Raw genomic sequence first — 57671 nt, forward strand, 5'->3', positions numbered from 1 at the left:
CGGCCTTGGCCTTCAGATCCCACAGCGCCACATCGACAGCGGCGATCGCGGCCATCGTGACGGGGCCCCGGCGCCAGTAGGCCGAGCGGTAGAGGAACTGCCAGGTGTCCTCGATGCGGTGCGCGTCCCGCCCGAGGAGCAGCGGGACGACGTGCTCCTGGAGGTAGGCGACCACGGCGAGTTCACGGCCGTTCAGCGTCGCGTCGCCGAGCCCGACGAGCCCGTCGTCGGTCGTCAGCCTCAGCGTGACGAAGTTGCGGTCGGGGCTGGTGACGATGACCTCGGCCCGGTCGATGATCATGAGCGCTCCTCGGCGAGTGCGGTGGGGTGGAAGGTGGGATCGACGGCGGCGACGATGGTCGCGGCGACGCCCGCGTCGAGCCCCGTGATGAGGTCGGCGCGCAGCTCGTCGGGTCCGCGCCCGGGCTCGATCAGGCCGGCGTCGAGGCACGCCGCCCAGTCGCGGAGCACGTCGAGCGCTGCGGTCGGGTCGCGGTCGTCGGCGAGGGCGGCGCTGAGCACCGGCACGATGCGCAGCCGCAGCTTGGTGGCGGTGTCGACCGCGATCTGCGACAGGTGGTGCGCGATCCGCGCATTCCCGAACCGCTCCGTCAGCGCGCGGCGGTAGTCGGCGGTGTCGATGTCGGCCCCGACCGCCGCCGCGGCATCTGCCCAGAACCGCTCCAGCGCCCCTCGGCAGACCGAATCGCCCATCGCGTCCGAGACCGTCGCATGCCCGCGCAGCAGGCCGCCGAACGCGAGTACCAGGTGGCCGCCGTTGAGCACCAGCAGCTTGCGGCGCTCGTACGGCTCGATGTCGTCGACGAACCGGGCGCCGGCGGACTCCCATCGCGGTCGCCCGGCGGGGAAGTCGCCGCTCAGCGTCCAGTCGGCGAACGGCTCGGTGACGACGACGCCCTCGTCGTGCCAGCCCGTCTCGCGCGCGACCTCGCGGGTGTCGGCCGGTGTCGTGCGGGGCGTGATGCGGTCGACGCTCGTCGCGACGAACGACACCTCCCACGCGGCGGCGTCCCACCCGCAGGCCGCCGCGAAGCGATCCACGGCGTCCTCGACGAGCCGGTCGTTGCGGGGGAGGTTGTCGCACGAGACGACGGCGACGGGCCCCGCGCCCTGGTCGTGACGCAGGCGCAGTCCGTGCGTCAGCCGCGCGATCGGGGTGCGCACCGTCGTGCCGCCGCTGCGGAGGGCGTCGACATCGTGCGCGACGTCGGGGTCGCCCAGATCGAGCGCGCCGGCGGCGTCGAGGTGGTAGCCGGCCTCGGTGATCGTGAGCGTGATGACGGCGGTCTGCGATGCGGCGACGAGTTCGGCGAATCGCGGCGAGGAGGCCTCGTGCACCTCGGCGATGCTGCCGGTCACCTCGAACCGGTCCGCCTCGGCGCCGCGCACCACCACCGTGTACAGGCCGTCCTGCGGAGCGAGCCGTGTCGCGACGTCGGCGCTGCGGCCGGTGAAGGCGGCGATGCCCCACTGCGCGCCGTCGACGGCACGGGCGGTGAACCACGCCTGGTGGGCACGATGGAACCCGCCGAGACCCATGTGGACGATGCGCACGGGAGGGGCCGGCAGGTCCGTGCCCGCTCGTCGCAGGGCGGCCCGGGTGAGGCGTGGCGCGGCATCCGTCATGACGTCACCGCGCTCTCCCGCGGTGCGCCGCTGCGGGTGGGCACCCGCGCGCGCAGCCACTCCAGCTGGCGCATCTGATGGATCCCCTCGCCGCCCTCGTGGCCGTTCCAGGGATAGGCGGCGACCTCGGCGCCGCCGCGCCAGTGATTGGCTGCGGCATACACGCCCGACGGGGGAGCGATCATGTCCATGAGACCTGCTCCGATCAGCGCCGGCGCCTCGGCCCGTTCGGCGAAGCTCACACCGTCGAAGTACGACAGCGTGCGGAACACGCGCTCCTCCGCGTCGCGGTGGACCGCCAGGTAGCGCGTGATCTCGGCGTGCGGCTCGGCGTCGGTGAAGCCGACGACGCGCCGCAGGTGCGACAGGATCGGCGCGGTCGGCAGTGCCCCGACGAGGCCCGACGACAGCCCGGCCGCGGCGATCGCGATCGCGCCGCCCTGGCTGTTGCCCGTCACCGCGACGCGTTCGGGGTCGACCTCGTCGAAGCCGCGGATCGCATCGACGGCTCGCACGGCGTCGGTGAAGACGCGGCGGTAGTAGTACGTCGCAGGATCCTCGATCCCGCGGGTGAGGAACCCGTTCGTCGCGGGGCCCGCCCCGTGCGGGTCGGGGGTGCTGCCCCCCGTGCCCCACGTCGAAGCCTGGCCGCGCGTGTCCACGATCAGCTGGGCGAATCCGGCCGTCGGCCAGTGCAGCCGCTCGAGGGCGAGACCGCGGCCGCGGCCGTAGCCGACGAACTCCACCACCGCGGGCAGGTTCTCCGCACCGCGCGGACGCACGAACCAGGCTCGGACCGGGTCGCCCGCGAAGCCCGGGAACACCACGTCGTCGACGTCGACCAGCTCGAGGGGACCGTCATGCCGTGTGCGGATGACGCGGTCTCCCGCGCCGCGCGCCTCGCTCAGCGTCCCCCGCCAGAACGCGTCGAAGTCGTCCGGCGCGTCCACCCGCGGACGGTAGTCCGCCAGCTCGGGCTCTGCCATGTCGAAGCGCGCCATCGTGCTCCAGCTCTCTCTCGGCCGGCCGCAACGGCCGTTCGTCTCAGGTTGTCGTCGATCCAATGAAAACGTTGACATCGGCTCACGTCAAGGCTAGCGTCACATGTATCGAAGCGGAAGACGAAACTTTCGCACCAGCATCAACACTCGGTGACACCGTCTCCGGACAGCCGCAAGGGAGCGTATGTCGGTCAACAGCAACCTCGTGATCGCGGATGCGATCGAGCTGCGCGCGGAGGAAGAGGAAGCGCGGGAGTCGGGCAGGTCGCCTGCCGGCGGACGGCGCGACCGCAAGCCACGGCGCGCACCCCGCCGCACCTGGCGCAAGGCGCTCAAGAAGGACTGGCGGCTCTACACGCTGCTCATCCTCCCCGTGGTCTTCCTGCTGATCTTCCGGTACATCCCGATGGCGGGGAACGTCATCGCGTTCCGCCGGTTCCGCCCGGGCGGCAGCATGTTCGGCGATGAGTGGGTGGGCCTGCGCTACGTCGAGCTCTTCATCAACGACCCGACGTTCTGGCGTGCGTTCGGGAACACCCTGCTGCTCGGCGGGCTCACACTCCTCATCGTCTTCCCGCTGCCGATCATCCTGGCGCTGATGTTCAACGAGTTGCGCTCGGGCGCGTTCAAGCGCATCGCCCAGTCGATCTCGTACCTGCCGCACTTCATGTCTGTCGTCATCGTGGCCGGCATGGTGCTCCAGCTGACGGCGCTGCGCGGCTCGATCAACCAGGGCATCGAGTTCCTCGGCGGCGAGCCCATACCCTTCATGCAGCTGCCGCAGTGGTTCCCGACGATCTACGTCGGGTCCGAGATCTGGCAGACCGTCGGGTGGGGCACGATCCTCTACCTCGCGGCGCTGACCACGATCGATCCGCAGCTCTACGAGGCCGCGCGCATCGACGGCGCGAATCGGTGGCGGCAGATCTGGCACGTGACGCTGCCGGGCATCCGTCCGACGATGATCGTGCTGCTCATCCTCAACATCGGGACGTTCATGGCGGTGGGCTTCGAGAAGATCCTGCTGCTCTACAACCCGCTGCTGTATCCGACGGCCGATGTCATCTCGACCTACCTGTACCGGGTCGGCATCATCTCGAGCAACTTCTCGTACGCGACCGCGATCGGTCTGTTCGAGGCGCTCATCGGCCTGACCCTGATCCTGACCGCCAACGCGATCTCGCGCCGAGCCGTGGGGACGAGCCTGTGGTGACCGAAAGCCTCCGGACCATGCCGCGCCGCATGTCCAACCGCATCTTCCGCCCGTCCAAGCAGGCCGGCATCAAGGACTCGCGCAGCTACACGGTGTTCCGCGTCGTCAATGCGACGCTGATCCTCGTCATCTGCTTCGTCACGCTCTACCCCTTCCTGAATGTGGTCGCGCAGGCGTTCAGCTCCGAGGCCTACATCAACTCGGGACAGGTGAACCTGATCCCGAAGGGCTTCAACGTGACGACGTTCGGGTACGTCATGGGCGACCCGCTCTTCTGGCGCAACTACGGGAACACGGTGCTGTACACCGTCGTGGCGACCGTGATCGCGATGGCGCTCACGACGACGTTCGCGTACGCCCTCTCCAAGAAGGACCTCAAGGGTCGCGCATTCTTCATCGGGCTCGCGGTGTTCACGATGTTCTTCAACGGCGGCCTGATCCCCAACTACATCCTGATCAACACGCTCGGTTTCAAGAACACCATCTGGGCGATCGTGATCCCCAACGCGATCAGCGTGTTCAACCTGCTCGTGATGAAGTCCTTCTTCGAGAGCTTCCCCGAAGACCTCGAAGAGGCGGCGGCCATCGACGGGCTGACGACCTACGGCATCCTCTGGAAGATCGTGCTGCCGCTGAGCAAGGCCGTCATCGCGACGATGGTGCTCTTCTACGCGGTCTCGTTCTGGAACTCGTGGTTCGCCGCGTTCCTCTATATGGACAAAGCCGAGCTGTATCCGGTCACCGTCTACCTGAGGAATCTCCTCGCGGCGGCGACGGGCACCGAGAGTCTCGGCGCGGGCAGCAGCGGGGGCGAGGCGACCCAGGTCGCCTCGAACGTCAAGGCCGTCACGATGCTCCTCACCGTGCTGCCCATCGTCTGCCTCTACCCCTTCATCCAGAAGTACTTCGTGTCCGGCGTCATGCTCGGCTCCGTCAAGCAGTGACGTCGTCCCCACCCCCAGAAAGGAAAACCCCCATGACACAGCAAGTGACGCGGAGGGCGCGCCGAAGCGCCCTCATGGCGGTCGCCGTGCTCGCGGCCGGCGGCCTCGTGCTCAGCGGCTGCGGCTCCTCCGGCGACGACGGCGGCGGCGAGACCGAGGCCGGCGAGTTCGACTTCACCGGCAAGGACGTCGGCGCGATGGAGGACTACGGCGTCGGCGACACGTTCTCGGCCACCGAGGCGGTCGAGTTCGGACTGTTCTATCGCGACCACCCGAACTACCCGCTCGACGAGAACTGGCTGATCCTCAGCGAGCTGGAGAAGAACCAGAACGTCACCTTCGACATCGTCAGCGCGCCGCTCAGCGAGTGGGATCAGCGCAAGTCGCTCGTCATCGGCGCGGGCGATGCGCCCGACATCGTGTCGGTCACGTACCCCGGTCAGGAAGTGGCGTTCGTCGCGGGCGGCGCGATCCTGCCCGCCAGCGACTTCGTGCAGTACATGCCGAACTACATGGACAAGGTCGAGAAGTGGGGCCTCGAGGCCGACCTCGACCAGCTGCGCCAGGAGGACGGCAAGTATTACCTGTTCCCCGGCTTCCGCGAGGAGCCCCGCCCGGAGTACACCTTCGCGGTGCGCTCCGACATCTGGGAGGAGCTCGGCCTCAGCCTCGAGCCCGAGACCTTCGACGACTTCCGCGACCAGCTCGAGACCGTCAAGGAGGCGTACCCCGACCTCTACCCGATGACCGACCGCTGGTCGGCGAACGGGCCGATCGAGGGCACGCTCGCCTTCGTCGCGCCGAACTTCGGCACGAGCGCCGGCTGGAACTTCAGCCAGGGCCTCACGTGGGACGGCGAGGAGTTCGTGTACACCGGCGCGACCGACGAGTACAAGGAGCTCGTGGAGTTCTACGCGTCGCTCGTCGAGGACGGGCTGCTCGACCCCGAGGCGCTCACGCAGGACGACGACCAGGCCAAGCAGAAGGTCGCCTCGGGACAGGCGCTGTCGGTCGGCACCAACAACCAGGAGATCATCGGCTACCGCCAGACGCTCGAGGAGCTCGGCACCGACGGCGAGCTCTCGCTCATCCGCGTGCCGGCCGGTCCCGCCGGTGACAACTTCCAGGCGGGCCAGCGGCTCGTGAGCGGCTTCATGCTGTCGTCCGAGGTGCAGGAGTCCGAGAACTTCCTCGCGCTGCTGCAGTTCCTCGACTGGCTGTACTACTCCGACGAGGGCCTCGAGTTCGCCAAGTGGGGCGTCGAGGGCGAGACCTACGCGAAGGAGAGCGACGGCAAGCGGGTGCTCGATGCGGACATCACCGCGATGGGCATCAACCCCGGGGCGCCTGAGAACCTCCAGGCCGACTACGGCTTCTCCAACGGCGTCTGGATGCTCGTCCACGGCTCGTCGGTCGACCTCGACCGCTCGATGCTCCCGGAGGAGGCGCTCACCTTCGTCGAGGACATGTCGACGAAGAAGATCCTCGAGCTTCCGCCGCCCGCGCCGCTGAGCGAGGTGGAGCGCGAGCAGGTCTCGCTCTACCAGTCGGCGCTCAAGGACCACGTGTACCAGAACACCGCGGCCTTCATCCTCGGTCAGCGCTCGCTCGACGAGTGGGACGCGTACGTGACCGAGCTCGACGGCATGAACATGACGCAGTATCTCGACATCGTCAACAGCGCCCAGGAGCGCTACGCCGAGAACAACGGCTGACGACGACGGATGCCGCGGCCCCGCCCCCTCGACGGCGCGGGGCCGCGGCATCCCCATTCCGGACATCCCACCCCGACCCCTTTGGAGACGTGACGTGACCCTCCCGGCCCTCGACAAGATCCCGTACGGCGGCGACTACAACCCCGAGCAGTGGGGGGACGCCGTGTGGGACGAGGACTACCGCGCGTTCGATCTCGCGCGCATCGACCTGCTGACCGTCGGGGTGTTCACGTGGTCGCTGACCCAGCCCGACGAGGACACCTATGACCTGTCGACGCTGGAGCGCATCCTCGACCGCGCGCACGCCGAAGGCAGGAAGGTCTGCCTGGCGACCGGCACCGCGGCCGTTCCGCCCTGGCTCGCCCACCGCTACCCCGAGGTCTGCCGCACCGACTTCGAGGGCCGCCGCCACCTCTACGGCGTCCGCCACAACGCGTGCGCCTCGTCGCCCGCCTACCGTCGGCTCTCCGTCGCGGTGGCCTCCCGCATCGCGGAGCGCTTCGCGGGACATCCGGCGGTGGTGGCCTGGCATGTCAACAACGAGTACGGCGGCCAGTGCTACTGCGACCTGTGCGCGGCGGAGTTCCGTCTCTGGCTGCGTGAGCGACACGGGTCGCTCGACCGGCTCAACGAGGCGTGGAACACCGACTTCTGGTCGCACCGGTTCACGGACTGGGAGCAGATCGTGCCGCCGAACATGCTCTCGGAGCACTGGCGCGGTCCGAACCACACGGCTTTCCAGGGGATCACCCTGGACTACCTGCGGTTCAACACCGACAACATCCTGCGGTCGTTCCGCGAGGAGAAGGAGGCGATCCGGGCCCACTCCGACCTGCCGGTGACCACCAACATGATGGCGATCTACCGCCACCTCGACTACCACCGGTGGGCGCCGCACCTGGACTTCGCCTCGTGGGACAACTACCCGACCGACGGCTCGCCGGTCTCGCGCATGGCGCTGTCGCACTCGCTGATGCGCGGCCTGAAGGACGGCCAGCCGTTCTGGCTCATGGAGCAGACGCCGACCATGACCGCGACGCGCAACTACAACCCGGTGAAGCGCCCGGGGCAGATGCGGCTCTGGTCGTGGCAGGCCGTCGCCCACGGCTCGGACTCGGTGCTCTTCTTCCAGATGCGCCACAGCAGAGGTGCCTCGGAGAAGTACCACGGCGCAGTGCTCAATCACGCCGGTCGCACCGACACGCGCGCGTTCGCCGAGGTGGCCACGCTGGGTGCCGAGCTCGAGAAAGTCGGCGATCGGCTGCTCGGGGGCCGCACACCGGCGCGCGTGGCGCTGCTGTTCGACTGGGACTCGTGGTGGGCGCTGGAGATGTCGGACGGCTACAGCCGCGCGGTCGGGTACGAGGCGCAGCTGGTGTCGTACTACGAGGCGCTGTGGCAGGCCGGGGCCGTCGTGGACGTCGTGGCGGCCACCGCCGACCTGTCGGGCTACGACGTGGTGTTCGCGCCGTTCCTCCACATGCTGAAGGGGGATGTCGCCGCCCGGCTGGACGGCGTCGCCCGCCGCGGCGGCACCGTCGTGACGACCGTGATGTCGGGCCGCGTCGACGAGGACGACAACGCCTTCCTGATGGACGTGCCCGGCCCGCTGGGGGAGCTCTGCGGTGTGCGCGTCGACGAGACCGACTCGCTGCCGCCGGAGCAGGTCAACGAGGTGGCGCTGCTGCTGCCGGGCGAACCCGAGCTGCGCGTCCCCGCGCACCACGTCTTCGACCTCGTGATCCCGCAGGGCGCGCAGCCCGTCGGCTTCTACACCACGGACTTCTACGACGGCACGCCCGCGGTGACGCGCAACGACGTCGGCGAGGGGAGCGCCTGGTACGTCGGCAGCGTCCTCGCGCAGGAGGGCGTCGACTGGGTCGTGCGCCACGCGCTCGCCGAGCGCGGCTGCCTGGGCGCGTTCGCGGACGTGCGCGACCTCGAGCACACGAGCCGCGTGGTGGACGGCCGGCGCTACGAGTTCCTGCTGAACCACGGCGCCGAGGCGGTGCGGGTGACCTCGCCGTGGGACGGCGTCGATCTGCTCACGGGGCGCGCGGTCGCCGCGGGAGGTCCGCTCGCGGTGCCGGCGACCGGGGTCGTCGTCGTCGAGACGGCGGATGGTGCGGTCTCGTGAGCGACTCCCGTCCGGGCAGGATGGATCACATGACACGAGAGGCGGGGGCCCCCGATCCGCGGCGCGGAATCCTCGGCCGGGCCACCGGGGTCGTGTACTGGTTCCTGCTCGTGGAGGCGTGCTTCCTGCTCGCTGCGGCGCCGGCCTTCCTCGGCCTGCTGCTGCTCGAGCGCGATGCCAGCAACCTGCCGCTCTACGCCCTGTGCCTCGTCCCCGTCGGCCCCGCCTTCTCGGCGGCGATGTCGACGATCGCGGCGCGCTCGGACGAGCTCACCGTGTGGCCGCACTTCTGGAAGGCGTACGTACGCAACGTCGTGGACGTGCTGTGGGTGTGGGTGCCGGCGCTCGCCCTCGCGACGGTGCTGGGCATCACGATCGCCTACGGCGCGGCCGTCGGCGTCGACGGGTTCTTCGTCGTGGCCGCGATCGTCTTCGTGGTGATCCTCGCGCTCTGGACCGCGAACGCGCTCGTCATCGCATCGTTCTTCTCGTTCCGTGCGCGCGACATCGCGCGCCTCGCGCTCTACTACCTGGCGGCGCGCCCGCTGGTCACCCTGGGCGCCTTCTCTTACCTGCTCATCGCCGCCGCGATCGTCACGTTCACGTCGGACTGGGTGCTCGCGCTCCTCGGGGTGTTCTTCGCGGCGTTCGCGGTGATCAACGCGAAAGCCATGACCGCCGACATCCGCGCACGCTTCGTCACTCCCGAGGGCTGACACCGCGGCCCGGCCGCCGAGCGTGGGCGGCGCCACGACATCCGCCCGCCCCGCCCCGCGCCGTCCGCCGCCCCGGCTCAGTAGATCGTGCGGCCGTGCGCGTCGGGCACGCCCGACTTGCGCCAGAAGTACGTGTTGATCTGGTCGCGCCACTCGGTCGCCGACCGCAGCTGCTCGGCGAACCGCTCGCGGCCGCGGTACCACACGTCCGCGGGCACCAGCCCGTTCAGCGCGTCCCACGCCTCCGCCATCTCGGCCGCGCGCTCGACGCCGGCGAAATGGGTGTCGTAGATGTGCTGGATCACCGTCGTGCCGCTGTGCAGCCGGTGCGTGTACGGCACGTGATGGAAGAAGAGGATGAGCTCGTCCGGCACCGTGTCGAGCGACTCGTAGGTCGACCGCCACGGCTCGGGGTACTGCCCCGCGTAGCCCGTGCCCGTCGCGACGGTGCGGTCGACGCCGATGCCGTCCCGGTCGGCGAAGTGATACGTGCCCCACTGCGAGTACTCGTACCCGTCGACGTCGGGCCCGTAGTGCCGGTTGAGGGGGCTGACCATGAAGCAGACCCCGAGCGGGGCGGTGTACGACTCGTACGTTCGCCACGAATCGTCGAGGAGCGAGCGGATGCCGCGGCCCAGCGCCTGGTCGGATCCGAAGGTTAGCGCGATCCACTCGTCGAGGATCTCCCCGGCGTCCCGCGTCGAGTCCCACGCCAGGCGTCCGTAGGCGTAGAGGTTCGCCTGGGCGAGCGGGTGCCCCGTCCAGAAGCGGTCGTCGCCGATGTTCGCGACCGCCGCCACGCCGCCCCGGACGACGTCCGAGAGCGCCGGACCGTCGTCGCCGCGCGGCCGCCACGAGAGGATCTCGCTCCACTGCGTGCCCAGGTAGACCGCGTGCTGCTGCTGACCGGTGTATTCCTGCGTGACCTGCAGCTCGAGCGCGACGCGCGTGCGGGTCATCGCGGGAATCGTGGGCGACACGGGTTCGCGGGTCTGGAAGTCCAGGGGCCCGTACTTGACCTGCAGGATCACGTTGTCGTCGAAGCGCCCGTCCAGCGGCGCGAACGTGTCGTGCGCCGCGCGCGCCCGGTCGGTCTTGCGGTCGCGCCAATCCTGCCGGTGGTTGTAGACGAAGGCGCGCCAGTGCACGAGGCCGCCGAAGGGTGCCAGTGCACGCGCGAGCATGTTGGCACCGTCGGCGTGGTCGCGGCCGTACGCGTACGGCCCGGGCTGCCCCTCCGAGTCGGCCTTCACGAGGAAGCCGCCGAAGTCGGGGATCCGGTCGTACACGCGTGCAGTCGCCCGGCGCCACCACTCCTGCACCCCGGGGTCGAGGGGATCGGAGGTCTCGAGGTCGCCGAGCGTCAGCGGCGACGCGAAGTTCACCGAGAGGTGCGCGCGGATGCCCCATGGGCGGAAGATCGCGGCGAGCTTCTCGACCGACCCGAGGTCGTCGGTGAGCAGCCGCGCCTCTCGGCGCCCGACGTTGACGTTGTTGATCGTCACGCGGTTGATGCCGATCGACGCCAGCAGTCGCGCGTAGCGCTCCACGCGCGCCAGGTCCTCGCGCAGCTCGCCGTCGTCGTAGAAGATCGATCCGCCGGCGTAGCCGCGCTCGACCTGGCCCATGTGCGGATGCACGGCGACGTTGTCCCAGTGGTCGAGCATGCGCAGGCGGTGCTGCGGCACCTGCCGCTCCGTCGTGTCGGCGAGGGGGCCGCGCGCGAGCGCGCGCACGAGGGCGAACCAGCCGTACAGTGCGCCGTGCGGTCCGCCGTACGCCACGATCGCGCGTCCGTCGCGGGCGGCCAGGACGAATCCCTCGTCACCGAGGTCGTCCAGCGGAAGGGATCCGCTCCAGAGAACGGATGCCGCGTCCGCCGGCATGACGAGCACGTCGGCGTCTGCGGCGTCATCGGCGGGCAGGGCGCCGGCCGCCTCGGCTTCTCGCCGAACCGTGTCGAGCAGCACGCCCTCGCCCGTGATCAGGGCGGCGAGTCCCTGCAGCGCGGCGGTGGCGGCGAGCGGCAGCCACATCGGGTGCTCTTCGGTCATGGTTCGTGTCTCCTCACCAGTCATGGACGGTCCCGTCGACGAGGCGCGCCATGGGCAGGTAGGCGGGCTCGTAGGGGAAGCGCGCGGCTGCGTCGTCGTCATACTCGACGCCCAGCCCAGGGGCGTCGCCCGGGTGCATCGCGCCGTCGTCCCACGTGTAGCTGGTTCGGAACACCTCGTGGGCGAGCCCGTCGTGCGCCATGTGCTCCTGGATGCCGAAATTGTGGATCGCGAGGTCGAGGTGCAGCGCCGCCGCCATGCCGACGGGAGAGATGTCGGTGGGCCCGTGGCTGCCGGAGCGGATCTGGTACTGCCCGGCGAACTCGAAGATCCGCTTGAGGTGGGTGATGCCGCCTGAGTGCGTCACCGACGCGCGGACGTAGTCGATCAGCTGCTCCTGCACGAGCGTGCGGAAGTCCCACACCGAGTTCAGCACCTCGCCGATCGCGAGGGGAGTCGTGCTGTGCTGTCGCACCATCCGCAGCGACTCCTGGTTCTCCACCGGGGTCACGTCTTCGAGCCAGAACAGGTCGTACGGCTCGAGGTCCTTCGCGAGCCGCGCCGCCTGGACGGGAGTGAGCCGGTGATGGGCGTCGTGCAGCAGCATGACCTCGGGGCCGAACTCGGCCCGTGCCCACTCGAACATCGTGGGCAGGTAGCGCAGATACCGGCTCGAATCCCAGCCCTCCTCCACGTGCAGGCCGGCCCGCTTGGCGGGCTCGTACGTGTAGCGACCGCCGCTGGCGCGCGCCGACGAGATCCCGTAGCCGCCGCCCATGCCGGGGATCGCGACCTGCAGGCGGATCGCCTTGTACCCCTCTTCGATGCGCGCGTGCACGGAGTCGGCGAGGTCGTCGAGGTCCGCGCCCGAGGCGTGTGCGTACACGAGCGCGCCCGTGCGCGAGGCGCCGCCGAGCAGCTGGTACACCGGGAGGCCGGTGAGCTTGCCCTTGATGTCCCACAGCGCCATGTCGACCGCGGCGATCGCGCTCATGGTGACCGGACCGCGGCGCCAGTACGCGGAGCGATAGAGGAGCTGCCAGGTGTCCTCGATGCGGTGGGCGTCGCGACCGATGAGGAGCGGCGCCACGTGGTCCCGGAGGTAGGACGCGACGGCGAGCTCGCGCCCGTTGAGGGTGGCGTCGCCCAGCCCGACGATGCCGTCCTCCGTCGTGAGCCGGAGCGTCACGAAGTTGCGCGACGGGCTCGCGACCAGAACCTCGGCGGAGCGGATCCGCACGCCGGTCATGCGTCGCCCCGCGGCGACGGATAGCTCTCGCGGGGAAGCCGGTACGCGAGGTCGATCGCCGATTCCACGGCCTCGTCGAGATCCAGCCGGTGCTCGGCGACCAGGCGTGCGAGGTAGCCGGCGTCGATGCGCCGTGCGAGGTCGTGCCGCGCCGGGATCGAGCAGAACGCGCGCGTGTCGTCGACGAACCCGCTCGTGTTCCGCAGTCCGGCGGTGTCGACGACGGCCTCGCGGAAGCGGCGCATGGCGTCCGGCGAGTCGAGGAACCACCACGGCGCGCCCAGGCGCAGCGCGGGGTAGACGCCCGCGAGCGGTGCCAGCTCGCGGGAGTACGTGGTCTCGTCGACGGTGAAGGCGATCAGATGGAAGCGGGGATGGTGGCCGAACGCCTCCAGCAGGGGACGCAACGCGCGGGTGAACTCGGCGCCGACGGGGATGTCGTAGCCGAGATCGTGGCCGTGGCGGACCGCCACCCCGCGGTCGTGGTCGCGGAGGACGCCCGGGTGCAGCTGCATCACGAGGCCGTCGTCAGCCGACATCTCGCCCATCCGGAAGAGCATGTCGGCCGTGAAGGAGGCCGCTTCGGCGGCGCCGAGCTCGCTGCGGCGCGCCCGGTCGAACAGCCGCCGCGCGTCGGCGCGGTCGAGCGGGGTGGTGTCGGCGCTGAGGTGGCCGTGGTCGGTGGCGCGCGCGCCCGCGGCGATGAAGACGCGGCGCCGCTCGCGCAGCGCGGCGAGGAACCCGTCGTAGTCGTGGGCGTCGATGCCCGCCCGTTCGCTCAACTCGGCGAGCTGCCGGCTCCAGTCCGGTCGTGCCGGCTCGAGCAGCGGATCGGGGCGGAAGGTGGGGACGACGCGCTCACCCCAGCCGTCGGCGGCGAGACGTGCGTGCGACGAGAGCGGGGAGGTCGCGGCATCCGTCGTCGCCATCACCTCGAGGCCGAACCGCTCGAACAGCGCCCGCGGACGGTACTCCGGGCGTGCGAGCCGCTCCGCCACGTGGTCGTAGAGGGCGTCGGCCGTCTCGGGCGAGGGCGGCGCGGGCGCCTCGAACACCTCGACCAGGACGTGCTCGAGCCAGTACCTCGTCGGCGTACCGCGGAACGCCGGCCAGCCCGCGCAGAAGCGGTGCCAGATGACGCGGGGGTCGCGCTCGACGTCCCCGATGCCGGCGCCGAGGTCCGCGGCCGACCGCACGCCCGAGTCGCGCACGGGTCCGGGGGAGGTCGCCTGCGACACCAGCATGCGCACCAGGTAGTGGTCGGGCGTGATCAGCAGCGCGGACGGATCGGTGAACGGCGTGTCGTCGGCGAGCATGTCGACGTCGACGTGCCCGTGCATCGAGACGATGGGGAGCCGCTCCGTCGCATCGAGGATCCGGCGGGCGAGCGGGCGTGCGACGGGATCGGCGGGGAGCGCACGATCCGGATGCAGCGACCAGCCGTCGGGGGTCCCGGAAACGGCAGGTGTCATCGATGCACTCCTTTGTGTGTAAACGTTATTACTCTAGTGTTCATCACGATTTCCCGGCGCCGCTCGGCGAGAATGGGTCCGGTTCCGACATGGGGGGACGCGCTATGGTGACCGTCCACGACGTCGCGGCGCGCTCCGGCGTCTCGATCGCGACCGTCTCGCGCACGCTGCGCGAACCGCACCGCGTGTCGGACGACACGCGGGACCGCGTGCTCGCCGCGGTCGACGAGCTGGGCTACCGGCCCAATCGCGCCGCCAGCAGCCTCCGGCGCGGCCGCACTGGGGTGGTCGCGCTCGTCGTGCCCGACATCGAGAACCCCTACTTCGCGTCGATGACCAAGGGTGCTCAGGTGGTGTGCCGCGAGCGGGGCTACGGGCTCGTCGTCGTCGACACGACCGAGCGCGCCGACGTCGAGGACGAGGAGGTCCGCGCCCTGCGGTCGCAGATCGACGGTCTGATCCTCGCCTCTTCGCGCCTGACGGACGACCGGCTGGCCGAGATCGCGCAGGCGACGACGTGCGTCCTCATCAACCGCGACCTCGGTGATCGAGCGCCGACCACGCCCACCGTCACGATCGACGAGGACGCCGCGGCGCGCCAAGCCGTGGAGCATCTCTACGGGCTGGGGCACCGGCGGCTGACGTACGTCGGTGGCCCGGTGCGCTCGTGGTCGCAGGCGCGGCGTGCGCTCGGCATCACGACGGCCGCTGCCCGGCTCGAGGGTCTGGAGCTCGTCGAAATCGCCGACTGCGTTCCCACGTCCGACGGCGGCCGAGCCGTCGCCGCCGACGTGCTCGCCACGGGCGCGACCGGCGTCATCGCCTACAACGACTTCGTGGCGCTCGGCCTGCTCGCGCAGTGGACCGAGGCCGGCGTCCGCGTCCCCGACGAGGTGAGCCTCGTCGGCTTCGACGACACCTACGTCACGGGCCTGGTGACCCCGCCGCTCACCAGCGTCGGCGCCGATCTGCGCGAGCTCGGCGACGCGGCCATCGGGCTGCTCATCGACCGCATCGACGGGGCGGAGTCGTCGCCCGAGTCGCTCCATCGATCGGTTCATCCGACGCTCGCGGTGCGTTCGTCGACCGCGGCGCCCCGCTCGGGCGACTGAGGCGCGCGCACCCCGGCGTCCGCGCCCGCGGTCCCTGTCGACGTCCCGGCGTCGGCGCCTGCACTCGTTGTCGACGCCCCGGCGTCCGCGCCGGCGGCGGTCTCTTCACGCGCGCGCGCGACGGCTTCGTCGATGCGGCGCTGCACGTCGGCGCGCGAGCGGCGACGCAGCCGGATCGCCAGCGCGACGGCCGCCGCCAGGAGCAGCAGCAGCGCGAGCTGCGCCCACGGCACCGTCACCACGGTGAAGGACGAGGTCGAGGACTCGGGGGCGACGACGTCGTCTTCGCCCACGACGAGGGGATCGACGGTGATCCCGCCGAGGGCGACGAAGAGCGGCCAGACCTCGAGGCGCTCGGCGGACGGCGTCGTCTGGCCCGGCAGCACCTCGCGGATCTGGGCGGTTGCGTCCGCCGGGGCGAGCCCGAACGGACCCGTCACCGTGGTGCGGGTGTCGGCGCCGAGGCGCACATTGCCCGAGTTCTCGAGCCGATGCTCGATGCGCAGGATCCCCGGTGCGAACGGGTTCCACGAAGGCTCGTACGTCGCCGACACGAGCGTCGGCGCGATCGCGGCGACGACGTCGCCGCCGACGCGCAGGTGTGCGCGGACGCCGACGCGGTTGGCCATCTGGACGGGCCCGTCTCCCTCCGGCACGAACTGCGCCACGACGCCGGCCGGGTGGTCGCCGGGGGTGGCGTCGGCCGGCACCGCGATGGTCAGCGGGATGGTGAGGGACGACTCGGGCTGCACCTCGACGGTGAGGACTCCGCCGTCGGCCGAGCCGCTCTCCACGGCGCCGACGGTGATCCAGGCGCCGCCGTCGACCGGCGTCTCGCCGGGCGGCAGCAGGTCGAAGTCGCCGCTCGCGCCGACGATGCCGTCGCTCGCGTAGACGTCGAACGTCGCCGGGTGCGCGCTGAAGTTCGTGAGGGTGACGAAGTCGTCGACGCTCTGGCCGGCGTCGATCACGTGCCGCAGCGAGACGCGGGAGTCCGGGCCCTCGGCGGTGGCAGGCGTGAGAGACCACGTGGTCTCGGGTGCGGCGTCGTCCGCGTGCGCGGGCGCGGCCGAAGCGACGAGCAGGGCCGCCGCCACGGTGACGACGACGGTGCGGGAAAGCGGATGGGGGACATTCATCGCGTGTTCCTCTGTGGATGGGGTGCGGCCGGCCGGGTGCCCCCGGCCGGCCGCGGGTGTCGGGCGCCCGATCAGTCCTCGGGGAAGAGGGTGATCGCGAGGGTGCCCTTGTAGGTGCCGGGTGCGGTGTCCACCGGCACCTCGAGCGAGAGGTCGGCGCCCAGTTCCGTGGAACCGAAGCGTCCCTCCCCGGTCGCCTCGCCGAGCAGGTGCGGGTCGGCCAGACCCTCACCGCCCGCGAGGAGAGTGGCGACCGCGGCCCCCGCCGTGACGCCGCTGCGCGGTGTCGCGAGCCTGGGGTTCCAGCCGAGGTGCCCCGCATCCAGCACAGTCGTGCCCGCCGTGAAGTCGGACGACTGGCCCGAGACCGACCAGCCGCCGCTGCCAGCCTGATCGGCGTTGCGCGAGTCGGTGACCGTCACGGCCGGGAGCGCACCCGTGAACCGCAGGCGGTCCCCGGCGTTGCCGGCCTCGGACAGCACGACGCCGTCGCCGTAGTCCGCCACTGTCAGCGACAGCGAACCGGGCTCGGTGGGCTCGGGCACGGTGGCCTCGATCGGGATGCCGGTCCCTTCGCCGCCCGGCTCGACCACCAGGGTCACGAGCGAGCGGGCGGGGAGGACCAGGTCGGTCTTCCCGTCCACGGTGGTGGCGATCCCGTCGACCGCGGCCAGCTGGTGGGTCTGGTCGTTCAGGTAGGCGGTCGGCTGCGCGTCCAGGTCGATGTCGGTGGTGACGGGTGCGGTGCCGCTGTTGAGGAGCTGCACCACTCGCGAGCCGTCGGCGTTGTCGAACGCCGCCACCTTGAGTCCGGGGATGGCGTGCACGGCGTCGAACCGCACCGCGTCCGGCCGCACGAAGCGGCTGAAGGCGGCCATGCCGTACAGGCGCGACGAGACCTGGTAGGTGTCGTTGTCGACGTCGACCACCATGAGCGAGACGGATCCGCCCTGGCTGACGCCCAGCCACCACAGATAGCCGGTGACGTTGGCCTTCGTGAGTGCGTCCATCATGTGGTCGGCCATCTGGAGGCCGTCCGTCTGGAGCGGGCTCGCACTGTCCCAGTTCGCGTTGAACGTCCCGCTGGACGACGAGGCCCATTCCGACATCCAGAGCGACCCGTCCGTCTCGTACGGCGAGTCCGAGCGGCTGGCGTACGAGTGCGCGGTGAGTGTGTCGACCCACTGGCTGGCCTCCGAGTCGCCCCGGATCGCCGCGTGGTAGTTCTTGCCCTGGTTCCAGCCGAACGACTCGCAGCAGAGCACGTCGTAGCCTGCGGCATCCGCGATGGGTCCGAACTTCTTGGTGAACTCGACCGCCTGCGTCGGAGTGAACCGCATCGACTCGTAGCTCGAGGTGTAGTCCGGCTCGTTCGTGAAGGCCAGGCCGTCGATCTCGACGCCTTCCTGCTTGTAGAAGTCCGCCCACGCCACGAGGTAGTCGGCGTAGGCCTTCGTCCAGTCGCCGCTGGCGCAGTTCGTACCCGACAGGCCGCACAGCACGCCGCCGGAAGCGGCGTTGCCGTTGGTCTTCATGTACCCCGGCGCCGTCCACGCGTTGCCGTAGATGTACTCGACGCCGGCCGCTTCGGCGGCCTGCGCGAACCACACCTGCCCGTTGTCGTAGCCGTCCCACTGGTAGTTCGGCTCCGCGGCCGGGCCGCCCGGGTCGGTCGGCTGAATTGAGAGCATCCAGTCGTACGGCGGCGTCGACTGCCCGCCGATGCCGAGGCGGAGGATGGACGGGTCGACTCCCGAGTCGCCGAGCAGCAGCTCGACGGCCTCGGCCTTCTTCTCGTCCGAGAGCAGGTTGAGCCGGTGCGTCCGCTGGAAGGCGGCCGAGTAGCCGAAGCCGTCGATCGTCTGCTGGGCGCTCTCGGGCTGCAGGTCGATCCCGGTGATGACGTCGGCCGAGGCAGCGGGGGCAGCGGCCAAGCCGGCGCCCACCAGGCCTGCGGCCGCGAGTAACGACAGTGTCTTTCTCACAGTTCTCCCTTGAATCTGCTCGGCCGATGTAAACGTTATCGCACCGATGTAAACGTTAACGTAGGGTGCCCGAGGCCGTCGGTCAAGGGATGGTTCGCGGTGGGGAACGGATGCCGGAGCCCGTCGTCGTGCGCTGGACGAGGCATCCGTTCTGGTATAGGTTGTCTTCAGCAACATTTCTCGCAAAGGAGCGTCATGCCCACGCAGCACTCGGGACCGACCCCGACCCCCGCCGACAAGTTCTCGTTCGGTCTCTGGACCATCGGCTACAACGGCACCGACCCCTTCGGCGGACCGACCCGCAACCACCTCGACGTCGTGCACGCGGTCGAGAAGCTCGCCGAGCTCGGCGCCTACGGCCTCACGTTCCACGACGACGACCTGTTCGCGTTCGGATCGAGCGACGCCGAGCGTCAGACGCAGATCGACCGCCTGAAGGGCGCGCTGGCCGACACCGGCCTCATCGTGCCGATGGTCACCACCAACCTCTTCTCCGCCCCGGTCTTCAAGGACGGCGGGTTCACGTCCAACGACCGCGACGTGCGTCGCTACGCGCTGCGCAAGGTGTTCCGCCAGCTCGACCTCGGCGCCGAGCTCGGCGCGAAGACGTTCGTCATGTGGGGCGGCCGCGAGGGTGCCGAGTACGACTCGGCCAAGGACATCCGCGCCGCCCTCGAGCGCTACCGCGAGGCCGTCAACCTGCTCGGCGACTACGTGACCGACAAGGGCTACGACATCCGCTTCGCCATCGAGCCGAAGCCCAACGAGCCCCGCGGCGACATCCTCCTCCCGACGCTCGGCCACGCGATCGCGTTCATCGACTCGCTCGAGCGCCCCGAGCTCGTGGGCCTCAACCCCGAGGTCGGCCACGAGCAGATGGCGGGCCTCAACTTCGCCGCCGGCATCGCGCAGGCGCTGTACCACGGCAAGCTCTTCCACATCGACCTCAACGGCCAGCGCGGCATCAAGTACGACCAGGACCTCGTCTTCGGTCACGGCGACCTGCACAACGCGTTCGCCCTCGTCGACCTGCTCGAGAACGGCGGCCCCGGTGGGGTGCCGGCGTACGACGGCCCGCGTCACTTCGACTACAAGCCCTCGCGCACCGAGGACGAGACCGGCGTGTGGGACTCGGCCGCCGCGAACATGCGCACGTACCTGCTGCTCAAGGAGCGCGCCGCGGCCTTCCGCGCCGACCCCGAGGTGCAGGAGGCGCTCGCGGCCGCCAAAGTCGACGAGCTGTCGGTCCCCACCCTGAACGAGGGCGAGTCGTACGACGACTTCCTCGCCGACCGCTCCGCGTACGAGGACTTCGACGCCGACGCGTACCTCGGCGGCAAGGGCTTCGGCTTCGTCCGCCTGCAGCAGCTGGCCACCGAGCACCTGCTCGGCGCCCGCGGCTGAGACATCCGTTCTGAACCGCGAGAGTACAGCTGACGGACGAGAGGTAGGGAAGCTCCCTACCTCTCGGCGACCAGCTGTACTCTCGCGGTCATCTTCGAGGAGGAGAAGCGATGGCGCTGGTGATGGGGGTCGACTCGTCGACGCAGTCGTGCAAGGTCGTGATCACGGATGCCGCCACCGGCGCGGTCGTGCGGCAGGGGCGTGCGTCGCACCCCGACGGCACCTCCGTCGATCCCGAGGCGTGGTGGACCGCGCTGCAGGCGGCGATCGCCGACGCCGGCGGGCTCGAGCCCGGCGACGAGGGCGAGGCGGCGGTGGAGGCGTGGGCGATCGGCGGGCAGCAGCACGGCATGGTCGCGCTCGACGCCGACGGCCGCGTGATCCGCGATGCGCTGCTGTGGAACGACACTCGTTCGGCGCAGGCCGCCGCCGACCTCACGGCCGACTTCGGAGCCGACGAGCTCGCGCGGCGGACGGGCCTCGTGCCCGTGGCATCCTTCACCATCACCAAGCTGCGCTGGCTGCGCGATGCCGAACCCGGCAACGCCGCGCGCGTCGCCGCCGTCGCGCTGCCGCACGACTGGCTGACGTGGCGCCTGCGCGGCTTCGGCCCGGAGGGGGAGTCGCCACGCGGACCGGTGCTCGACGAGCTGGTCACCGACCGGTCCGACGCGTCGGGCACCGGCTACTGGAACCCCGCCACCGACGGCTACGACCGCGACCTGCTCGTCGCCGCGCTCGGCCATGACGCCGTGCTGCCGCGCGTGCTGGGGCCGGAGGAGTGGGTGACGGATGCCGCGGGCCGCCGCGTCGGCGGAGGCGCCGGCGACAACGCGGGCGCCGCTCTCGGGCTCGGCGCGGGCCCGGGCGACGTCGTGGTGTCGATCGGCACGAGCGGCACGGTCTTCGCGGTGAGCGAGGACCGGACCATCGACCCCACCGGCACGGTCGCCGGGTTCGCCGACTGCACAGGGCGGTTCCTCCCGCTGGTGGCGACCCTCAACGCCGCGCGCGTGCTCGACGCGATCGCCCGCGTGCTCGGCGTCGACCACGCCGAGCTGTCGCGCCTCGCTCTCTCCGCCGATCCCGGCGCCGCCGGTCTCACGCTGGTGCCGTACTTCGAAGGCGAGCGCACCCCCAACCTGCCGGACGCGACAGCCTCCCTCACCGGCATGACGCTCGCGTCGACCACCCGCGAGAACCTCGCGCGCGCGGCCGTCGAAGGCATGCTCTCGGGTCTCACCGCGGGGCTCGAAGCCCTGCGCGGCCTCGGCGTGCCGCTCGAGCGGGCGCTCCTCGTCGGCGGCGGCGCGCAGTCGCAGGCCGTGCGCGAGATCGCCCCGCTCGTGCTGGGCCTCCCCGTCGAGGTGCCCGAGCCGGGCGAGTACGTCGCGCTCGGCGCCGCACGGCAGGCGGCATCCGTCCTCGCCGGCTGACCCGCTTCTGGCCGCCGGCGGGTGGAGACGGCAGGAACCTGCCGGCCACGCGATCCGTTGCGACCCACCAGGTGCCGCGCGCGCGGCGGTACCATTCCCGCATGGCGGACACCACCGCCGCCCTCGAGCGAGCGCGGACGGCATATCGGTCGGGTGACTGGGAGACCGCCCGGGAGGCCTTCGCGGGAGCCCGGAGCGGCGGGCCTGCCACCGGTGAGGATCTTCGCGCCCTTGCGTCGTGCGAGTGGTGGCTGGGCCGCCAGGAGGCCTGCCTCGCCTACCTCGAGGCGGCCTTCCGAGTGCTGACCGACGAGGGCGCCGACATGGGCGCCGCGGAGGCGGCCCTCGTCATCGCGCAGGTGCGCCTGACCCGCGGCGACCTCACGCTGGGGACGGCGTGGGTTCGCCGAGCACGTCGGATCCTCGCGAACCTGCCGGACGGCCTCGGCCACGCGTACGAGGTGTACCTGACGACCGGCATGGACCTCGACGACACCGGCGAGATGTGGCGGGCCGACAGCGTCGCGCGCATGCGGCAGCTCGCCGACACGCTCGGCGCGCCGGCCGTGTCGGCGCTCAGCGCCGTGGTGGCCGGCATGAACGCGATCCGCAGCGGTCGCACCGCCGAGGGATTCGCGCAGCTCGATGAGGCCATGCTGTGCGTGGTGTCCGACGAACTCGACGCCGAATGGGCCGGCGACGTGCTGTGCACCACGATCCACGTGTGCCATGAGCTCGCCGACTTCCGGCGCATGGCCGACTGGACGCGCGCGGCAGAGGCGTGGTGCGCAGCGCGCGGGGACGACGTCGTATACGCCGGTGTCTGCCGCGTGCATCGGCTCGAGCTGCAGTCGGCGGGCGGGGAGTGGGATGCCGCGGAGACGGCGCTGCAGCGCGTGTGCGACGACCTCGCATCCGACCACCCGTGGGTCGCCGGGGAGGGCTGGCATCAGTTGGGTGAGATCCGCCGACTGCGCGGCGACAGCACCGGGGCGAGGGACGCCTATGCCCGGGCACGCGCGCTCGGCGTCGACCCGGTTCCCGGCGAGGCGCTGCTCGTGCTCGCCGAGGGCGACGCCGAACGCGCCGCCGCGATGATCACGGCGTCGCTGTCGCAGCGCGACCGGATGGCTCGGGTGCGGCTGCTGCGGCCCGCCATCGAGATCGCGGTCGCGAACGGGCGGCGCGAGGACGCCGAGCGGCTGCTCGACGAGCTCCGAACGGATGCCGAAGCCTTCGGCAGCGACGGATTCCAGGCGTGGGCGGCCCACGCGCAGGGCATGATGCTTCTCCATTCCGGCGACACCGATGCCGCAATCGCTCGGCTGCAGGTCGCGCTCGAGCTCTTCCGGGCAGTGCGCCAGCCGTGGGAGCAGGCGAACGTGCTGTGCTGGCTCGCGTCCGCCCGTGAGGGACGGGGCGAGGTCGTCCTCGCCGCGTCGCTGCGGGATCAGGCTTCAGCCATCTTCGAGCGCCTCGGCGCGCCCCCTGTCATCGTGACCGCAGGGTCGGCCGCGGTGGCGGGCGGCGGTCCGCTGACCGCGCGCGAGCGCGAGATCGTCGCGCTGGTGGCGCGCGGCAGGTCGAACCGCCAGATCGCCACTGAGCTGTACATCAGCGAGAAGACGGTGAGCCGGCACCTCGCCAACGTCTACCTGAAGCTCGACGTCGGTTCGCGCACGGCGGCGGCCGCCTGGTGGCATGAGCACGGCGGGCGGCGCGGGCGCTGACGCCGGACGCGCTGCCGGCCCCGGCGCGGACTCTGCATCGAATGATGCAGAGCCGCGGCCGCAATTGCGCGGTTCTCCCGACGCGAGGGGACCTGCCCGCTCCGTAGCTTCGTGGTCATCACTCCGACACGCCCGCACGAAGGAGACCACGATGTCCACCACATTGCTCACCGACACCCACACCGAGACCGACACCGACACCGCCACCGAGGCGGAGGCGACCGCCGCGTTCGCCGACAGGCTCACGCACGCCACGCTCGGCTGGTTCGACCTGATGGCCGTCCACCTCGGCTCGCAGCTCGGGTGGTACGCCGAATTGGCGAAGGCCGAAGGCCTTACCGCCGACCAGCTCGCCCACCGCACCGACTCGGATGCGCGCTACGCCCGGGAATGGCTCGAGCAGCAGGCTGCGAGCGGCATCCTCGATGTAGACGACGCGGAAGCCGCCGCGGCAGAGCGGCGCTTCCGCCTCGCCCCGGGAGTCGCCGAGGTGCTGCTCGACCGCGGCAGCCTCTCCTACCTCGAGCCGCTCGCCCGCATGGCGGCGGCCGCCTCCGGCCAGCTCGACGCCCTGCTCGATGCCTACCGCTCCGGTGGCGGCGTGAGCTGGGAGCAGCTCGGCGTACACGCCCGCGAAGCCCAGGCGGACATGAACCGACCCTGGTTAGAGCAGCTGCCGGCGGTCTTCGCCGGCATCGATCGCCTCGACGGCATCCTGTGCCGGCCCGGTGCCCGCATCGCAGACCTCGGTGCCGGAGGCGGATGGTCGTCGATCGCGCTCGCTCGGGCGCACCCGCAGCTCACGGTGGTCGGCTTCGACGTCGACGAGGCGTCGGTCGAGATGGCGCGCCGCAACGCCCTCGAGGCGGGCGTGGCCGATCGCGTCGAATTCCTGCTGTGCGACGCCGCCCTCGTCGCGGAGCACGGTCGGTTCGACGCCGTCTTCGCGTTCGAGTGCCTCCACGACATGCCGCATCCCGTCGACGTGCTGTCGGCTGCGCGTGCGGCGGTGGCCGAAGACGGGATGGTCGTGATCATGGACGAGGCGACCGAGGAGCGCTTCGCGGCGAACGCCTCCGAGCTCGAGCGTCTGCTCTACGGGTTCAGCCTGTTCGTGTGCCTGCCCGACGGACGGTCGCACCGACCGAGCGCCGGCACCGGCACGGTGATGCGTCCTTCGACCCTTCGCGGCTACGCACGCGAAGCCGGCTGGAGCGACATCCGCGTGCTCGTCCCCGAGTTCGGCCTCTGGCGCTTCTACGAGATCCTCTGAGCGGCGGCCCCGCATCTCTTCCCCTGCCTCCGCCCACGCCCAACCCACACCACCTCGGCGAGCCCACATCTTGCCGCATCCGCGGAGATGCGGGTTCGCGGCGGGGGTGTGGGTTCGGCGGGGTGTGCGGGGAGCTATGCCTCCGCGCCTCCCGGCGGCAAGAATGGACGGATGCCGCAGGCCGACGCAGACGAGGACCTCGACGCGATCGCGTCCGAGCTGTATGCCCTGCCTCCGGCGGAGTTCACGGCGGCGCGCAACGCACGGGCGGGACTGGCCGCACCCGCGGTGGGCAAGCGGGTCAAGGCCCTGCGCAAGCCCACCGTGTCGGCCTGGGCGGTCAACCTGCTCGCGCGGGACGGCCAGCTCGCTGACGCCGTCGAGCTGTCGGCGGCCCTGCGCGAGGCGCAGGACGACCTCGACGCGGCCGAGCTGTCGCGCTTGAGCCGCCAGCGCCGCCAGCTCGTGGCGGCTCTCGCCAAGCAGGCGGTCGGCCTCGCGGAGGAGGCGGGCGGCAGCCTCAGCGCCGCCGCGCGCGACGACGTCGAGAAGACGATCAATGCCGCGGTGATGGATGCCGCAGCAGCCGCGGCCGTCCTCACCGGCCGCCTTGTCACGTCGCTGGAAGCAGGCGACATCGATCCGGCCGCGCTGGCCGATGCGGTGGGCGGATCGCTGCCGGGCGTCGTCGCGCCGCCGCCGCGGGACGACCTCGCCGACCGTCGCGCGCGCAGGGCCGCAGAGAAGGCCGCGCGCGAGGCGGAGCGCCTCGCCAACGAGGCCGAGCGCGAGCTCGCCCGCGTGGATGCGCGCCGGGCGAAGGCCCAGGAGCGTGTGGACCACGTGCGCGAGCGGATCGACGACCTCCGCCGCGACCTCGCGGCCCTCGAGGCCGACGAGCAGGCGGCCGCCGGCAAGCTCGACGACGTCGAGCGCGAGCGCGCCGATGCGGCGGCGAAGGCGAAGGACGCCGCGAAGGAGTCCGAGCGCGCGCAGCGCGCGCTCGACGACCTCTGACCGCCCACGGCTGCGTCCAGAGGCCGCGGTCTCGTCGAGCGACCTCGTCGCCGGCGCCGACAGCGTGGTCGCTCGACGAGCAACCGCGTTGTCGACGGGGCGGGCAACCGCGTTGTCGACGGGGCGGGTACGCGGCGCCGCGTGCGGCATCCGCTTCTCTCAGGACTCTCGTAGGCCGGGACCATAGCGTGAATCGCATGGCGACTCCTGCACCGCTGGTGCCATCGACGGCGACAGATGAAGGGGAGATCACCGTCTCGCCGACCGAGCTCCGCGAGCTTCGCGACGAACTGCAGCGGTTCATGATGGAGTACCGCTTCGGCCTGCAGGAGGTCGAGACGAAGATCGGCATCCTGCGCGACGAGTTCCTGCTGACGCACGACTACAACCCCATCGAGCACGTCTCCAGCCGCGTGAAGTCGCCCGACAGCCTGGTAGAGAAGGTGCAGCGCAAGGGCATCGAGGGGGACTTCGCCTCGATCCGGCAGAGCATCACCGACATTGCCGGCATCCGCATCACGTGCAGCTTCACCGCCGACGTCTACCGCCTGTTCGACCTGCTGACCGCGCAGGACGACGTGCGCCTGCTCCAGGTCAAGGACTACATCGCGGCGCCGAAGGCGAACGGCTACAAGAGCCTGCACGCGATCCTCGAGGTGCCGGTGTTCCTGTCGACCGGCCGCATCGAGGTGCCCGTCGAGGTGCAGTTCCGCACGATCGCGATGGACTTCTGGGCCAGCCTCGAGCACAAGATCTACTACAAGTACGCCACCCAGGTGCCCGACGAGCTGCTCGAGAGCCTCAAGGACGCCGCCGACACCGCCGCCGAGCTCGACGCCCGCATGGAGCGCCTGCACAGTGAGATCCGCTCGCACGGAGCGGGGCGCATCGTCCGCGGCGCCGAGCGTCCGCCGGCGCCGATCCGCGAGATCACGGCGGCGACGGGGACGGATGCCGCGACCGCCCGCCGCGACAACCCCGAGGCGCGGCCGGTCTAGCGTCGGCGACCGACCCTTCCGCGCCGCGTGCGGGGCGTTTCGTCTCGCTCGTTCCTCGCTCGCTCAACGGCCGGGGGCTCGCGGGGCGTTTCGTCTCGCTCGTTCCTCGCTCGCTCAACGGCCGGGGGCTCGCGGGGCGTTTCGTCTCGCTCGTTCCTCGCTCGCTCAACGGCCGGGGGCTCGCGGGGCATCGGCTCTGCCCCGGTCGTTGAGCGGAGCGCGCTCTGGCGCGCGCAGACGAAACGCGTTGCGGATCTCCGACGATCAGCTGGACAGCACGGCGCTCGCGCCCGCGACGTAATCATCCACCGAGCGGGGGCCGAACACCGCGGTGTTCGCGACGTACCCCTGGGCGAGTGCCGCGATCGACCGCGCGGTGTCGGCCGCGAGGGTCGCGGCATCCGTCCCGTCCTCCGCTCGCCCGCGCGCCCAGGGCTCGATCGCGCGCGCGAGGGCCTCGCGGAGCCGCCCGGCGGTGCGGAGCATCTCTTCGTGGAGGCCGGGCTCGACCATCGCCTCGCCCCAGAACTGGAGGACGAGTGACGGCGACAGCCCGACCTCGCCGAAGACCGACAGCATGCCGTGCAGCGCCTGGCGGGGCGTCAGGATCCCGCCGCGCCGGCCGACGGCCTCGAGGGCGTCGATCCTCGGGAACAGGAACCGCCCGACGATGTAGCGCGCGAGCTCGGCCTTGTTGGAGAAGTGCGAGTAGATCGCCCCCGTCGACAGGCCCGACTCCACCACGATGTCGGCGATCGAGGTGTCGCGGACGCCGTTGCGCTGGAGGCAGCGCAGTGCTGCGCGGGCGATCTCGTCGCGGCGGGCCTCGCGATACTCCTCCGACACCTTGGGCATGGAAACAGAATACCTATTCTGTTATTGTCGCAAACAGAATCACCATTCTCTTTAAGGAGGCTGCGATGTCCGTTCATCGCGCTGCGCCGGACATCCCGGTGCGTCCCACCCGCTGGACCGTCGCCGCGGGTCTCGGCCTCATCGGCTCGCTGCTGGTCGCGGTCGTCGTGATGGCCTTCGTGTGGCCCGCCGCCACCTCTCAGCCCCAGAACCTGCCCGTCGGCATCTCGGGGCCCGAAGACGCGGTGACCCTGGTCGAAGACAAGCTCGCCGAACAGGATCCCGCACCGTTCGACCTGAGCGAGGTCGGCTCCCGCGACGACGCCGTGGCGCAGATCGAGTCGCGTGAGCTGTACGGCGCGATCCTCCTCGGCGATGAGCCGGAGGTGCTCATCGCATCGGCCGCGAGCCCCGCCGCCGCCCAGGCGCTGCGCGGCGTCGCGACCCAGCTCCAGACGCAGATCGACACCGCCGCCAAGAAGGCGCTCACCGAGCAGCTGACGGCCATCGTCGGCGCGCTGCAGGCCGGCCAGCGCCCGCAGCTCCCGGAAGGAGCGGCCGGCGCGCCTGGCGAGATCCCGACCGTGACCGTCACCGACGTCGTGCCGCTGGCCGACGGCGACAGCACGGGCGCGGGGCTCGCGGCATCCGTCTTCCCGATGGTTCTCGGCGGAATGCTCGGGGGCATCCTGCTGACCCTGCTCGTGCAGGGCGTCGTGCGTCGCCTCGTCGGCCTGCTCGCGTTCGGCGTCGCGGCGGGCGCGCTCATCGCGCTGGTGATGCAGACCTGGTTCGGAATCCTCTCGGGCGACTGGCTGCTCAATGCGGCGGTGCTGGGCCTCGGCGTCATGGCGACGTCCGGACTCATCATCGGACTCGCGGCGCTGATGGGCCCTCCCGGCATCGCCCTCGGCGCCGTCATCACCATGTTCATCGCCAACCCGATCGCCGGCGCGGCCCTGCCGCCGCAGTTCCTCCCCGAGCCGTGGGGCGCGATCGGCCAGTTCTTCGTGCCGGGTGCGTCGGCGAATCTGCTGCGGTCGGTGATGTACTTCCCGGATGCCTCGACCTGGCTGCAGTGGACCATCCTCGGAGCGTGGCTCGTCGGCGGCGTGATCCTGGCGCTGATCGGCCACCACCGCACGCGCGCGGAGCTCACGCCTCCGGGCCGTCAGCTGGAACCCGACCCGGAGGGCGCGTCCGAGCGCGAGCCCGCACTGGCCTGACCAGGCCTCTGGACCCGCGAGAGGGCGGGCCTCCGCATGCGTGCCGGCGGAGACCCGCCCTCTCGCGCTTCCGAGTGCCGCGCGCCGCGCGCGGGGGCTGCCCGACGCGGTACGGTCCACCGATGGGGTCTTCGACGCGCCGCGCGCGCCGCCACCGCTTCGTCATCGCCTTCGTGGCGGCGACGCTCGCCGTCGCGGGCGGCGTGGTCGCCGCCGAGGAGGTGAGGTTCGTCGGCGACGCGCTCGAGCGCCCGGGCATCGACGCGTTCTACGCGCAGCCGGAGGATGCGACCGAGGGGGAGCCCGGCTCGATCGTGAAGACCGACGCGCTTATCGGCGCACCGTTCGCGGCGCGGGCGTGGCGGATCATGTACCGGACCACCGACGTGCACGGCGACCCCGCCGTGGCGACCGGCGGGCTGGTCGTGCCGCTGACGCCGGCGCCGTCGCGCGGCCGAACCGTCGTGTCGTGGGGGCATCCGACGACGGGCGCCGCGCGGGACTGCGCCCCCTCGTACGGGTTCGACCCGTTCCTCGGCATCGAGGGCCTGCGGTTCCTGCTCGACCGCGGCTACGCCGTCGTGGCGACCGACTACGTCGGGATGGGCACAGGCGGCGCCGACTCGTACCTCGTGGGCGTCACCGGAGGCAACGCCGTGCTCGACGCCGTGCGCGCCGCCCGCGCGGTAGACGAGGCCCGGGCGAGCGAGCGAGTCGTGCTCTGGGGGCACTCCCAGGGCGGGCAGGCCGTGCTCTTCGCCGCGCAGCAGGCGGCCGACTACGCTCCCGAGCTGTCGGTACAGGCGGTGGCCGCCGCGGCGCCCGCGGCCGACCTGCCGGGTCTCATGAGCGCGCATCTCGACGACATCTCAGGGGTGACGATCGGCTCGTACGCCTTCACCTCGTACGCGGAGGTCTACCCCCAGGCAACCCTCGACGGCATCCTCACGCCGGCAGCGCTCGAGATCGTCCCGCGCATGAACGAGCTGTGCCTGCTCTCGCACATCTCCGAGCTGCACGAGATCGGACGGCCGCTGGTCGGCGACTTCACCACGAGCGACCCGACCACGACCGAACCGTGGGCGACGCTGTTCGCCGAGAACTCCGCGGGGGCCACCGCGTTCGACGCGCCGCTGTTCCTGGCCCAGGGTCTCGACGACGAGCTCGTGGTGCCGCACGACACCGCCGAGTTCGCGCAGCACGAGGCCGAGCTCGGCATCGACGTCACGTATCACGAGATCCCGTTCGCCGACCACGGCACCGTGGCCTACCTGGCCCTGCCGGCGATGCTGCGCTGGCTCGACGGAGTCTCGGCGGGCTGACGTCGCCTGGCTAGTCTGTTCGCGTGGAAGGTCTCACGCCGGCGACGCTCGTCCTGATCCCGCTGATGGCGGTGCTCGCGCCGCTGCTGGCGCGGGGCCTCGGGCACTGGGTGCGCGTGCCGGTGGTCGTGTTCGAGCTCGTGCTCGGCATTCTGATCGGCCCGGCGGTCCTCGGCTGGGTGGCGCCGGACGCGTTCCTCGACACGTTGTCGAACTTCGGCCTCGCGATGCTGTTCTTCGTCGCGGGCACCGAGATCGAGTTCGGGTCGTTCCGCGGTCGGCTCGGGCGCCGGGCCTCCTTAGGCTGGCTCATCAGTCTCGCCGCCGGCATCCTGGCGGGCTGGCTGCTCGCACCGGGCGAGGCCGCGATCGTCATCGGGGTCGCGCTGTGCTCCACGGCGCTCGGCACGCTCCTGCCGATCCTGCGGGACGCGGGCGAACTGCCCACGCCGTTCGGCAAGGCGGTCGCGGCGATCGGCGCCATCGGGGAGTTCGGCCCGCTCATCGCGATCTCGATCTTCCTCGGCGGCCGCGAGCCGGGCCTGTCCACCATCGTGCTCGGGCTCTTCGCCGCCTTCGCGGGGGTCGCGCTCTGGCTCGCCTTCCGCATGCCTCGCGGCGCCATGCACTCCTTCGTCAACTCGACGCTGCACACGTCGGGGCAGTTCGCGATCCGCGTCGTGTTCGTCATCCTCGCCGCCCTCGTCGCGCTGAGCGTCCTGCTCGACCTCGACATGCTTCTCGGCGCCTTCACCGCCGGCATCATCTGGCGCCTGCTCATGCGCGACGCGACCGAGCACGACCGGCACGCCGTCGAGAGCAAGATCGAGGGCGTCGCCTTCGGGTTCCTCGTGCCGATCTTCTTCATCTACACCGGCATCACCTTCGACCTGCAGGCGCTGCTGGACGATCCGGTCCTCTTCTGGCTCGTGCCCATCGTCCTCGTCGCGCTGTTCGTCGTGCGCGGGCTCCCGTCGACGCTCGCAGCGCCCGAGGGGTCCTCGCGCCGCGAGCGCCTGTCGATCGCCCTCCTCGGCGCGACCGGGTTGCCGATCATCGTGGCCGTGACGCAGATCGGCGTGGACGAGAAGATCCTCGACACGACCCAGCAGAGCGTGCTCGTCGCGGGCGGCATGCTGTCGGTGCTGGTCTTCCCGCTCGTGGGCATGGCGCTGCGCGGCGAGCGGCTGCGCGCCAACCCCTCCCTGCAGGACGACATGGCGTGAGCGCCTTCGAGCTTCTCGACGCCGCGCGTTCGCGGCTCGCCGGTACGCCCCGCGAGGCGCTCGGCGAACTCGTCGTCCCCAAACGCTTCCTGGGTCTGGCGCGGGCTCCTCGGGTCGAGCGCCGCGGCACGGCCTGGCACCTCGGAGTGCTGCTGCTCACCGAGGACGAAGTCCTCGCCACCGGCGACATCCTGCGCGCCCGTCAGGAGGCCCGCCGCGGCTACACGGCCGAGTCGCAGCGCCAGCGTGCCGAGCTGGCTGCGGCCGCGCGCCGCGGCGGGTTCGGCGAGGGGGAGGTGGTCCACCTCGGATGGCGGATGCTGGATCCCGCGGCGATCGACCGGGGTGAGGCATCCGCTCCCCTCGCACTTCTCGGCGGCGTTCCTGCCGTGCGCTGGAGCGCCGCCGGAGGCCTCATGCCTCTCGAGACCTACCTGGCCGAGCGGGTCGAGCTGCTGCGGCATCCGCCGGCGGGGGCGTGAGGGCGGCGCCACCCCGATATCCGGCCGCGACCAGCGTGTCAATGACATCCCGCACCGGGGGGTGCACCTCTAGCGTGTGAGCATGGCCGCCAGAGACCTCGCCCGGCAGATCGTCGTCATCAGCGCGTTCTGCTTCATGATCATCGCCGCCATGGTCGGCACCGGTCTGCTCGGGGGCACCCCCGTGCAGGATCTGCAGGACGGCGCGCTGGACGAGGACGGCTCGTACCTCGCCCCCGCGAGCCCGGCGTTCTCGATCTGGACGGCGATCTACGTCGGCCTGTTCGCCTACACGGTCTGGCAGGCGCTGCCCCGGCAGCGCGCGAGTGAGCGTCAGCGGGCCCTGGGCTGGCTGATCGCGGGAACGATGGCATTCAACGGGCTCTGGCTCGTGACGGCTCAATTCGGATCGCTGGCGCTCACGGTGCTCGCGATCATCGTTCTGCTCGCGCTCCTCGGCGTGACGTTCCACCGCACCGTGATCGAACCCGCCGACGGCTGGGTCGACCGGCTGCTCGTCGACGGGGTGACCGGGCTGCACCTGGGCTGGGTGACGCTGGCTACGGTCGCCAACATCACGGCGTGGCTGACCGCGATCGGCCCGCACGAGTGGGCGGACGCCGCCGATCTCTGGGGCGTGATCGTGCTGATCCTCGTCGCGATCATCGGTCTGGGGATCGAGGCCGCGAGCCGCTGGCGGCTCGCGCCCGGCCTCGCGCTCGCCTGGGGTCTCTCGTGGCTCGCGGTCGCGCGCCTCACCGGCGAGCCGCCCAGCGCGGCGATCGGCATCACCGCCCTCGTGGTCGCGGCCCTGCTTCTCGGGGTGGCCGTGATCGGCACGATCTTCCGCGAGCTCTCGGCGATGCGCAACGCCGAGGCCTGAGCTCCGGCCGCGCCCGGCGTTCTCAGGCCGCGAAGCGGGCTGGCTCCGGCGGCGCCCGGCGGTCTCAGATCGCGAAGCGGGAGGCGAAGGCTCTCAGCAGACGCGCCGGTTCGGTGACGGATGCCGCGAGCACGCGTCCGGCGATGGCGTCGTAGTCCGCCGAGTCGAAGTAGCCGTCGTCGCGGTACACGGCCATGCGCTCGGTGAACGCGGTGGTGGTCGGCTCGGGGTGGAACTGGGTCGCGTACAGCCGGTCGCCCACGCGGTAGGCCTGGACAGGGCATCCGTCGTTCCGAGCCAGCAGGACCGCACCGGACGGCAGTTCGCCGGTGCCCTCCTTGTGCGCGGTGAGCGCGGTGAACCGGTCGGCGAGTCCGCCGAACAGCGGGTCGGCAGCGGCCTGGGGGGTCAGCTCGACGGCGACCGGACCGGTGTCCTCCGGAAAGGCGCGGCTGACCGTGCCTCCGAGCGTGCGCGTGGCGATGCCGATGCCGTAGCAGGTGAAGAGCGCCGCCGGTCCGTCGCCCGTCGCCGTGCGCTCCGCGATGCGGGCCAGGTCGCCTTCGAGGCGCCGCTGGGCGTCGGTCTTCGTCGACTCGGGATCGGTGACGTTGAAGGGGCTGCCGCCCACCAGAAAACCCGCGTACCGCTCGAACGCGTCGGGCGGGAGCGGCTCGCGCACCAGGTCGTGGCGAGCGAGGTCGCGCTCATCGAGCCGCATGGCCGTGCGGAACGACTCGTACTCCGCGGCGGCGGCGCCCTGCTGCGGGCGCACGCAGACATAGAGCAGCGGCGCGGTCGTCATGGAGGCAGTCTAGGTGTCGGCTCGGGCACCCGCGAGGCGGCCGAAACCGGGCGGAATTCTCCAGCGTTCCGATGTATCAGACATGGCACTACCGCGCTCGGGCATGGTGTGGACAGAATGGGCGCTATGACGCATGCGGGCGCCGAGGCCTCCGTCGACTCCGTTGAGCCGGCGCGATGGGAGCGTGCCGCCGCACTGTTCGTGCGGTGGCGCGAAGGCGACAGCCGTGCGATGGATGAACTCGTCCGTCTGATGACGCCGCCGCTGTGGCACGTCGTCCGGGCATACGGGCTCGATCCTGCGCTCGCACAGGACGTCGTGCAGACGACGTGGCTGACGCTCGTACGCCGTCATGAGAGCATCAACGACCCGCTCGCGGTGTCGGGATGGCTCACGATGTGCGCACGCCGTGAGGCGTGGCGGGTCGGCAAGCAGCATCGGCGCGCCGATGCGACCGAGGCCGAGTCGCTCGAACCGCACCTTCCGGTCCACGAATCCGCCGAGCAGACCGCCGCGCACGACGACGAGAACCGTCGCCTGTGGACCGCGGTGGCCACGCTCAACGACCGATGCCAGCGCCTGCTGCGGATCGTCGCGTTCGAGGACCGCCCCGATTATGCCCGCATCGCCGAAGACCTGGCGATGCCCATCGGATCGATCGGACCGACCCGCCAGCGCTGTCTCGCCAAGCTGCGCGCCGTTCTCGAGGGAGACGGGTGGAGAGGTGACGACGATGGGAACTGAGGACTTCGCGGCCGATGCCGCACTTTTCGCTCGCATGCGCCGCATGTGGGAGGACGTGGATCCCGTGCCGGCCGAACTGGTCGACCGCATGGTCGCCGCGGTCGCCGTCGAGGATCTGTCGCGCGAATACGCGTTGCTGACACTCGTCGAGGGAACGCTCGCCGCGGTTCGCGGCGAAGCCGACACGGCGACCCTGCAGTTCAGCGACGGCACGACCACGGTGCTGCTCCACGTGACGGCCACCGAGGACGGCGGCCGGCGTGTGGACGGGTGGATGGATGCCGAGGCCCTGGCCATCCGGCTCATCCAGGGCGACCGTGAATGGTCGGCCGAGCCGGGCGAGCACGGACGCTTCGCTTTCGAGGAGGTCACGCCAGGGGTGGCGCGGCTTCGTCTGGTCGTGCGCGACGCCGACGGCGCGATGCGCGACTTCCAGACCCCGCAGTTCGAAGTCTGACAAGCAGTTCGAGTAGTACCGATCGGGATGCCGCGGCCTGGGGGCCGCGGATTCCGCATGTGTGAGGAGAAGACATGACGAATGTGCCGCCCGCCGGTGGTGCCCCCCGGCGATCGACGACCTGGCGCGATCGATACGAAGCGGCGCGCGCTCGGGGCGTGCCGCTGGATCCGACGAGTGAGCCTGTCGACGGGATCACGGCGTACCCGACCGCCTACGCCGCCGACCACCTGCTCATCACCCGGCTGGGTTCGATCGACGACGCCCTGGCGGCACTGGTCGCCGCCGCCCGCGACTTCGGGTGGACCGTGCGGCTCGAGACGATCGACGGTCAGCCGACCGACGTGGCTCCTGCGCTGGAGCGCGCGGAACGCGCCCTGGCCGAGTACGAACTGCCCACGATCTACCGCGTCGGCATCCTCCCCGATCCTGACCCGGCGCGCGCACAGCCGGTGCCCCCGATCGATGCCTGGCGACTGCTGCAGCGAGCCCGCGCCCGCGCTCGGTCCGACAGCGACAGCGCGGCGTTGGAGGGCATCTCGCTCGATCACGTGCTGTCGATCGATCCGGTCGGCGGGAAGACGAATCCCGTGGGCGGGAAGACGAATCCGGTCGGGGGAAAGACGAATCCGGTTGGGGGCAAGACGAACCCCTTCGGCGTGATCAACGCACCCGGCTCGGAGAGCTACCTGGTGCCGGGCAGCGGCGGGCGGCAGGTGGTGAATTACATCGGCTCTGATCCGCTGCGGAGCCTGCCTCTGACGGCCGGGGGCCGCCGACCGGTCGTGGCCATCGTCGACACCGGCTGTGGTGTGCACCCCTGGCTGCCGGACGAGATCGTGACCCGTTACCCCCAAGTGGAGGGGACCACCACCATCGGCATCGACGCATCGGTCGCCGACCCGGAGGTGCTCGGCGACATCGCCGGGGCGTATGACGGGGTGCTCGACGACTCGGCCGGTCACGGCACGTTCATCGCCGGCGTCGTACGGCAGGTCTGTCCCGAGGCCGACATTCTGTCGGTGCGCGTCGCGGACAGCCAGGGAACCGTGCTCGAAGGCGAGTTCATGGTCGCGGTGCGCTCCCTTGTGAAGTGGGTCGTGCTGGGGCCCGACAACGGCGGGGGGACGGTCGATGTGATCAACATCTCGCTCGGCTACTACCACGAGACTCCGGAAGACGGCCTCTTCGACCGCACGCTGAACGACTTCCTCGTCGTCGCCCGCCGTCGGGGATGCGCGATCGTCTGTTCCGCCGGGAACGATGCCACCGACCGTCCGGCGTTCCCCGCCGCGCTGTGGGGCTGGCCTGACGCGGAGTTCGTGGTCGACGATCCAGATGACGCAGCGCCGCACATCGCGGTCGGCGCTCTGAACCCCAACGGCACGATGGCACTCTTCAGCAACATGGGTCCCTGGGTCAGCACCTTCGCGCCCGGGGCGGCCATCGTGAGCGCTCATCCGCCGTTCGACGGTGGGACCCAGGCCGGATCGCGGGACGATCGCTACGGGAAGCGTCGGGAGACGATCGATCCCGATGACTTCACCGGCGGGTTCGCCATCTGGAGCGGCACCTCGTTCGCGGCGCCGTACGTGGCCGGCATGTTGGCACGACGGCTTGCCGAGCCTCTTATGAACGGCTCCCTCACGAGCACCGACGACCGGGTGGCGCTGCTCCAGGACGCCGAGAGCGGCGTGATCGCCGACCTGGCCCTGAGAGGCCCGACCGACGCCGGCTGACGCAGTCGTGGCCGTGTCGCGGTCGCACGCGCCATGATGGACGGGTGGTGCGCTCGGCCCGGTCTTTGCACGCCGCAGCGGTTCAGCTCGCGAACAGGGGGAGATTCGGCTCTGCCCGCCACTTGCTCGAGACCGCTGCGGCGATGGACGTCGACCCTGACCTTCGTGCCAGGATCAGCGGGACGCTGGCGTTCGTGCTCGCCCGGACAGGGGCGCTCGCCGAAGCCGAGCGGATGTGCGAATCGGCTCTGTCGACGCCGGGCCTTTCGCCGTCCACGGTGGCCCTCCTGGCCGGCCAGATGGGGTCGATCATGGAGCAGGCCGGCCGCCTGGCTGACGCCGACCGGATGCTCGGCCGCGCCATCGCGACGGTCTCGGATCCGGTGCAGCAGGCGAATCTGCTGGTGAACCGCAGTCTCGTCGCGATCCAGCTGCGGCGACTCGACGCGGCCGCGAGCGATGCCGAGGCCGCGGCGCGCGCCTACACCGCGCAGGGAATGGCCGTGGATGCCGCGGAGGCGCGCCACAACCTCGGCTATATCGATCTGCTCCGTGGCGACATCGTCGGAGCCCTCCAGAGCATGCAGTCCGCTCGACCGATCCTCGCGGGTGTCCCCTTCGCCGCCATGATCGACGTCGATCGCGCGGAGGTCTACCGGGATGCGGGTCTGACGAGACGCGCAGAGGCCATCCTCTCCGAGGTTGCGGCGGCGCTCGGCCGGCGCCGGATGACCCGCGCACAGGGGGAGGCCGAGTACAGCCTGGCGCGATCGCTCCTCCCGCACGACCCGGGAAGAGCGGCGCTGGTCGCGGCCCGGGCGGCCCGGCGCTTCCGCCGCCTCGGCAACGACACGTGGGCGCTGCGCGCGGACGCGCTGCGCCTGCGTGCGCAGCTGTCGGACCACACCGCCGGCCGCATCCGGGCCACCGCTCGATCCCGTCGCATTCCCTCGACCGACGACATCGCAGCCGCTTCCGTCGCACTCGAGCGCGGCGGGTTCCGCAATGAGGCGATCGCGCTCCGCATGTCTCAGGAATTGTGGCGTGCGAAGCAGAAGCGGGCCGAAGCTTCTTCGCCGATCCGCATTCCTCGCGCGGCATCCATGGAAGTCCGGCTGTTGGCGCACGAGGTGCGCGCCGAGCGCGCCGCGGCGGCCGGCCGCAACGCGGAAGCCAGGAAGCATGCGGCAGCCGGCCTGGACGAACTTGCGCGCTGGCAGCGGACGTTCGGAAGCCTCGACCTCCAGACGTCCGTGGTCATGCATGGTCGGGGCCTGGCGCTGGCCGGTCTGCGAGCCGCGGTGCGTTCGGGGCGCCCGCACATCGTCTTCGATTGGTCTGAGCGCACCCGCCACCTCAGTCAGCAAGTCGTTCCTCTGCGTCCGCCCCGGGACGCCGCCGCGGCAGCGGAGCTGGCGCAACTGCGTCAACTGCGATCCGAGGACTCGTCGGGCGATTGGCTGCGCAATCCCCAGGCCGCGGAATTGGAGCACCGCGCGCTCGAGCGGCACTGGGCGGGAACAGGCAGCGGGGCGTTCCATCGTCCCGCCAGCCTCCGCGAAGTCCTGGACGTGCTCGACGCCGACACAGCAGTCCTCGCGTACGTGTACACAGCCGACTCCATGCGCGCGCTCATCACGACCCGCGAGGGCGCTCGGATCGTCGACATCCCCGCGTGGGAGTCTGCCACGGCTGCCATGCGTGGACTTCGCGCCGACCTCGACATGGCCTCGTCTGTTCGGAGCGGTCCGATGTCAGAGGTCGTCCGGCGCTCGTTGGAACGGCGGCTCGCCGCGCTCTCGGCCGCGTTGCTGGAGCAGCCGTTGGCAGCGGTCGGGGATCGTCGCATCGTGATCACGACCCCGGGCGTTCTCGCGGGGATTCCGTGGGCGATGCTCCCTGCCATGCGCGGCCGGGTGTTCACCCTCGCCACTTCGGTCACCCGCTGGCTCCGCTCGCACGATGACCCCCAGTCCGCGCACACGGCAGGGTTCGTGGTCGGCCCAGGGGTGGCGCGAGGCCCCGAGGAGGTCCAGCGGGCGATGGCGGCGTGGGGACGCGCCCCCGTCATCGCCGGTGCCACTGCGACCGTCGACGCCGTCGAACAGCTGGCTGCGCGCGTGGATGTGCTGCATGTCGCCGCGCACGGCCGGCATGCCGGCGAGAATCCGATGTTCTCCGGCCTCGAGCTCGCCGACGGAACGCTCTTCGGCTACGACATCGACCTCATCGAGAAGGTCCCCGAAACCGTGGTGCTGTCCGCCTGTGAGGTCGGCCGGTCGTCGGTCCGCTGGGGGGAGGAGGCGGTGGGCATGACGCGGGTGTGGCTGCACGCGGGGGCGCGGTCCGTCGTTGCCGCACCCGTGGTGGTCGCGGACGACGACGCGTGCGAGCTGCTCGGCGCCCTGCACGACGGCCTCGCCGCGGGAATCCCTCCGTCCGTCGCCCTGGTTCAGGCGTCCGAGCGCACGGGCATCGTCGCCCCGTTCCAGGTGCACGGCGCCGGATTCTGAACTTTCTTCGGCCGGCCTGTATCAGGGCGGATGCCGCGGTCTCCTGGTCATCGGAACGGCTTGCGCCGCCCGACGGGGGGTCGGGGGCGCAAGAGACCGAATTGGGGACGCACATCGGGCTGCGGGTCTCGCCGGTCCTCGAGGGGTGCCGCATGGGAACTGGGGCGGCACCCCTCATCCCACGCCGGGCTCAGGCGCGCGACGAGTTGGCGGTGCGGCCCCTGACGATGCCGACGAACGCGTCGACGGCAGGCGTCGTCCGCTCCGCGGCCCACGCGAGAGCCACGGTCGACGTCGGTCCGCCCCGGAGTGGGCGGTACTCCGTGTCCTTACGGTGGTGGAGGCGTGCCAGCGACATCGGCACGACCACGATCCCGACGCCCGCGGCGACGGTCGCGATCGCGTCGGCGCTGTCGGCCGGCGGAGCGAAGCGAGGCGCCTCGGTACCGGGAACACGGATGCCGAGCACGTCGTCCTCGGGAACGATGAGCACTTCGCCCGCGAGGTCGGCGAGGTCGAGCTCATCGGCCGCGGTCAGATGCGAGTCACGGGCGCAGACGACGACCGGAACCTCGTCGTACAGCGGGATGACATGGAGACCGTCCTTGTCGATCGGCAGTCGCACGAGCGCCGCGTCGACCTCGGCCTCGACGAGGGCCCGACGCTGATCGGCGACCGCGAGGGGTACGAGTTCGAGCGCCGTGCGCGGCATCCGCTCGTTCCATGTGTCGATCCACTTGCCGGGCGTCGCGCCGGGAATCGCGCCGAGTGTGAAGGTCTCCGGCATCTCCGGCGCCGGGGGAACGGGCGACGGGCCGGGTGACGGCTGCGGTCGCCGCGGCTTCGGGGAATTGCCCTTGCCCTTGGGTGCCGAACCGCCGGGTGCGCCCGATCGCCGGGTCGCGGCATCCCGCCCCCGTCCGCTCGCGCGCGACCCGCCTTTCGCCATACCGATCAGCGTATCCGGGGGCGCTATCGTTCGCTCATGGTGACGATCCTGGCGACGGTCTTCGCGGCGCTGGCGGCGCTGCTGCACGTGTACATCTTCGTGATGGAGAGCGTGCAGTGGACGCAGCCGAAGATCTGGAAGCGGTTCGGCGTGGCAGACCAGGCCGCCGCCGACACGACGAAGCCGATGGCGTACAACCAGGGCTTCTACAACCTGTTCCTCGCGATCGGCGTGGTGATCGGTCTCGTGCTGATCTATGCCGGAACGGATGCCGCGCCCGTGCGCGCAGCCGGGCTCGCGCTCGTGCTGTTCAGCCTGGGCTCGATGGTGGCGGCGGCGCTCGTGCTGCTCACGACCGGCGCGCGCTACCTGCGCGCGGCGCTCATCCAGGGCACGCTGCCGCTCATCGGGTTCGTGCTGTTCCTCTTCGCCTGACGGATCAGCCGCACGCGCCCCACCGGCCGGCGCCGGCCGCCTGGGCGTCGGCCTGCGTGGCCGCCAGCAGCTCGAAGTGAGCGACGTTGGGCGAGATGCGGATCGCCTCGGCGTCGCCCGCGGCGACGAGCTCGTGGTTGACGAAACGGCCGTCGTCCGTCCAGACGTTGAAGAGGCGGCGATCGTAGTCGTCCCATGAGTCGACGTCGGGCGCGGCCCAGAACGTCGATCCCTCGGGCAGCAGCTTCGTCAGGTGGGTGCGCGCCTCGTAGGCCCAGCACTCCGGGGTCGGCGTGCCCTCTGGGGTGTCGACGCCGATGAGCCGGATGCGGATCGGCGCGGTCGTCGTCACGATGTCGTTCGGCTGGACGACCTGCGCCTCGATCGTGTCGCCGTCGAACACATAGCGGACGGTCAGCGCGAACGCTCCCGCGGGGCGTGCCGGAACGCCGGCGGAACCGCCCTCCGCGAGAGGCTCCGCCGCCGGTGAGGCAGATACAGGCGGAGGCGGCATCCGTCGTTGATGCAGGTCCCAGTCCTCGAGTGACCACGGGCCGTCGTCGGCGTCGCGCGAGCCGCCCGGCCATGCGATCGCGAGGACGAACAGGGCGACCCCGATCACCACGGCTGCCCACGTGATGAAGCCCCGGCGCCGCCGGCGGCCGGGGCTCGTCTCGAAGTCGTCTCTCACGGGCGCCAGGGTAGCCAGCGCGGGCGCCGTGCCGCTCGCTCTCTCCACAGGGGGAGGAGGCGGTGGCTCCAGCCCCGCGCGAGAAGATCAGGCAGCCAGGCGAAGCCCCCGCTTGTCGGTGGCGACGCGCTCGCCGTCGGCGATCGTCTCGTCGTCGCCGATGAGCGAGCCGCCGGCGACCCGGGCATCGTGCCCGACCTGGGTCCGTACGCCGATCTTCGCGCGCGGCCCGATCGCCGCGCGCGGCCCGATGTGGGCGTGCGGCGCGATCTCGACGTCGGGGCCGATCACGGCATCCGACTCCACCCATACGCCGCGGCCGACATGCGCGCCTGCGGCGATCTGCACACCCGGTTCGACATAGGCCCCCGCCTCGACGATGGCGCTCGGGTGCACCTTCGCTCCATGCGCGATGAGGCCTCGACCATTGACGTGCTTGCGGTAGCGCAGCGTCTCGCCCTGGTCGTTCTCGATGTCGATGTAGTTCTTGCCCACGGTCCCCTCCTGCAGCACCGGGAGGTGCTGAGTACAGGAATAACCTCTACTCCTGCATATTCATTCCCTCGCATCGGATGCCATGGATGCAGGGGCTTGCCAAAGATTCGGAACCGGGATACGGGGCGGATTGCAGGGGAGAGCGGGGTCAGCGCGACACGTGCTCGTCGGCCGCCGACAGGGCGCGGTCGATGACGTCGAGGCCGCGCAGCAGCTCGTCCTCGGCGATGACGAGCGGGGGCGCGACGTGCACGCGGTTGAAGTGGGTGAAGGGCCACACGCCTTCGCGCCTGCACGCCGCGGCGACGGCCGCCATGGGTGCGGCATCCGTCCCGCTCGCGTTGAAGGGCACGAGCTGCTCGCGGGTCTCGCGATCCTTGACGAGCTCGATGGCCCAGAACAGGCCCATCCCGCGGACGTCGCCGACGGACGGATGCCGCGACGCGAGGTCGCGCAGGCGCGGCTCGACCACGCGCGAGCCGAGGTCGCGCACGCGCTCGAGGATGCCGTCGCGTGCGAACACCTCGAACGTGGCGACCCCCGCGGCGCAGGCCAGCGGATGGCCGGAGTACGTGAGCCCGCCCGGGAATGACACCGTGTCGAAGTGCGAGGCGATCCGGTCGGAGATGACGACACCGCCGAGCGGCACGTAGCCCGAGTTCACGCCCTTGGCGAAGGTGATGAGGTCGGGCCGCACGTCGAATGCCTGGAAGGCGAACCACTCGCCCACGCGGCCGAAGCCGACCATCACCTCGTCGGCGATGTAGACGATGCCGTACCGGTCGCACAGCGCGCGCACGCCGGCGAGATACCCGGGCGGCGGGACGAGCACGCCGTTCGTGCCGACGATCGTCTCGATGACGATCGCGGCGATCGTCGACGCCCCCTCGAGCACGATCGTCTGCTCGAGATGCTCGAGCGCGCGCTGCGTCTCCTCCTCGGCGCTCGACGAGTGGAAAGCCGAGCGGTAGGGGTACGGACCGAAGAACTTCGCCGTCGAGCCGTCGCCGGGCTCATTGGGCCAGCGTCGCGGGTCACCGGTCAGCGAGATCGCCGTCGTGGTGTTGCCGTGGTAGCTGCGGTACATCGACAGCACCTTGCGGCGGCCCGTCACCAGGCGCGCCATGCGCACGGCGTTCTCATTGGCGTCGGCACCGCCGTTGGTGAAGAACACCTTCTCGAACCCGTCGCCCGCGACCTCGGCGATGCGGCGGGCGAGCTCGCCGCGCGCGTCGTTCGCCATCGCCGGCTGGATGGTTGCGAGGCGTCCGGCCTGACGCTGGATCGCCGCGACGAGATCCGGATGCTGGTGGCCCAGGTTGAGGTTGACCAGCTGCGAGCTGAAGTCGAGGTACGCGTTGCCGTCGTAGTCCCAGAACGTCGACCCCTCGCCGGTCGCGACGGGCAGCGGGTCGATGAGCGCCTGCGCGCTCCACGAGTGGAACACGTGGCCGCGGTCGTCCGCGCGAACGCGTGCGCCGGCCTCGGGATCGGGCAGCGGCCGGGTCGCGCCGGTCGGATCGGTGAAGACAGCAGTGCGTGCGAGCGTGTCGGTCATGGGAGCTCCGGTCGTTGAGCGAGCGACGCGAGACGAAACGGGCTCGGCGTCACTCGCGGGTGAGAGGCGCTTCGTCTCGATCGTTCCTCGCTCGCTCAACGACCGGGATCTCGGCCGTTGCGCGAGCGAAGCGAGACGTAACGCGGGTGCGGGTCAGCTGTTCTGGGGGAAGCCGAGGTTGATGCCGCCGTGACTGGCGGGGTCGAGCCAGCGGCTGGTGATGGCTTTCTCGCGGGTGTAGAAGTCGAACCCGTGGAGGCCGTATGCCTTGGCGTCGCCGAACAGGGACTGCTTCCAGCCGCCGAAGGAGTGGTAGGCGACGGGGACGGGGATGGGCACGTTGATGCCGATCATGCCGACTTCGACCTCGTTCTGGAACCGGCGGGCCGCGCCCCCGTCGTTGGTGAAGATCGCGGTGCCGTTGCCGAACTGGCCGGAGTTGATCAGCTCCAGCCCCTCGTCGTAGCTGGCGACGCGGACGACCGAGAGCACGGGCCCGAAGATCTCCTCCTGGTACGCCCGGGAGGTGGTGGGGATGTCGTCGATGAGGGTGGGGCCGAAGAAGAACCCGTCCTCGTGCCCCGCGACCGTGTAGTTCCGGCCGTCGACGACGATCTTCGCACCGTCCTGCTCGGCGATGTCGACGTAGGAGGAGACCTTGTCGCGGTGGACGTCGGTGATCAGCGGCCCCATGTCGGGCTCGACGCCGTCGGTGCCTGCCCCGTTCCCGATCCGGAGTTTTCCGATGCGGTCTTGGATCTTGCCGATCAGCTCGTCCGCGACCGGCTCCACGGCGAGCACCACGGAGATCGCCATGCAGCGTTCCCCGGCGGCGCCGTAACCGGCGTTCACGGCCTGGTCGGCGACCAGGTCGAGGTCGGCGTCGGGGAGCACCAGCATGTGGTTCTTCGCACCGCCGAGCGCCTGCACCCGCTTGCCGTGGGCGGACGCGGTCTCGTAGATGTACTGCGCGATCGGGGTGGACCCGACGAAGCTGATCGACTGCACCACCGGGGAGGTCAGCAGCCCGTCCACGGCGGCCTTGTCGCCCTGCAGCACCGTGAACACCCCGGCCGGGAGCCCGGCTTCCTGCCACAGCGCGGCCAGCCACAGCGCGGCGGACGGGTCCTTCTCGGACGGCTTCAGGATCACGGCGTTGCCGGCGGCGATCGCGATCGGGAAGAACCACATCGGCACCATCGCGGGGAAGTTGAACGGGCTGATGATCCCTACCACCCCGAGCGGCTGCTTCAGCGAGTACACGTCCACACCCGTCGAGGCGTTCTCACTGAACGCGCCCTTGATCAGGTGCGGGAACCCGGTCGCCAGCTCCACGACCTCCTGGCCGCGGAGGATCTCACCCATCGCGTCCGAGAGCACCTTGCCGTGCTCGGCGGTGATGATCTCCGCCAGCTCGCGCTGGCGGGCGTTCAGCAGCTCCCGGAACGCGAACAGCACCGTCTGCCGCTTCGCGATCGAGTACGTCTTCCACACCCGGTACCCGGCCTCCGCCGACGCGATCGCCGCGTCGATCTCGGCCCGGTCAGCCAGCGCGACCTGCGCCGCGACGGCACCGGTCGCCGGGTTGTAGACCGGCGCCGTCCGCCCCGACGTCGACGCACGCTCGCCGCCATCGATCCAATGCGAGATGACGCGCACATCGGCGTCCGTGCTCTCGGTCATGACGGTGCTCTCGGCGATGCTCATGCGGTTCCTCTCGGTGTCGGACAGATCGTTCGGCGATCCCTTAGGCTGGACGGGTCCCAGCCTGTCAGAGAAGAAGAGGCGGCCACGGTGCCCGACCGTCGCGAAGATCGGACGATCCAAACGGATCGTCCGGCCGAGAGATCAGCTGACGAGACCCTCCCCACGGTGCGGGACGTGCTCGCCCTCGACGCGGTCGCGCACGGCGTGCCCGAGGTGCTCGTCGGAGACGAGGCGCTCGACGCACGCGTGCGGTGGCTGCACGTGTCCGACAGCGCCGGAGTCGCCCGCCTGCTCGACGGCGGCGAGCTGCTGCTCTCGACCGGGTCGTCCTGGCCGGTCGAGCCGGTCGACCTGCGCCGGTTCGTCGATGAGCTCGCCGACGCCGGCCTTTCGGGACTGGTGCTCGAGCTCGGCACCCACTACCGCTATGTTCCCGCGGTGGTCGTCGAGGCCGCCCGAGCCCGCGGCCTCGCGCTGATCGTGCTCCACCGCGAGGTCAAGTTCGTGACGCTCACCGAGGCCGTGCACAGCCGGATCATCACGGGCCAGACCGACGCCCTGCGGGCCCGCGACGAAGTGCGCGAGCGGTTCACCGCCCTCGTGCTGCGGGGCTCGCCGGCCGACTTCATCGTCCATCAGCTGGCGCAGACCCTGGGTGCGCCGATCGTGCTCGAGAACCTCGGCTACGAAGTGGTGGCCGCCGAAGTGCCGCTCGCCATGGAGGAGGAGCTCTTCACGGAGTGGGAGCTCCGGTCCAGATCGGCCCACCGGCGCTCCGAGCAGCGACGCGAACGCGGCACGCCGGCCGGCGCCGACGACTGGCTCATCGTGCCGGTCGAGGCGCGCGGCATCCGCTGGGGCAACCTCATCGCGCTTCCCGGACCGGAGCATCCGGCAGGGCGCACCGCGGTGCTCGAGCAGGGTGCGATCGCCCTCGCCGTCGGGCGCTTGGCCGACGGCGACGCGGACGAGTGGGCCCGCATCGGGCGGCGACGCCTCGTGGACGGCCTGCTCGCCGGTCGCTTCGCCGGGGTCGGCGGTGCCGCCGCGCGACTCGAGGCGTCGGGACTCCCGCTGCGCGGGGCGAAGGTCCACGGCCTGGTGGTGTCGGGCGCTCCGGTGTCGGTGGACCGGGCGGATGCCGCGGCCCGGGCGCTGCGCGGCCGCGCGTTGGCGGGATCAGCGCCGGCGGGCGCCACGGCACCCGCCGCGACGATGCTCGTCTCGCTGCCGCCGGACGCCGTGTTCGACGACGCCGCGGTGCTGGCCTTCGTGCGATCGCTCGTGGAGCCCGCCGACGTCGACCGGCTCACCGTGTCGGTCGGACGGGCTGCCGAGGGGATTGAGGAGGCCCTCGCGTCGGTGCACGAGGCCGTCGACCTCGCGGGCGGCCGTCGTCGCCGCGCCGGCCGCGGGCCCCACCTGCGCCGTGGAGAGAACCGTCCGCTCGTGCAGCTCGTCACGGCGCTGCGCGACGACCACCGCGTGCTCGAGCACGGCGAGCGCATGCTCGCACCCCTCATCTCGCACGACCTCCAGCGCTCGGGCGACCTGCTCGACGTGCTGGAGGCGATGCTCGAGCATCCGGGCAATCGCACGGCCGCGGCATCCGCTTCTCATCTGTCGCGTTCGGTGTTCTACCAGCGCATCGCCCTCATCGAAGAGCTGCTCGGCGCCGACCTCGACGACGGCGAGACGCAGACCGCTCTGCACCTCGCGCTGCTGGTGCGACGGTCCGCCGGCCGCTGAGACGAGCGGCAGGCTCCGCCGCCGACCGTGGCGATCAGCCCACCAGGTAGACCTTGCGGAGCGTCTCGCGGACCGTCCAGACGGTGCGCATGCCCGCGGTCAGGCGCACCACCGATCCGGGGCGCAGCTCGATGTCGGCCAGCGCGGGGTCGTCGAACGACACGGTGGCAGACCCCGACAGCACGACGAACACCTCGTCGGCCTCGACGTCGGTCGAGGTGCCGGGCGTGTGCTCCCACACGCCGACGGTGTCCGTCAGCTCGGCGTACCCGGCGCGGGGCGACCCCTCGACGACCTGATCGGCGGGCACCGGCTGCAGGTCGAGCGCGAGGGAGGCGGCATCCGTCACGATTCCAGGGTTCACGAGTCGAAGCCCAGGCCGAGCGCGTCGAGCGTCTTCAGCAGCAGGTTCCGCCTGCCCCGGTTGTGGTCGGCGCGGTCGAGCGACCAGCGTGTGGCGTTGATGCCGAGGGATGCCGCGGGCTCGGGCGGGAAGGGGAGCGGCCGCTTGCGCACCATCTCGAGCTCGGTGCGCTCGTTCCGGACGCCGTCGAGCAGGTCGAGCATCACCTCGCCGGCGAAGCGCGTGGAGCCGACGCCGAGGCCGGTGAAGCCGGCGGCGTAGGCGACGCGGCGCTCGCGCGCGGTGCCGAAGAAGGCGGTGAACTGTGTCGACGTGTCGATCGCCCCGGCCCACTGGTGCGTGAAGCGGAGCCCCTCCAGCTGCGGGAACGTCGTGAAGAAGTGGCTCGCGAGCGTGCGCCACGTCTCGGGACGGTGCTCGTACGCGGGATCCACGCGGCGCCCGTAACGGTAGATGGCGTCGTAGCCGCCGAAGAGGATCCGGTTGTCCTTGCTGATCCGGTAGTAGTGGAACTGGTTCGCCAGATCGCCGATGCCCTGCCGGTCCTGCCAGCCGACCGACGCGAGCTGCGCGTCGGTGAGCGGCTCCGTCATGAGCACGTAGTCGTAGACGGGTACGGTCATGAGCCGGTTGCGCTTGATCAGCGACGGGAAGACATTGGTGCCCAGTGCGGCGCGGGATGCCGCCACCCGCCCCTCGTCGGTGATCACGACCACTCCGGGGCCCGAGGTGTCGAGGCCGGTGACGTGCGAGCGCTCGAAGATCTCGACCCCGCGCTCCTCGCATACGCGGGCGAGTTCGGCGGCCATGCGGGCCGGGTGCACCATGCCGCAGGCGTTCTTCTCCCACACCGCGGCCAGGTAGGTGGGCGAGGCGACGGATGCCTGTGCCTCGGCCTGGTCGAGATAGACCACGCCCTCCTCGCCTTCGTCGGCCCACTCCTTCAGCCAGTCGACCTGATGAGGCTCGACCGCGGGAGCGAGCTGCCCCGTCCGCTCGAACTGGAAGTCCATGCCGTAGCGGGCCTCTGAGGCCTCGATCGCGTCGAGGTTCGCCGCGCCCAGCCGGTCGAGTGTCGGCATCTCGTCGGGCCAGCGGGCCATGCCGTTCTCGTGCCCGTGCGTGAGACTCGCCTCGCAGAAGCCGCCGTTGCGGCCCGAGGCCGCCCACCCGACGCGCTGCGCCTCGACGATGACGACCTTCGCGCCCGGATCGCGCTCGGTGGCGAGGAGCGCCGTCCACAGTCCGGTGTAGCCGCCGCCCACCACGACCAGGTCGGCGCGGTGCGAGCCCACGAGCGACCGCCGATCGGGCGTGAGGCTCTGAGGAAGGTCGTCGCGCCAGAACACCGAGTGCCGCGTGTCGGCGAGGGAATGCTGGACGACGGATGCTGCCGGCCGCTGTCGTTCGAAGACGGTCGTGCCCACGGTTTATCAACTCCGATGCGAGTGTCTGGTGCTCCCATCCTCACCCGTCGGCGACAGCGTGGCGGGGCTCCGCTGTCGGGACTTCCGCGCGCCGTCGGACAGGTTGTCGCGTCAGGCCGGGGCGAGCTCCCCCACGAGCGCGTCGACGTCGGCCACCCGTGCGTACGTGCCGTCGAGCGCCGCCATGAAGGCGAGGTGCACCTGGGCGCCGGGCACGGTGCGGGCGTCGTAGGCCAGGTCGGGAGCGGCGCAGGCGTCCTGCGCGACCGTGAAGCGGAAGCCCAGATCGGAGCCCGCGCGGACGGTGGCGTCGACGCACATGCTCGACATCATCCCGGCGACCACGATCTCGTCGGCGTCGGCGGCACGCAGCAGCGACTCGAGGCCCGTCCCGAGGAACGCGTTGGGCTCGTGCTTGACGATGACGTGCTCCTCGCCGTCGGGCGCGACGCGGGAGTCGAACTCGACCCCGCGCGTGCCGGGCTCGAAGAACGCGGCATCGGGCCCGTCCCACACGTGCTGGACGTGGACGACGCGTTCCCCGCTCGAGCGGAACGCGGTCAGCAGGCGCGCGGCGGCATCGGCGGCGGCATCCGGATCGACGAGCGGATGCCGGCCCCCGGGGAAGTAGTCGCGCTGGATGTCGATGAGCAGCAGGAGTCGGGTCACCGCAACAGCATAGGAGTCCGCGGCGGGCACGCCGCTCACGCGTCGGCGGCGGCGTAGACGCGTTCGCCCTCGACGAAGGTCTGCAGCGCCCGGGCGGCTCCGATCTCGTCGGCCGGTCCCGCGAACGGGTCGCGGTCGAGCACGACCAGGTCGGCGAGCTTGCCGACCTCGATGGTTCCGGTGACGTCGTCGAGGTGGTTCACCCAGGCCGATCCGGCGGTGTACGCGGTGAGAGAGGTCGCCAGGTCGATCGCCTGCTCGGGGAGGAACGCGTCGTACTCGCCCTCCTCGTGTCCGGGCGCGGCCGTGCGGTTGACCGCGGTGTGGATCGCCGCCATCGGATCGGGCGTCGACACCGACCAGTCGCTGCCGGCAGCGAGGACGGCGCCGGCGCGGAGGAGGTCGCCGAACGGGTACTGCCAGGCACTGCGCGGGTCGCCGAGGAAGGGGAGCGTGAGGTCGACCATCTGGGGCTCGTAGGTCGCCCACAGCGACTGCATGTTCGCGGCCACACCGAGCTCGCGGAAGCGGGGCACGTCCTCGGGGTGCACCACCTGGATATGGGCGATGTGGTGGCGGTTGTCGCTGCGGCCGTTGCGTGCGGTCGCGTGCTCGACGGCGTCGAGGCACTCGCGCACCGCGCGGTCGCCGATCGCGTGGAAGTGCAGCTGGAATCCCTCGGCGTCGAGGAGCGGCACGGCCTCGTTCAGCACCTCCGGCGGCACGAACGAGATCCCGGAGTTGTCGGTGAAGTGGCCGTGGCCGTCGCAGTACGGTTCGAGCATCGAGGCGGTGAAGTTCTCGGCGACACCGTCCTGCATCACCTTGACCGAGGTCGCGGTGAACCGTCCTCCGCGGTACCGCTCGCGTCGCTCGAGGATCGAGGGGATCTGCTCGAGGCCCCGCGTGCGGTCCCACCAGATGGCGCCGACCACGCGGGCCGTCAGCGTGCCGTCGGCGGCCGCCTGCAGGTACGCGGGAGCCGGGTCGCCGGCATCCCCATACGATCCGACGATCGCGTCCTGCCATGCCGTGATGCCGAACGAGTGCAGGTGGCTCTGGCCGAGGAGAAGAGCCTCGGTGAGTCGCCCGAGCGTCTCCTCGGGGAGCAGGTGGTTGACGAGCGCCATGGCACCCTCGTGCAGTGTGCCCGACGGGCTGCCGTCGGCGTCGCGCTCGATGCGTCCGTCGGCGGGGTCGGGGGTGTCGCGGCCGATGCCGGCGCGCCGCAGCGCCGCGGTGTTCACCCAGGCCCCGTGGCCGTCGCGGTTCGGGAAGAACGCCGGGCGGTCGCCCGTCGCCGTGTCGAGGGCCGTGGCCGTCGGTGTGCCCCCGGGGAAGGCCGACATCTGCCAGCCGCCGCCGAGGATCCACTCCTCGTCGGGGTGCGCCGTCGCGTAGCGGCCGATGGCGTCGAGGTAGTCCGCCGAGGTCGTCAGCGCGGCGAGGTCGCAGCGCAGCATGTCGAGGCCGCCCCACACCGGGTGCACGTGCGCGTCCTGGAAGCCGGGCAGCAGCATCCGGCCACGCAGGTCCACGACCTCGGTCGACGGCCCGACGAGGTCGCGCACATCGTCACCACCCACGGCGACGATGCGACCGGCGCGGACGGCGACGGCGGTCGCCCGCGACCGCACCGTGTTCGCGGTGAAGACGGGACCGCCGGTGAAGACGAGATCGGCGTGCGACATGGGCTGGTTCTCCTTTCGCCGAGAATCCATCCGGAGGACGAGACGATGGGGGTCACCCGCGGTCTCGTCCGCCAGATGGATTCTCACGGTGCGGGCTTGGGGGCAAGGAAGGCGCGGGACGGATGCCGGGGGTCAGCCGCCGGTCATGGTGCGGGCGATCTGCGTGGCCGAGTCGCCCGCCCGCTTGAGCACGAGGGCGACGAGCGCGAGCGCGACGAGCGTCAGCAGCAGCATGATCGTCGACACCGCGGCGATCTCGGGCCGCAGCCCGGTGCGCAGCGCGCTGAGCACGTACACCGGCCACGGGGTCGTTCCCGACACCTGCACGAACGCGGCGACGATGGTGTTGTCGAGGCTCAGCGTGAACGCCAGCAGGAACCCGGCGAGCACCGCGGGCATGGCGAGCGCCAGGGTCACCCGGCGGAACGTCGTGAACGGCGTGGCGTACAGGTCGGCGGAGGCCTCTTCGAGCTTGGCGTCCTGGCCGACGAGCCGCGCGCGCACGATGTACGACACCACCGCGGTCGCGAACAGCGACGACCCCACCGACAGGCGCACGATGCCGTCGTTGAACATCGAGATGCCGAGGTCTTGACCGAGGAAGACCATGAAGGGCAGCAGCGCCACGGCGTCCACGATCTCAGGCGTGACCGACACCAGGAGGAGCAGGCCCAGGAACCACCACACCCACTTGCCGGGATGCCGGGCCATCGCGATGCCGGCGAGCGTGCCGAGCACCGTCGCGATGATGGCCGCGATCAGCGCGGTGATGAGCGACACCCGCACGGCGTTCTGGACCGCGGGCTTGACGAGGATCGAGGTGAACGCGTCGAAGCCGAAGCCGTCCCAGACCGCGAGCAGCCGGCCCGTGTTGAACGAGTGGATGACGATGACGATGATCGGCAGGAACAGGAAGAGCATGACGATCACGCCCCACACGCCGAACGCGATGTCCGTGCCCGACCTCCTCGCGCGCCGGCGCGGCGCAGCCGCGGTGGTCCGGGCCTCGCGCTGTGCCTGCAGGATCGTCTCGGTCGCCGTCACGGTCTCGGGGGGAGTCACGTCGTCACCTCCAGGGAGGCCGCGGGTGCGGCATCCGTCTTCGCCGTCTCGGGGCCGGACCTGATCACCAGCCGGTTGCGGGAGCGGAACGGCAGCGCGACCAGCCAGATGACCGCCGCGAACACGCCGATGCTGAGGGCGATGACGAGCATCAGCAGCACCGCCATCGCCGAGCCGAGCGCCCAGTTCTGCGCGGTCTGGAACTGACCGGCGACGAGCTGGCCGATCATGTTGCCCTTCGCACCGCCCAGCACTGTCGCGGTGATGTAGTCGCCCATGAGCGGGATGTACACCAGCAGGACCCCGGCGACGATTCCCGGCAGCGACAGCGGCAGGGTCACGCGGACGAAGGTCATGAGCTTGCCCGCACCGAGGTCCTTCGACGCCTCGCGCAGCGCGGGGCCGACGCGGTCGAAGGCGACGAACAGCGGCAGGATCATGAGCGGCAGGTAGTTGTAGACCACGCCGACGATCACCGCGGCGCGGGTGTACAGCAGCTCCAGCGGGCCGTCGAGCACGCCGATGCCCTGCAGCACCGTCGACAGCCAGCCCTCCGGCGCCAGGATCACCTGCCAGCCGATCGTGCGCACGAGGAAGTTGGTCCAGAACGGCACCAGCACGAGCGCGATCAGGATGCCGCGGCGCTGAGGTCTGACTTTGAATGCCATCCAGTACGCCACCGGCGCGCCGATGCCGAAGCACAGCACGGTGCCGATGACGCCCACCCAGAGCGTGTTGGCGAACGTGGCGAAGAACGTCGGCGACAACGCCTCGAGGTAGCGGTCGAACGAGAGGATGTCGTTCGCGTGCGTGCCGAAGACGCCCGGCTTGTAGCCGAAGCTGAACCACACCACCATCGCGACCGGCGCGACGAAGAACACCAGCAGCCACGCCCACGCAGGGACCGCGAGCGCGGGCCCTACCGCACCGGTGGCACCGGTGGCGCGGGTGGCGCGATCACGCACCGGCGGCAGCCTTCACCTCGTTGTAGATCTCCACCCGGGTGCTCAGCGAGTCGTTGATCACCTGCTCGTGCATCGTCTCGAGCTGCTCGGGCGTGAAGAAGATCATGTCGAGACGCTCGACCTCGGCTTCCTCGGCCGCCGCCTCCATGTCCTTGCCGCCGACGTTGTAGCCGACCCACTCGAGGTTCAGCAGCTGGTTCTCGGGGACCATGGCGAAGTCGATGAAGGCGTGCGCCGCTTCGGGGTGGGCGGCCCCGGTCGCGATCGCCCAGTTGTCCATCCAGAGCTCGGTCTGCGGGCCGGGCAGCACCCACTGCCAGCGGTCGGGGTCCGACGACTCCTGGATGCCGAGCCGGGCGTCGCCGTTCCAGGCCATCAGGAGGGCGTGGGTGCCCTGCGGGATCGTGTTGGCGCCGGCGGCGGAGTCGAACGCCGCGATGTGCGGAGCGATCGTCTCGACGAGGAAAGCGCGGGCCGCCTCGAGCTCGTCGGGGTCGTCGGTGTTCCAGTCCAGGTCGTTGGCCCAGAAGTACGACCCGACGACGCCGGCGGGGTCGTCCGACATCGCGGTCTTCCCGCTCGCCTCGTTCTGCGCCGCGTCGAAGAAGTCTGCCCACGTGGTCAGCTCGCGGGTGATGACGGTCTTGTCGTAGACGAAGCCCGTCGTGCCCCAGGCCTTGCAGATCGAGTAGTCGTTGCTCGGATCCCACGCGCGTCCCAGGAAGGCGGGGTCCATGTTCGAGATGTTGGGGAGCAGATCCTTGTTGAGCTTCTGCAGCAGCCCCTGCTCGATCATCTGCGGGATGAAGACGCCCGTCGGCACGACGATGTCGTAGCCCGAGGTGCCCTTCGCAGCGACGAGCTTCGCGATGAGCTCCTCGTTCGACCCGTACGAGTCGAGGGTGACCTTCGGTCCCATCTCGGCGGTGAACGCCTCGACGACCTCGGGTGCGTCGTACTCGGCCCACGTGTACACCGAGAGGCTGTCTTCGAGCTCTCCGCCCGTCGCCTGCGGCGCGGGTGCACCGCTGCCCCCGGGAGCACAGGCCGCGAGCACCGTGGCGCCGCCGGCCAGCGCGGCGAGGCTGAGGAAGCGGCGGCGCGACAGCTCGCGCACGATGGCGGGCGCGACGCCCTCGGGAGCGAGGATGCGCAGCGGGGTGCGAGGCTGGGTCACGAGTACTCCTGGTCAGGTCGGGTGCGGATCCGACGCGATGGATCGAGTCGGATGCCGCGGCGGCGGGCGTTGCGGCGGGTGCCGCTGGTTCGGGTAATGCGTTCGGGTACGGGCGGTGCGTCGGGTTCGGCTGGTTCGGGTGTTGGTGGTGCGTTCGGGTCCGGGTCGTGCGTCGGGTCCGGGTCGTGCGTCGGGTTGGGTGGTTCGGGTCAGGCGGTCGGCGGGGCGACGTAGCCGCCCTCCTCGGCGGCGCCGTCGTCGGCGGCCGGGAAGAGGAGCACGTGGTGCGCCGCCCAGGTGCAGGCGACCCGGTCGCCGACCGACAGGGCGGGGGCATCGGGTGTCGGGCGGCGGACGATGAGGCTCTGGTCGTCGCCCAGGCGCACGAGGTACTGCATCGTGTCGCCGAGGTGCGAGACGCCGATCAGCTCGCCGCGCGCGGTGTTCGCGTCGGAGATGCTCGCGCCGCCGCTCGCGAGGTCGGCCTCGATCCGGATGAACTCCGGCCTCACCGCCGCTTCGCCGAGGTTGGTCGTCGTCAGTACCGGCGACGTGGCGCGGACGAGCGCGTGCGGGGACGTGATGGCCGCGCCCGCCTCCGCGGCGGGACCGCGGAAGAAGTTCTGCTGCCCCACGAACGCCGCCACGTACGCCGACGCCGGCCGCGCGTACACGGTGTCGGCGTCGGCGAGCTGCTCGATGCGTCCCGCACGCATGATCGCGATGCGGTCGCTCATCGACAGCGCCTCGCCCTGGTCGTGGGTCACGAAGACGAAGGTGATGCCCAGCCGCGACTGCAGCAGCTTCAGCTCGAGCTGCATCTCCTCCCGCAGCTGGCGGTCCAGGGCGCCGAGCGGCTCGTCGAGCAGCAGCACCGCGGGGCGGTTCACCAGCGCCCGAGCCAGGGCGATGCGCTGCTGCTGCCCGCCCGACAGCTGCGTCGGCTTGCGGTCGCCGAACCGGCGCATCTGCACGAGGTCGAGCGCCTGGGTGACGCGCTCGCGGATCTCGGACTTCGGGGTGCGGCGCTGCTGCAGCCCGTAGGCCACGTTCTCGGCGACAGACATGTGCGGGAACAGCGCGTAGGCCTGGAAGACGGTGTTGACGTCGCGGCGATACGGAGGCACACCCTGCACCGAGCGGCCCGAGATGTGGATGGTCCCCGCATCCGGCTGCTCGAATCCCGCGATCATCCGCAGGGTCGTGGTCTTGCCGCAGCCCGACGGACCCAGCAGCGAGATGAACTCGCCCGGCTCGACCGTGAGTGACAGGTCGTCGACGGCGACCTGGTCACCGTAGTACTTGGTGACCCCCGACAGCACGACGGCACCGCGCGCTGCCTCGCCCTCGGTGGGAACCTGTTCCGCCGTCGTGCTCGCGGTCGCCGTGCCTGTGGACATCGTCACCTCGGGAGGTCCTTCTGGTAGCCGGTCGTGCGCCGCTGCACGACCGTTCGGGTGGTGTCAGGTATTCAATATCGCGCCGTGGGCACCCGCAATGTTCCCGACCGCGAACCAGACGATCCGCGGCGTCGATGCCCTGCGCTCCGACAGATCGTCCGGACCTGTGTAACGGGCAGGAAACCGCGGCGTTTCCGTGGGCGCACGCGCGCGAGATGACGGATGCCGCAGCCCGCGGCGACACTTCGTCCGCCGCGCATCGTGATCAAAGCGTGCTCTCGCGCCTGGTCAGCGCTGGCAGACCGGGCACCAGAAGACGATCCGCTCGCGCGTCGGGTCCGCGCCGAGGCTCCCGCCGCGGATGAGCGTTCCGCAGCGACGGCACGGCCGACCCTCCCTGCGGTACACCCAGGTGGAGCGCCCGGCGCGGGCGTCTCCGGTGAAGGTGCGCCCCGAGCGGTCGCGGTTGGCGCGGATCATGCGGGCGCCGAGATCCACGATGGCGGCGGCATCCGTCTCGTTCGCCGGCGTCGTCGGCAGCACTCCGCGGACGAAAAGGATCTCGTTGGCGTACTCGTTGCCGAACCCTGCGATGTTGCGCTGGTCCTGCACTGCCACGTGCACGGCGCGGGTGTCGGCGCCGAGTCTGCGTGCGGCCTCCGCCGGATCCCACGCCGCGGAGAGCGGGTCGGGTCCGAGGTACCCCACGAGCTCGTCCTCGTCGGTGGTGGGGATGACCTTGATGTCGGCCAGGTCGAAGCCGACCGTCTCCCATTCGGTGCCGTCCGGGGCGGTCGCACCGATCACCGCCCGCGCGCGGAAACCCGGCGCGTGCCACCGCTCGCCGCGGCGGTAGACGTGCCACTCGCCCTCCATCTTGAGGTGGGTGTAGAGGGTCCACGGCCCGATGCGGTGCAGGAGGTGCTTGCCGCGCGACACGACGTCGTGGACCACCTCGCCGCGAAGATCGACCGTCGCAGCCTGCGGCACGCGCAGCTCGAAGCGGGTGACGGTCGCGCCGGCCAGCGCCGCGTTCAGCCGCCGCGCCGCACGGAAGACGGTGTCGCCCTCAGGCACGCGCGCTCGTCCGGCCGTCCGGGCCCTGCGCCTGCCGGAGGGTGTCACCCGCGGTGAGCCGGCGCAGCGTGAGCCCGCGCGGCGACTCGACGAAGCCGGCATCCCGCAGTGCACCGCCCACGTTCGTGCCGTAGACGAAGGCGCCGTTCACCTGCTCGACGGTCAGCGTGTCGAGGCGCCGGGCGCGGGCGGTCGCCGCGAGGTCGCGGGCGGCCGCGGCGAGCACCGCCTCGTCGCCGGTGAAGGCCAGCGCAGACTTGCCGCCGCGCTCGAGATACAGCGCCAGCGCGCCGTCGACGAGCACGACGAGCGCGCCGGCCTTTCGCCCCGGTCGATGCGAGACGCCGTCGAGCGCGGGCCACGCGAGCGCCGCCCCGTACGGGTTGGCGGGGTCGGTCGCGGCCAGAGTCACGGCCCGCAGCGGCGGCGGGTCGGGCAGGCCCGCGAACTCGCGGAGCCGGTCGACGGTGGCGGATGCCGCGAACTGCGCCGCCCCGAGCTTCTCGATGACGTAGCCGCGACGGCAGTGGCCGGCCTCCTCGAAGCCGGCGAGCACGCGATACGTCTGCGCGAATCCGCCCGGCACGCCCTCGGACTGCACCGCGCCGCGCGTGACCACCCCGTAGCGGTCGAGCAGCAGGCTCGCGGTCGCAGTTGCGCGGAGTGCCGCATCGGCCTCGGGCTCGGGCAGCAGCGACCAGCGTCCGCCGATGGCAGGCGGGCGGGCGGGGACGGATGCCGCGACCGTGCGCACGGCGGCACCGCGGTACATCCGCGCCCGAGGGGCGCGCCGGCTCACCCGGTGGGCTTGTGAGCCGCCCGACACCAGCGCGCGGACCGGGGCGAAGGTGTCGTTGGTGACGCGTCCCATCCAGGTCAGCCGCCACAGCGCGTCGACGACCGACTGCTCGTTCTCGGCGCCGGTCGTGATCTTCAGCTGGGCGGCGAAGTAGGCGCCGCCGCCGCCGAGGGCCGCGAGCAGCTGCGCGTCGAGCGAGCCGGGTGCCGGCTCCTCCGCGTCGTCGGGGAGAGCAAGCGTGAGCGGCACCGCGTCGGCGGGGTGCAGGGCGATCCAGCCGTCGCGTCCGGGGAGGCTCCCGTGCCCCGACCAGATGACCTCGCCGGTGGCCGTGAGCTCGTCGAGCATGCCCGGCGTGTAATCCGCCACGCGCGCCGGCAGCACGAGCGACTCCCACGCGCTGGCCGGGATGGGCACGCCCGCGAGCTGCTCGACCACCGCGGCGACGCCGTCGACCCCTTCGAGCGGTCGCGTGGCGTGCTGCCACACCGGGAGGAAGCGCGCGTAGGCGTCCTGCGGCACCGGCTCGACGCTGCCGCGGATCGCCGCGAGCGAGCGCATGCGCAGGCGGCGCAGCACCTCGGTGTCGCACCACTCGGCCTCGTCGCCACGGGTGGTCTCCGCAGCCGACACCTCGGGCAGGAAGAAGCCGCTCGTGACGCGCCCCTGCGACTCGAGGCGCTGCAGGGTGTGGCGCGCGACCGCGACGCCGACGCCGAGGCGGTCGGCCGCGGCATCCGCCGTGAAAGGTGCGTGAGTGCGCGCGTACCGGGCCACGAGGTCGCCGAGCGGATCGGCGACCGGCTCGAGGAAGGCCGTCGGGATGCCGACGGGCAGCGCCACACCGAGCGCGTCGCGCAGGCGCCCCGCGTCCTCGATCGCGGCGACGCGCGTGGTTCCGGCGATCGTCACCGGGATGGCCCGGCGCCCGGTGATCAGTGCATCGAGGAGCGCGGATGCCT

Annotated in this window: 48 protein-coding genes (2 of these 48 only partly in view); 23 read left to right on the plus strand and 25 right to left on the minus strand. The window is 71.2% G+C overall.

Annotation, left to right across the window (positions count from 1 at the left end; all coding sequences use genetic code 11):
* The 3 genes in view from manD (IM770_RS13630) to IM770_RS13640 are tightly spaced (each overlapping or abutting the next) and all read right to left on the minus strand, a layout consistent with a single transcriptional unit that may run on beyond the window.
* A protein-coding gene (gene manD, locus IM770_RS13630) for a D-mannonate dehydratase ManD (RefSeq protein WP_203581701.1) crosses the window boundary here: on the minus strand, window positions 1-301 show its start. It extends 938 nt beyond the left edge of the window; 301 of the gene's 1239 nt are visible here — the first part of the coding sequence; it begins with the start codon at window positions 299-301; its stop codon lies off the left edge, out of view.
* Entirely contained in the window at window positions 298-1647 is a 1350-nt protein-coding gene (locus IM770_RS13635; RefSeq protein ID WP_203581702.1) for a mannitol dehydrogenase family protein, read from the minus strand. Before IM770_RS13635 ends, manD (IM770_RS13630) begins: the two co-directional genes overlap by 4 nt.
* Window positions 1644-2648, minus strand: coding sequence for an acetylxylan esterase (locus IM770_RS13640; protein ID WP_203581703.1), 1005 nt, complete (start codon window positions 2646-2648; stop codon window positions 1644-1646). The genes IM770_RS13635 and IM770_RS13640 overlap by 4 nt, the downstream gene beginning before the upstream one ends.
* Before the next feature lie 184 nt (window positions 2649-2832).
* Here IM770_RS13640 and IM770_RS13645 point away from each other — a divergent pair, with 184 nt between their 5' ends.
* The 5 genes from IM770_RS13645 (at window position 2833) to IM770_RS13665 (ending at window position 9373) form a co-directional block, all read left to right on the plus strand.
* On the plus strand, window positions 2833-3861 hold the full coding sequence (locus tag IM770_RS13645) for an ABC transporter permease (protein ID WP_203581704.1): 1029 nt from the start codon (window positions 2833-2835) through the stop codon (window positions 3859-3861).
* Window positions 3862-3878: 17 nt separating this feature from the next.
* The gene (locus IM770_RS13650; RefSeq protein ID WP_203581705.1) at window positions 3879-4805 is read left to right on the plus strand and encodes a carbohydrate ABC transporter permease; all 927 of its coding nucleotides are present in this window, start codon (window positions 3879-3881) and stop codon (window positions 4803-4805) included.
* 32 nt (window positions 4806-4837) lie between these two features.
* Window positions 4838-6520, plus strand: coding sequence for an ABC transporter substrate-binding protein (locus IM770_RS13655; protein ID WP_203581706.1), 1683 nt, complete (start codon window positions 4838-4840; stop codon window positions 6518-6520).
* Window positions 6521-6614: 94 nt separating this feature from the next.
* Entirely contained in the window at window positions 6615-8657 is a 2043-nt protein-coding gene (locus IM770_RS13660) for a beta-galactosidase (protein WP_203581707.1), read from the plus strand.
* 29 nt (window positions 8658-8686) lie between these two features.
* Window positions 8687-9373 carry a glycosyltransferase gene (locus tag IM770_RS13665; protein ID WP_203581708.1) on the plus strand — a complete coding sequence of 229 codons (687 nt, stop codon included), beginning with the start codon at window positions 8687-8689 and terminating at the stop codon, window positions 9371-9373.
* 77 nt (window positions 9374-9450) lie between these two features.
* On the opposite strand, the gene IM770_RS13670 is transcribed toward IM770_RS13665, so the two are convergent.
* From IM770_RS13670 to uxaC, 3 genes are read right to left on the minus strand one after another with little or no spacing between them, the layout of a single operon-like run.
* Window positions 9451-11427 (minus strand): alpha-glucuronidase, encoded by a 1977-nt coding sequence (locus tag IM770_RS13670; RefSeq protein ID WP_203581709.1) that lies wholly within the window; start codon window positions 11425-11427, stop codon window positions 9451-9453.
* Window positions 11428-11440: 13 nt separating this feature from the next.
* Window positions 11441-12667 (minus strand): D-mannonate dehydratase ManD, encoded by a 1227-nt coding sequence (manD, locus tag IM770_RS13675; RefSeq protein WP_203581812.1) that lies wholly within the window; start codon window positions 12665-12667, stop codon window positions 11441-11443.
* A gap of 5 nt (window positions 12668-12672) precedes the next feature.
* Window positions 12673-14148, minus strand: a complete 1476-nt coding sequence (gene uxaC, locus IM770_RS13680) for a glucuronate isomerase (RefSeq protein WP_203581710.1) — start codon at window positions 14146-14148, stop codon at window positions 12673-12675.
* Window positions 14149-14252: 104 nt separating this feature from the next.
* On the opposite strand from uxaC, the gene IM770_RS13685 reads away from it, so the two are divergent.
* Window positions 14253-15260 (plus strand): LacI family DNA-binding transcriptional regulator, encoded by a 1008-nt coding sequence (locus IM770_RS13685; RefSeq protein WP_203581711.1) that lies wholly within the window; start codon window positions 14253-14255, stop codon window positions 15258-15260.
* Here the strand turns inward: IM770_RS13685 and IM770_RS13690 are convergent.
* Both IM770_RS13690 and IM770_RS13695 read right to left on the minus strand, forming a co-directional pair.
* Entirely contained in the window at window positions 15206-16399 is a 1194-nt protein-coding gene (locus IM770_RS13690) for a hypothetical protein (RefSeq protein WP_203581712.1), read from the minus strand. The two genes, IM770_RS13685 and IM770_RS13690, sit on opposite strands and share 55 nt — an antisense overlap.
* A gap of 71 nt (window positions 16400-16470) precedes the next feature.
* A complete protein-coding gene (locus IM770_RS13695) occupies window positions 16471-18384 on the minus strand; it encodes a glycoside hydrolase (protein WP_203581713.1) in 1914 nt (637 codons plus the stop codon).
* A gap of 195 nt (window positions 18385-18579) precedes the next feature.
* Between IM770_RS13695 and xylA the strand changes: the two genes are divergently transcribed.
* The 6 genes from xylA (at window position 18580) to IM770_RS13725 (ending at window position 26242) form a co-directional block, all read left to right on the plus strand.
* Window positions 18580-19788 (plus strand): xylose isomerase, encoded by a 1209-nt coding sequence (xylA, locus tag IM770_RS13700; RefSeq protein WP_203581714.1) that lies wholly within the window; start codon window positions 18580-18582, stop codon window positions 19786-19788.
* A gap of 110 nt (window positions 19789-19898) precedes the next feature.
* Window positions 19899-21224: a xylulokinase gene (xylB, locus tag IM770_RS13705; protein WP_203581715.1), complete on the plus strand. Its 1326-nt coding sequence runs from the start codon at window positions 19899-19901 to the stop codon at window positions 21222-21224.
* A gap of 101 nt (window positions 21225-21325) precedes the next feature.
* The gene (locus IM770_RS13710) at window positions 21326-22954 is read left to right on the plus strand and encodes a LuxR family transcriptional regulator (protein WP_203581716.1); all 1629 of its coding nucleotides are present in this window, start codon (window positions 21326-21328) and stop codon (window positions 22952-22954) included.
* A 151-nt stretch (window positions 22955-23105) separates the two neighbouring features.
* Complete coding sequence (locus IM770_RS13715; protein WP_203581717.1) at window positions 23106-24227, plus strand: class I SAM-dependent methyltransferase; 1122 nt, start codon at window positions 23106-23108, stop codon at window positions 24225-24227.
* Window positions 24228-24398: 171 nt separating this feature from the next.
* Entirely contained in the window at window positions 24399-25244 is an 846-nt protein-coding gene (locus IM770_RS13720; protein WP_203581718.1) for a transposase, read from the plus strand.
* Between the two features lie 197 nt (window positions 25245-25441).
* Window positions 25442-26242 carry a GTP pyrophosphokinase gene (locus IM770_RS13725; protein ID WP_239066231.1) on the plus strand — a complete coding sequence of 267 codons (801 nt, stop codon included), beginning with the start codon at window positions 25442-25444 and terminating at the stop codon, window positions 26240-26242.
* A 264-nt stretch (window positions 26243-26506) separates the two neighbouring features.
* Here IM770_RS13725 and IM770_RS13730 read toward each other — a convergent pair whose 3' ends face one another.
* Window positions 26507-27097 (minus strand): TetR/AcrR family transcriptional regulator, encoded by a 591-nt coding sequence (locus IM770_RS13730; RefSeq protein WP_203581719.1) that lies wholly within the window; start codon window positions 27095-27097, stop codon window positions 26507-26509.
* A gap of 65 nt (window positions 27098-27162) precedes the next feature.
* On the opposite strand from IM770_RS13730, the gene IM770_RS13735 reads away from it, so the two are divergent.
* The 5 genes from IM770_RS13735 (at window position 27163) to IM770_RS13755 (ending at window position 32236) form a co-directional block, all read left to right on the plus strand.
* On the plus strand, window positions 27163-28323 hold the full coding sequence (locus tag IM770_RS13735; RefSeq protein ID WP_203581720.1) for an ABC transporter permease: 1161 nt from the start codon (window positions 27163-27165) through the stop codon (window positions 28321-28323).
* A 122-nt stretch (window positions 28324-28445) separates the two neighbouring features.
* On the plus strand, window positions 28446-29645 hold the full coding sequence (locus IM770_RS13740; RefSeq protein WP_203581721.1) for an alpha/beta fold hydrolase: 1200 nt from the start codon (window positions 28446-28448) through the stop codon (window positions 29643-29645).
* Window positions 29646-29668: 23 nt separating this feature from the next.
* The gene (locus IM770_RS13745; protein WP_203581722.1) at window positions 29669-30871 is read left to right on the plus strand and encodes a cation:proton antiporter; all 1203 of its coding nucleotides are present in this window, start codon (window positions 29669-29671) and stop codon (window positions 30869-30871) included.
* Window positions 30868-31353, plus strand: a complete 486-nt coding sequence (locus IM770_RS13750; RefSeq protein ID WP_203581723.1) for a glutaminase — start codon at window positions 30868-30870, stop codon at window positions 31351-31353. The genes IM770_RS13745 and IM770_RS13750 overlap by 4 nt, the downstream gene beginning before the upstream one ends.
* 82 nt (window positions 31354-31435) lie before the next feature.
* Window positions 31436-32236: a TspO-related membrane protein gene (locus IM770_RS13755; RefSeq protein WP_203581724.1), complete on the plus strand. Its 801-nt coding sequence runs from the start codon at window positions 31436-31438 to the stop codon at window positions 32234-32236.
* A 64-nt stretch (window positions 32237-32300) separates the two neighbouring features.
* On the opposite strand, the gene IM770_RS13760 is transcribed toward IM770_RS13755, so the two are convergent.
* On the minus strand, window positions 32301-33041 hold the full coding sequence (locus IM770_RS13760) for a glutamine amidotransferase-related protein (RefSeq protein WP_203581725.1): 741 nt from the start codon (window positions 33039-33041) through the stop codon (window positions 32301-32303).
* A 126-nt stretch (window positions 33042-33167) separates the two neighbouring features.
* On the opposite strand from IM770_RS13760, the gene IM770_RS13765 reads away from it, so the two are divergent.
* From IM770_RS13765 to IM770_RS13780, 4 genes are all read left to right on the plus strand, one after another.
* Entirely contained in the window at window positions 33168-33785 is a 618-nt protein-coding gene (locus IM770_RS13765) for an RNA polymerase sigma factor (protein WP_203581726.1), read from the plus strand.
* On the plus strand, window positions 33775-34242 hold the full coding sequence (locus IM770_RS13770; RefSeq protein ID WP_203581727.1) for a hypothetical protein: 468 nt from the start codon (window positions 33775-33777) through the stop codon (window positions 34240-34242). The genes IM770_RS13765 and IM770_RS13770 overlap by 11 nt, the downstream gene beginning before the upstream one ends.
* 74 nt (window positions 34243-34316) lie before the next feature.
* Window positions 34317-35981: a S8 family peptidase gene (locus IM770_RS13775; RefSeq protein WP_203581728.1), complete on the plus strand. Its 1665-nt coding sequence runs from the start codon at window positions 34317-34319 to the stop codon at window positions 35979-35981.
* Between the two features lie 143 nt (window positions 35982-36124).
* Window positions 36125-38494, plus strand: coding sequence for a CHAT domain-containing protein (locus IM770_RS13780; protein ID WP_239066232.1), 2370 nt, complete (start codon window positions 36125-36127; stop codon window positions 38492-38494).
* A 190-nt stretch (window positions 38495-38684) separates the two neighbouring features.
* On the opposite strand, the gene IM770_RS13785 is transcribed toward IM770_RS13780, so the two are convergent.
* Complete coding sequence (locus IM770_RS13785) at window positions 38685-39281, minus strand: LysR substrate-binding domain-containing protein (RefSeq protein ID WP_239066233.1); 597 nt, start codon at window positions 39279-39281, stop codon at window positions 38685-38687.
* Between the two features lie 198 nt (window positions 39282-39479).
* On the opposite strand from IM770_RS13785, the gene IM770_RS13790 reads away from it, so the two are divergent.
* A complete protein-coding gene (locus tag IM770_RS13790) occupies window positions 39480-39878 on the plus strand; it encodes a DUF1304 domain-containing protein (RefSeq protein ID WP_203581731.1) in 399 nt (132 codons plus the stop codon).
* A gap of 4 nt (window positions 39879-39882) precedes the next feature.
* On the opposite strand, the gene IM770_RS13795 is transcribed toward IM770_RS13790, so the two are convergent.
* From IM770_RS13795 to IM770_RS13810, 4 genes are all read right to left on the minus strand, one after another.
* Window positions 39883-40569, minus strand: a complete 687-nt coding sequence (locus IM770_RS13795; protein WP_203581732.1) for a thermonuclease family protein — start codon at window positions 40567-40569, stop codon at window positions 39883-39885.
* A gap of 87 nt (window positions 40570-40656) precedes the next feature.
* Window positions 40657-41064, minus strand: coding sequence for a transferase (locus IM770_RS18080; protein ID WP_203581733.1), 408 nt, complete (start codon window positions 41062-41064; stop codon window positions 40657-40659).
* 148 nt (window positions 41065-41212) lie between these two features.
* The gene (locus IM770_RS13805) at window positions 41213-42622 is read right to left on the minus strand and encodes an aspartate aminotransferase family protein (protein WP_203581734.1); all 1410 of its coding nucleotides are present in this window, start codon (window positions 42620-42622) and stop codon (window positions 41213-41215) included.
* Window positions 42623-42775: 153 nt separating this feature from the next.
* Window positions 42776-44329 (minus strand): CoA-acylating methylmalonate-semialdehyde dehydrogenase, encoded by a 1554-nt coding sequence (locus IM770_RS13810; protein WP_239066234.1) that lies wholly within the window; start codon window positions 44327-44329, stop codon window positions 42776-42778.
* Window positions 44330-44503: 174 nt separating this feature from the next.
* Between IM770_RS13810 and IM770_RS13815 the strand changes: the two genes are divergently transcribed.
* Window positions 44504-46078, plus strand: a complete 1575-nt coding sequence (locus IM770_RS13815) for a PucR family transcriptional regulator (RefSeq protein WP_307785466.1) — start codon at window positions 44504-44506, stop codon at window positions 46076-46078.
* A gap of 34 nt (window positions 46079-46112) precedes the next feature.
* On the opposite strand, the gene IM770_RS13820 is transcribed toward IM770_RS13815, so the two are convergent.
* The 10 genes from IM770_RS13820 to IM770_RS13865 all read right to left on the minus strand — a co-directional run.
* Entirely contained in the window at window positions 46113-46442 is a 330-nt protein-coding gene (locus IM770_RS13820; protein WP_307785467.1) for a cupin domain-containing protein, read from the minus strand.
* Entirely contained in the window at window positions 46439-47869 is a 1431-nt protein-coding gene (locus IM770_RS13825) for an NAD(P)/FAD-dependent oxidoreductase (protein ID WP_203581736.1), read from the minus strand. Before IM770_RS13825 ends, IM770_RS13820 begins: the two co-directional genes overlap by 4 nt.
* Window positions 47870-47980: 111 nt before the next feature.
* Window positions 47981-48538 (minus strand): cysteine hydrolase family protein, encoded by a 558-nt coding sequence (locus tag IM770_RS13830; protein WP_203581737.1) that lies wholly within the window; start codon window positions 48536-48538, stop codon window positions 47981-47983.
* A gap of 35 nt (window positions 48539-48573) precedes the next feature.
* Window positions 48574-50229, minus strand: coding sequence for an amidohydrolase (locus IM770_RS13835; protein WP_203581738.1), 1656 nt, complete (start codon window positions 50227-50229; stop codon window positions 48574-48576).
* Window positions 50230-50361: 132 nt separating this feature from the next.
* Window positions 50362-51291: an ABC transporter permease gene (locus IM770_RS13840; protein WP_203581739.1), complete on the minus strand. Its 930-nt coding sequence runs from the start codon at window positions 51289-51291 to the stop codon at window positions 50362-50364.
* Window positions 51288-52256 (minus strand): ABC transporter permease, encoded by a 969-nt coding sequence (locus IM770_RS13845; RefSeq protein ID WP_203581740.1) that lies wholly within the window; start codon window positions 52254-52256, stop codon window positions 51288-51290. Before IM770_RS13845 ends, IM770_RS13840 begins: the two co-directional genes overlap by 4 nt.
* Complete coding sequence (locus IM770_RS13850; protein WP_203581741.1) at window positions 52249-53433, minus strand: extracellular solute-binding protein; 1185 nt, start codon at window positions 53431-53433, stop codon at window positions 52249-52251. Before IM770_RS13850 ends, IM770_RS13845 begins: the two co-directional genes overlap by 8 nt.
* 209 nt (window positions 53434-53642) lie before the next feature.
* Complete coding sequence (locus tag IM770_RS13855) at window positions 53643-54833, minus strand: ABC transporter ATP-binding protein (protein WP_203581815.1); 1191 nt, start codon at window positions 54831-54833, stop codon at window positions 53643-53645.
* Window positions 54834-55121: 288 nt separating this feature from the next.
* Window positions 55122-55910 (minus strand): DNA-formamidopyrimidine glycosylase family protein, encoded by a 789-nt coding sequence (locus IM770_RS13860; RefSeq protein ID WP_203581742.1) that lies wholly within the window; start codon window positions 55908-55910, stop codon window positions 55122-55124.
* Window positions 55903-57671 carry the end of an Lhr family ATP-dependent helicase gene (locus tag IM770_RS13865; RefSeq protein ID WP_203581743.1) on the minus strand. 3052 nt of this gene lie beyond the right edge of the window, so 1769 of the gene's 4821 nt are visible here — the last part of the coding sequence; its start codon lies off the right edge, out of view — the gene reads right to left on this strand; it ends in the stop codon at window positions 55903-55905. The genes IM770_RS13860 and IM770_RS13865 overlap by 8 nt, the downstream gene beginning before the upstream one ends.

Origin of the sequence: Microbacterium hibisci, from assembly GCF_015278255.1 — a bacterium.
In the GTDB taxonomy this organism is placed as follows: Bacteria; Actinomycetota; Actinomycetes; order Actinomycetales; family Microbacteriaceae; genus Microbacterium; species Microbacterium hibisci.

Excerpts from the sequence above, each read along its gene's own strand:
- IM770_RS13635 (WP_203581702.1), bottom strand. The coding sequence starts at position 1,647 with ATGACGGATGCCGCGCCACGCCTCACCCGGGCCGCCCTGCGACGAGCG.
- IM770_RS13640 (WP_203581703.1), bottom strand. The coding sequence starts at position 2,648 with ATGGCGCGCTTCGACATGGCAGAGCCCGAGCTGGCGGACTACCGTCCG.
- IM770_RS13645 (WP_203581704.1), top strand. The coding sequence starts at position 2,833 with ATGTCGGTCAACAGCAACCTCGTGATCGCGGATGCGATCGAGCTGCGC.
- IM770_RS13650 (WP_203581705.1), top strand. The coding sequence starts at position 3,879 with ATGCCGCGCCGCATGTCCAACCGCATCTTCCGCCCGTCCAAGCAGGCC.
- IM770_RS13655 (WP_203581706.1), top strand. The coding sequence starts at position 4,838 with ATGACACAGCAAGTGACGCGGAGGGCGCGCCGAAGCGCCCTCATGGCG.
- IM770_RS13665 (WP_203581708.1), top strand. The coding sequence starts at position 8,687 with ATGACACGAGAGGCGGGGGCCCCCGATCCGCGGCGCGGAATCCTCGGC.
- IM770_RS13670 (WP_203581709.1), bottom strand. The coding sequence starts at position 11,427 with ATGACCGAAGAGCACCCGATGTGGCTGCCGCTCGCCGCCACCGCCGCG.
- uxaC (WP_203581710.1), bottom strand. The coding sequence starts at position 14,148 with ATGACACCTGCCGTTTCCGGGACCCCCGACGGCTGGTCGCTGCATCCG.
- IM770_RS13685 (WP_203581711.1), top strand. The coding sequence starts at position 14,253 with ATGGTGACCGTCCACGACGTCGCGGCGCGCTCCGGCGTCTCGATCGCG.
- IM770_RS13690 (WP_203581712.1), bottom strand. The coding sequence starts at position 16,399 with ATGAATGTCCCCCATCCGCTTTCCCGCACCGTCGTCGTCACCGTGGCG.
- xylA (WP_203581714.1), top strand. The coding sequence starts at position 18,580 with ATGCCCACGCAGCACTCGGGACCGACCCCGACCCCCGCCGACAAGTTC.
- xylB (WP_203581715.1), top strand. The coding sequence starts at position 19,899 with ATGGCGCTGGTGATGGGGGTCGACTCGTCGACGCAGTCGTGCAAGGTC.
- IM770_RS13710 (WP_203581716.1), top strand. The coding sequence starts at position 21,326 with ATGGCGGACACCACCGCCGCCCTCGAGCGAGCGCGGACGGCATATCGG.
- IM770_RS13715 (WP_203581717.1), top strand. The coding sequence starts at position 23,106 with ATGTCCACCACATTGCTCACCGACACCCACACCGAGACCGACACCGAC.
- IM770_RS13720 (WP_203581718.1), top strand. The coding sequence starts at position 24,399 with ATGCCGCAGGCCGACGCAGACGAGGACCTCGACGCGATCGCGTCCGAG.
- IM770_RS13725 (WP_239066231.1), top strand. The coding sequence starts at position 25,442 with ATGGCGACTCCTGCACCGCTGGTGCCATCGACGGCGACAGATGAAGGG.
- IM770_RS13730 (WP_203581719.1), bottom strand. The coding sequence starts at position 27,097 with ATGCCCAAGGTGTCGGAGGAGTATCGCGAGGCCCGCCGCGACGAGATC.
- IM770_RS13735 (WP_203581720.1), top strand. The coding sequence starts at position 27,163 with ATGTCCGTTCATCGCGCTGCGCCGGACATCCCGGTGCGTCCCACCCGC.
- IM770_RS13740 (WP_203581721.1), top strand. The coding sequence starts at position 28,446 with ATGGGGTCTTCGACGCGCCGCGCGCGCCGCCACCGCTTCGTCATCGCC.
- IM770_RS13755 (WP_203581724.1), top strand. The coding sequence starts at position 31,436 with ATGGCCGCCAGAGACCTCGCCCGGCAGATCGTCGTCATCAGCGCGTTC.
- IM770_RS13760 (WP_203581725.1), bottom strand. The coding sequence starts at position 33,041 with ATGACGACCGCGCCGCTGCTCTATGTCTGCGTGCGCCCGCAGCAGGGC.
- IM770_RS13765 (WP_203581726.1), top strand. The coding sequence starts at position 33,168 with ATGACGCATGCGGGCGCCGAGGCCTCCGTCGACTCCGTTGAGCCGGCG.
- IM770_RS13770 (WP_203581727.1), top strand. The coding sequence starts at position 33,775 with ATGGGAACTGAGGACTTCGCGGCCGATGCCGCACTTTTCGCTCGCATG.
- IM770_RS13775 (WP_203581728.1), top strand. The coding sequence starts at position 34,317 with ATGACGAATGTGCCGCCCGCCGGTGGTGCCCCCCGGCGATCGACGACC.
- IM770_RS13780 (WP_239066232.1), top strand. The coding sequence starts at position 36,125 with ATGGACGTCGACCCTGACCTTCGTGCCAGGATCAGCGGGACGCTGGCG.
- IM770_RS13785 (WP_239066233.1), bottom strand. The coding sequence starts at position 39,281 with ATGCCGGAGACCTTCACACTCGGCGCGATTCCCGGCGCGACGCCCGGC.
- IM770_RS13790 (WP_203581731.1), top strand. The coding sequence starts at position 39,480 with ATGGTGACGATCCTGGCGACGGTCTTCGCGGCGCTGGCGGCGCTGCTG.
- IM770_RS13805 (WP_203581734.1), bottom strand. The coding sequence starts at position 42,622 with ATGACCGACACGCTCGCACGCACTGCTGTCTTCACCGATCCGACCGGC.
- IM770_RS13810 (WP_239066234.1), bottom strand. The coding sequence starts at position 44,329 with ATGAGCATCGCCGAGAGCACCGTCATGACCGAGAGCACGGACGCCGAT.
- IM770_RS13835 (WP_203581738.1), bottom strand. The coding sequence starts at position 50,229 with ATGTCGCACGCCGATCTCGTCTTCACCGGCGGTCCCGTCTTCACCGCG.
- IM770_RS13855 (WP_203581815.1), bottom strand. The coding sequence starts at position 54,833 with ATGTCCACAGGCACGGCGACCGCGAGCACGACGGCGGAACAGGTTCCC.